Genomic DNA, 57,200 nt, shown 5'->3' with positions numbered 1-57,200 from the left:
TGCAGAAGACCGATGTTAACAGCGCCCTCGATCCGTGATTTGTACTTTCCCACCAGATTTTCGGGACACTGGGCCTGCGCAAAGCTAAGCCCGTGAATAACCACAGGGGTCGCTTGATCCAATTCGAGCGAGATAGCCTCCGGGCGCCCACCGTAGACTTTTACGGTTTCCGGGTAGGTCAGTTCTCTGGTGATCTTCGACAACGCATCGTGGTTGCCTCGGATGATGAACACCCGCACTCCGGCTTGGTCCAGTCGGCGGATTTGCTCGGAAAGGAACCGCGCAGTTTTCATGGAGGTCTGATCGCCGTCGTAGAGATCACCTGCGAGAAGAAGCGCGTTGACCTGCTCGGACAGGCAGAGATCGACGATATTGACAAAGGCACGCCGTGTCGCGTTGCCAATCAGTTCGCCTAGTTCCGGGTTGCGCAGCGCCAGCGACCGAAGAGGCGAATCCAGATGAATGTCCGCCGTATGAACAAATCGAAAAGCCATGCCCCTTACCTTTGCCTTCGCGCGAGAAGGCTTTGATTCCCCAAAACAGATACTGGCCTGCGCTTAGGTTCCTGCCTAGGCTGCCAATCTCTAGCGATTTCAGGTTTCCACAGGCTAATGACAGAATCTGTCACCAGCCGCAGATCGTGCAGTTCGCATCCTTCAAAGCTGTTTGGGAAATTGCATTCTATGGAAGCGAGGGAAAGTCAGAGCGCTGGTGCGTCTCGACCATTCGGCGAAGGGCCTCCGGCGCCACGACCTCAACCTTGTCTCCCCACATGTAGAGGTGCCAGCACATCTCCATATGACCGGACGCCCAGAAACGCACGATCAGTGAACCGTCGGATTGATCCTCCAGTATCTGAGCCGGATGGAACAGGAAAGTTCGCGCGTGCGGCGCTGCGTCAGGCTTGAACTTCCAGATGACTTCGCCAAACTCACTGTCGTTCTGAAAAGCTCCGAACGCCTTCCGCGCATGCGCATGAATGTCGAAGCCTGGATCACGTTCGAAGACCTCGCCGGTCAATTCCGCGCGTTCGATCTTCTCAGCCACGAAGTGCCTGAGCGGACCTGCGCGATCGGTTGTTGGCCTGGCCACCAGATAGCGTCGGATTCCAATCAACACTCCGTAAGGTTCGACCACTCGCTCGGTGGATATAGCTGACCCGCGGGATTGGTAGACGATCTTCAACCGCTGCGACCCCTTAAGCAAGGGGGACGACCAGTCGAACAAGGCGCAAGCCAAGGCTCTCGCCGATGCAGGTTGCAAGCGCATCTTCAAGGAAGAGGCTTCTGGCGGTCGCTGGGAGCGGCCTGAATTACACAGGATGCTTGATCATTTGAGGCAGGGCGACACCATTGTCGTCTGGAAGCTCGACCGCCTGTCACGCTCGCTCAAGGACGTGCTGCATATCATGGAGCGGATCGAGACCGCCGGTGCCGGATTCCGCTCTCTGACCGAGGCGATCGATACAACGACGCCGGCAGGGCGCATGATGATGCAGATGGTCGGTTCCTTCGCCGAATTCGAGCGCGCCATGATCCGCGAACGCACCTCCGCCGGGTTGGCCTTGGCGCGATCCGAAGGCAGGATCGGCGGCCGCCGCAAGAAGCTCAATCCAAAGAAACGGCTGGAAATCGCCGAGAGCGTCTTGTCCGGACGCAAGTCAGCCGCTGAAATGGCGCGGCTCTACGAAGTCAGCCAGCCGACGGTATCGAGAATTATCGCCGAGCACAGACGAAAAGTGGGAAAAGGCCATGCCCAACAGCCATGATCTCAAGGGTCTGATGAAGTTCCTCTCCCGCGACGAATGGCGCGATTGTTTCGAAGATGTTCTCGACGATCATTTCGGGCCGGTTCTCGACGCCAGCAACATGGAATTCGATGATCTGGCCGAGATGCTCGGCGATCATTGGGCAATGACGCTTTGGGGCTGCGCCTTCGAGGATTTCCTCACTCAGGATTTCGACGTCGAGGGCGGCAATATCGTCGACGAGTATCTGAAGCGGCGCGGTTGGAAGGAAGGCGCCCAGGCGAAAGCTTACATGAAGGCGCTCCGGACGTCGGTGATGAGCCTCTACGAAGTCAGCGACATCGTGTCAGGCAAATCCCTGATGGCTCGCGATCTCATCCGCGGCGGAGATCCTGTCCTGGTCAGCGAGGGCACAGCCACGAAGACATTGCAGCAATGGGGCAGGGTTGCCGCCAGGATCGTTCCCGTTACGGGCAAGAACATCATTGGCGGAGGATTACTGCCGTTCACGCCGGAAGCTTCCGACGCGCTGTTCGATGGTTTGCGGGCGATCTTTGGCAAGGGTCGGTCCAAAAAATTGCGCATACCAACAAACGAAGAACTTCAACAGGTCGCGCCGGTATTTACCCTCTCATGGCTGTTCGACACCCTGGATCGGACGATGCGGATGGAGCAGACCACCTTCGAGAATAGCGACGGTGACGCAATCGTCTTCCACGATGTGCGCTTTCCGTTGGCATCCGGGATCACCCAGAAAGAAATTATCGCCCAGCTGAAGACAGTCCCGGCTCTGCGCCAGGAGAACGCGAAATTCTGGAACTGGCTTGGCGACACTCCGAAGGGAAGGCTCAAGGCCGGCAGATCTGGGAACCTCGCATGGGACATTACGATGGAGGACGGCGCACGGGTTCTCGGAAATGTTGAAATGAAAGGTCGCACCTTGCATCTGTCGACGAATTCCGCCGCCCGAGCCGCAAAAGGAACGACGCTGATGCAGGGGGCGCTGAACGATCTGGTTGGAAGGCCGCTCACCGAAATCCGTACCGTCGAGCAAATGATGGCCGAAAGGCCCGTCCGTGACAAGGATACGGCTGGTCCGGAGCTGCCACCCGAGATCGCCACAAAAGTCGTTCATGAGTTTTTGGAAAAGCAGTACCGCGAAACCCTCGATCAGCCCGTCGGAATGCTGGGTAATATTTCCCCGCGCGAGGCCATCAAAACCGCCAAGGGTCGCGAGAAGGCCGCCGAATGGCTCAAATATCTTGAAAACCGTTCTTCAAGCCAGCCTGACCCCAACGATCCCATGGCGACCTATGATTTCCGGTGGATCTGGGCCGAACTCGGTATCAAAAATCTTCGCCGATAATCGCTACCGTATATCTGTGTCCCTATAATGTACTGGAGCCAGCAGCGCTGTCTGCCATCACAGCAGCAGTGGTCGGTGTGGTCTTGAACCTGGCCGTGTGGTTCGCGCTTCACGTGCTGTTCCGCGAACTGGGTGAGGTCAGCTGGCTGGGCATGACGCTGGATGTTCCCGTGTTCAACTCCGTCAATATTCCGTCCTTGGTTCTGACGCTCGGTGCGCTGGTCGCGGTGTTCCGTTTCAAGATCGGCATAATCCAGGTGCTCGCAGCCTGTTCGGTCCTCGGCGTGCTTTATGGTGTCGTGACGGGGTCAGTCTGATCTGCTCGATCGGCGCAACCATTCTCTGGTCAGGAGGCATCCTTGACGGCTCAAAGGTCGACGAATGCTGTGCGCGATCCGGTGGCGAAACAGAGATTTGCGCTCATTCCTTCCGGTGCCGGGCCGGCAGCCACTTATCTACTGGCTTCGAGAGGATTACGGGCGTTCGGCGATGGACTCGTCAGTCTCCTGCTTCCAGCCTATCTGGCCGCGCTCGGCTTCAATCCTTTCGAGATTGGTATCCTCACCACGGCGACGCTGGCGGGTTCAGCGGCGCTCACGCTGTCTGTCGGGTTCGTCGCGCACCATTTTTCCCACCGCTCTCTGCTGATCGCAGCTGCCGTCCTGATGATCGCCACGGGGATCGCCTTTGCGCTGGTCAACGATTTCTGGCCACTGCTCCTTATCGCATTCGTCGGAACGTTGAACCCATCATCCGGCGACGTAAGTGTGTTTCTGCCGCTGGAGCATGCGGAACTTGCCCATAACGTCACCGATCACGACCGCACCGCCCTCTTTGCCCGCTACAGCGTGGTCGGTTCACTTGTTGGCGCTGTCGGCGCTCTGGCGGCCGGAGCCCCCGACTTGCTTCGACTGCTTGTCGGACTGGAGATCAGGCAAGCGCTTCAGCTCGCCTTCCTCCTCTATGCAGCCTTGGGGTTGGGATCGCTGCTTCTTTATCGGCGGCTGCCGAATGAACCGCTCGATCCTGGGGCGACACCGGCTGAGCCATTGCGCAAGTCGCGAGCAATCGTCCTGACGCTCGCTGCCCTTTTCAGTCTCGACGCCTTTGCGGGTGGCTTCGTGGTCCAGTCATTGTTGGCTCTTTGGCTTTATCAACAATTTAGCCTATCGCTCGCCGCCACTGGCGCGATCTTCTTCTTCACAGGTGTCCTCTCGGCAGCGTCTTATCTGGTGGCGGTGCAAATCGCCAAACGGATCGGGCTGGTGAACACCATGGTGTTCACGCATCTGCCGTCCAGTCTTTGCCTTGTGCTCATCCCTTTCATGCCGACCCTTGGTCCGGTCATCGTGCTCCTGCTGATCCGGAGCGCCTTGTCGCAGATGGATGTGCCGACCCGCACCTCCTACGTCATGGCGGTGGTGACGCCTGATGAACGGGCTGCAGCAGCGAGTGTTACCGCCGTCCCGCGCAGCCTCGCGGCAGCCGCCAGCCCGATGCTTGCCGGCTCGCTGCTGGCTGTTTCCGGCTTCGGTTGGCCGCTACTCATCGCCGGCGCCTTGAAGATTGTCTACGACATCCTCTTACTTGCAATGTTCCGCAAGGTTCGTCCGCCAGAGGAAAGACGGGACGGTCTATAGCAGCCGCTCTGTTCGCGCGATCTCCCGATCGTTCCGTTGAGAGGTTATGACCGATCGGTATCAAAGGCGGGAGGCAGAGTAATAACTCGCCCCGCGACGCGCGAGCAAGCTACACGTCCGTAGCATCGCAAAGGTGCCGTGCTATAGGTGAATTCCCATCAATAACTAGTGGCGATTGCCGCCCAAAAGGAGACCATGCCTAGTTCCGATGGCAGTATGTACGATCTGTTCGGGATACTCGCCGTACTTGTTCTCGTTGCCGCGAACGGCTTTTTCGTCGCGGCGGAATTTTCTCTCGTTGCCGTCCGACGCAGCCGGGTGGTCGAACTGGTCAATGCCGGCAGGACCAATGCCAATGCCTTGAAGCGGGCGGTGGACAATCTCGACGCCAACCTAGCCGCGACGCAGCTCGGCATCACAATATCATCGCTTGCGCTCGGATGGATCGGCGAACCGGCGCTTGCCCATCTGATCGAGCCGCTGCTGAACGCACTGCCCGGGTCGCTCGCCACGGCCGGCTCTCATGCGATTGCGGTCGCGATCTCCTTCATCATCATCATCACCGCGCTGCATATCGTGCTTGGCGAACTCGCGCCGAAAAGCCTTGCCCTGCAGCGCAGCGAGAGCACGGCGCTCTGGGTCGTGCGCCCGCTCGGGCTCTTCCTGTTTCTGCTGCGGCCGGCGATCATCTCGCTCAACGGCCTCGGCAATCTGGTGCTGCGCCTCTGCGGGCTGCGCCCCGGTACGGGAGAAGAATCCCTGCACTCGCCGGAGGAGCTCAAGCTGCTCATCGCCGCGAGCCAGGAGGCGGGGCTGCTCCACCAAACCCAACAGGAGGTCGTCGAGCGTGTCTTCAGCATTGGCGATCGGCGCATCGCCGATATCATGACGCCACGCCGCGACGTCGACTGGATCGACACCGACGATAGCCCGGACGAGATCCTGCGCACCATTCGCGCATGCCACCATGAACAGCTCCTGGTCGGCCGCGGCGGCATCGACGAGCCGCTGGGCATGATTTTGAAGAAGGACCTTCTCGATCAGGCACTGGACGGGAAGGCTCTCGATCCGATGGCGGTCATCCGCGAACCGGTGGTCGTTCACGAAGGAACGACGATCTTCCGCGTGCTCGACCGGTTCAAGAAGGCGCCGGTGCGTCTGGCGATCGTCATCGACGAATACGGCAGCCTGGAAGGGATCGTCACGCAGACCGATCTGCTCGAAGCGATCGCCGGTGACCTGCCGGATGCGGATGACGACGAACCGTATGTCATCGAGCGCGAGGATGGCTCACTGCTGATCGACGGGCTGATGCCGGCTCACGACGCTTTCGCGCGCCTTGGCTTCCGGTCAGGCTCGGCGGAAGGTGATTTTCACACAATCGCCGGCTTCGCGCTGTCCCGGCTTGGACACCTTCCAGAGGCCGGCGAGCATTTCGACTATGAAGTCTGGCGGTTCGAGATCGTCGATATGGACGGAAAGCGGATCGACAAGCTGCTCGCTCGCCGGGTGTCGCTTGAATCTACACCTGCAACCATTTGAGACCGAACACGCCAGGAACCAGAATACCGGTGGGCCATACAAGGACAGAGGCGATACTGGCCATTTGAAACGTCAGCGCGGGCATCTCGCAGATGCCCGCCGCCCGCGGCCCGGATGCGCGCAATGGACCTAAGAAGCGCCCTAAGAAGCGCCCGAAGATACGCCCGCAACGCCCCACAACTCGATAGTCGTCCGTGAAGAACTCGGAATGCTTTGATTCCGTTTAACAATTTCCCCTGATTTCGGTTTTCAGATTGCCGAATTTCGTGGCTTTGGGCTGCGGTTTCCGGCAAATTGGATGCGCTTGTTCTGCGTGATTCGAGGCGATGACGAAGCAGCGAGGGAAGCGAGCGATGCGACCGAAGGAACGGCGCGAGAGCGGCCAGACGGACCTGTTGCGATCCCGGCTCGACCACATCCTCAATATGGATCATGCGCTGGTGAAGCTGGCCAAGACGATCGACTGGCGTTTCCTCGAAGAACGGCTGGGCGAGGTCTATGACGACGATCCTGGCCGGCCGCCTTTGCCGACCCGGCTGATGGCGGGATTGGCCATCCTCAAGTCGATGCACAACCTGTCCGACGAAAGCCTGTGCGAACGCTGGCTGGAAAACCCCTATTACCAGCTGTTCTGCGGCGAGGAGTTCTTCCAGCACCGCTTGCCTTTCGACCGCACGTCATTGACGCGCTGGCGCCTGCGCATGGGCGAAGAGCGGCTCACGGCTCTGCTCCAGGAGAGCCTTGCGGCGGCGACCAGGTTGGGGGCGGCCAAGCCGTCGGACTTCCGCGCGGTAATCGTCGACACCACCGTGCAGGAAAAGGCCATCACCTTCCCGACCGACGCCAAGCTGATGCATCGCGCCCGCGAGCGGCTGGTCAAGCTGGCCAAGAGGCATGGCATTGCCTTGCGCCAATCCTATGCGCGGGTCGGCAAGATCGCGCTGATCAAGCATCAGCGCTATGCCCATGCCAAGCAGTTCAAGCGGGCCAACCGGCAGCTCAAGCGGCTGCGCACCATGTTGGGCGCGGTGATCCGCGACATCACCCGCAAGCTCGCCATGCGGCCAGAGCTGATGCAGGCCTTCGCTCTGCCGCTGTCGCTTGCCCGGCGCGTCAGGGACCAGCGCCAGCGCGAGCGGGGCAAGAAGGTGTATTCCCTGCACGCTCCGGAGGTCGAGTGCATTGGCAAGGGCAAGGCCTACAAGCCCTACGAATTCGGCGTCAAGGTCTCCGTCGCCACCCCGCTGCAGCGCAGCCGTGGCGGCCAGTTCGTCGCCCATGTCAAGGCGCTGCCCGGCAATCCGTATGACGGCCACACGCTGGCCACCATTCTTCCGGCGATCGAGACTTCGATCGGCGTCAGCCTCGGCAAGATCGTCGCCGATGCCGGCTATCGCGGCCACAACGCGCCAAAGGACAAGATGTTCAAGGTCCATGTCGCCGGCTACAAGCGCGGCCTCACCAAGGCCGTCAAACGGGCGCTGCGACGCCGTCGAACCCGTCATCGGCCATCTCAAGAACGACCACCGGATGGGCCGCAACTTCCTGGCCTTCTCCGAGGGCGATGCCAACAACGCCGTGCTTGCCGCCGTCGGCTACAACTTCAGTCTCCTGCTCAACTGGCTGAGGCTTTTGTGTGCCTTCTTCCTGGTGCTGCTCACGTCCGCTGCAGTGCCACCACTCCGGCCGCGATCAGCCTGACGCCATATCAGCTCTGACATGGCGGGTGAGAAATGCTTCCCGCTTCGCCTCCGATCCCGAAATCAACCTTCTTCACAGACGACTCGATAAGGTGAGGGATGACACAACACAGCTCCCTAAACCGCTTGATCGGTCGGTTTCTCACTGCTCAAAGCGCGTACAAGCAGTGCCCGTCAAATCTAGGCGCAGGCCAACCTGATAGTTCTTCTTTATTGCGGTGCAACTGGTCGTGATCACCTCAGAATGGCGGCAGCGCCTCTGGCCTCCTGCTATTCCCCATCTGAACGCGGACTCCAGCGGGGACAGCCGGTATGTGCCTCAAACGCTTTGGTGGCCGCGATTGAAGCCGGAACGTGGTTGAGGTCGGGATTTTTCAACAAATAGACGCGGTAAATGTCCGGTAGATCGCGCTTGTTGACCGCTGGCAATTCGCAACGGGTCTGCGTGGCGTAAAGTTGGGACCACACCGCTGCCAGGAACCCAACGCAAAAGTCAGCAGATGGGTCATTGCACATCGAGCCCACCACCTCCGCGCTATAGATTGGACCGCCCGTGTCAGCCGTGGCCGGACTCGCAGCAACTAATGCCGAAAACCCCGAAGCTACAATAGCGGGTGCGCGCATAGCCCACCTCCAGTTTTGGCAGAGCATAAGAGGGACAGCCGTTCGCACGCAAGCTTCACCAGGTAGAGGTTTTCCCGCAACACCTCCTTGACTGGATGCTGCGCTCCGATACTCGCGCTCCCTCGCTTTTCTCGCGGACTTCGTTGAGGGTCGGTGCGCGAAAATGCCAACCCAAGGAGTGCAATTTTCGTCAACCAGGTGCTGGAGCAGGTCGGCAGCCATCCGGGAGCGGGAGCAGAGCCGCAGCTCGGTGAACGAGCTGTAGCATCCTGACGAATTCATCGAGATTAAGCAGTTCGCGCGATGGCACATCTCCTCGATCGCCCGCCCGTCCACTTGACGAGCTTGCTTGAGGCTCCATTTCGGATCAATCAGCTACCTCGCTCCGTAGCCCGAGGTGTGATCGACATGCCGAAAACCCTCTTGGCCCTGCTACTCACAAGTGTGCATATGACATCGCCAGTGCACGCCGACAATGTCGATCTGGCGTTGGAGGCTTTTCACGGGACTTGTCTTGCCCATGGACCTGACTTCGAACGAACCGTCGCTGCAGCCGGGAAGCTTGGATGGACTCCGCGCCCTGGCGATGATTTCGCATCGGTGGGTAGTGTAAACGCTATCCAGGGATGGGTAGCGTCCGGCAACGACATGCCGGCCAAAACCATGATTGCGGTGGCAAAAGCCACGTTGAACGGCAAGGCCGTGCAGATATGCTCGATCACGCTGTTCGACATCGACAGCGCGGCATTTGAAGCGCGTTTCTTCGCACGAACCGACGCCGTGAAGATCGGCGAGGAGAGAAATCCAACGCAAGTTTCCAAACTTTTCATATTGATTGCTGGTAATCGCAAGCAGCTCGTCCATTTGACGCGGCCGAGGTCCCGGATCACATCGAACATGATCATTGCAAGCTCCATAGCCGATGACTAATCAGCGTGAACAGGCGGCCGAGAGAAGTGATACGCTTGAAACGAACTCGCCTCAGGAAACCGTTCCTCGGCATCGAGCCGGAGCAAGAAATTGAGCGATCGGCAAAAGGTCATCTGGATGATAGTGCTGGCGATCCTCGCCGGCGCCGCGGTAATCCTCGTCGATCACTGGATAAAGGGCGACTTTGCGGTTGCTTCCTTGTATGAAGCGACACACCCCTGATCGATCGAATCTAACGACCGCGGTCCTGATGGCTTTTTGCCCGCTGCCATCATTTGGTCCTCATACGTTGCCGTCCAATTTCGGCCTGCTTGCAGTGGCAGGTCTCCTGCCTGACCCGGAACGACGAGCGAAGTGTGAACGAAAAATGCGACTGGCAGGCATAGTATTGGGCGCGGCTCTGCTGCTCGCGTCAATGGCACCGGCAGGCGCCCATCCGCATGTTTTCGCCGAGGCGAGGCTGGATCTGACTGTCGGTCCTGACCGGACCATCAAATCGCTTCGACATCTCTGGCGTTTCGACGATCTCTTTTCCAGCACGGTACTGATGGAATTCGACAAGAATTCCGATCTCGCCCTTGACGCCAAGGAGCTCGATGAGGTGGCTCTCACCATCCATGCGTCTCTGGCCGAGTACAACTATTTCCAGCTTGTGACCTTGAACGGGAAGGACGTGGAAATGGCGCCGCCGCCAAGGCTTGTCATCAACTATGAAAACGATCAGCTCGTCGTCCTGTTCGAGACGCAGCCGAAAGACACATTGGCCCTTTCAGGAAAAGTCGGCATCGGCGTCTACGACCCGACCTTCTACACGGCGATTGATTTTACCGACGACGACAAGATCGCAGTCGCCGGCCTGCCGCAGGGATGCGCTCGCTCGGTCGTGCGTCCCGACCCGGAGACCGCGATCGCACAGAACCAGACAAAGCTGACAGACGCGTTCTTCAGTGATCCGACCGGGACCGATCTCGGCAAGATTTTCGCGACACGCCTCGAATTGACGTGCGGCTGAAGCGGAGTCGGTTCGAACGCAATGTTCCAAGTCCTTGTTGAATTCCAGCGCCCGATTTACCTGGCTCTGGCCGAGCAGATCAAACTGCTTTCGGCCGGGGGCGGCTGGCTGGCATTCACGGCCTTCCTGCCGATGGGCGTCCTATTCGGCGCGGCACACGCCCTGACGCCGGGCCATAGCAAGGCGGTGCTGGCGACCTATCTGGCAGGATCGGATTCCAGCGTCCGGCGTGGCCTTCTGGTGTCACTGACACTCTCCTTCACGCATGTGACCATCGCTGTCCTTATCGCGGCTCTCTCGTTGCCCCTGGTATCCATTGCGTTGGGCAGCGTGGGCCGTGCTCCGCTGCTGGAAGATGTCAGCCGTGGCCTGCTCGGGCTGATCGGTGTCTGGATGCTTTGGCGCGCCCTAAGCCATGGCCGTCACCACAAGCATGAAGGCGAGGCCGTGGGTGTCATGGCCGGCCTGATCCCATGTCCGCTCACACTTTTCGCGATGACCTTTGCGATATCCAGAGGCGTTCCAGTCGCCGGCATCCTCTTTGCCATTACCATGATGGTCGGGGTAGCACTGACACTGTCTTGCGTCGCGGTGCTGTCGATCCTGTTTCGCGAACGTCTGGTGCATTTTTTCGACAGCCGGCCACGCCTGTTCGATATCATTTCCCGAACCATCGAGGGCGTTGCAGGGCTGGTGCTTGCCGGCGTTGCCGTTTGGCAGATCGCATTGGCCTGAAATGCCATTCGCTCCACGATGGAGCAAACGGATGAGGGACGTCCGGCGTCGCTAGCGGCGCCGGACCAACTCGTAGCCCGCTAGATCATTCGCTTGATGTCAATGTAGTCGCCTTCGGTCTGGATCGTCAGTGTCACGTCGCTGTCGCCGCGATTGCGCCAGAACCAGCCATGGTTTCCGTCAAAAGCGGCTTCAAGAATACCTTCGCCGGAAGGAACGCTGCGGCCCTTTTCGTAGCTGACATTCTGGCCGCCACCGTCGCCATGCGTGTCGAAATTGACGACGCCCCCGTCGACGGTCCAGGCAAAGTTCGCCTTGGCGCCCTGCCGCATCACAAGCTTGACTTCGATGCCCTGGCCGGGTGTCAGCGTGAAGGACATTTCATCTCGCCGCCCGGTGCTCTGGGCCGGCGCTACCGCAGGGGTTTCGGCGACCTGCGGCGCGGTCTCCGGCACGGCCTGAACTGGCTGCGCAGGAATGATTTCCCCGGCCGTCACATCGTTCTGGGCAACGGGCTCCGCCGCTTGCGACGGCAGAGCTGGTTGCCCCACTGTCATCGTGACGAGGAGATTTTCGATCCGTTCCATACGAGCCAAAAGGTCGGCGGATACGGTATTTTGCGGGGGCCATGGCGCTGTTGCACCCGTTGTCTCGTCTGCAGCCGCCTCGGCCGCCAATTGCGTTTTGATTTCGCCCATCTCGGTAAGGCCGAGAAGCCGCCCGGCGCCGGTCGGGTCGATGGCATATTCCGATGGCATGACGACTGTGACCAGGAGGGTCAGTGCGGTCAGGGCAGCAATCAGGGTGGAGCGTTTGAGTTGTGCCGACGTCGGCAAGTCGGCACGGCTTGGCAGATCGGTGTTGTACATGATTTCGTTCCTTAAGCTGCGACGAACAAGCCGGTGAGCTGATACCCGATCAGCAGAAAACCGGCAGCCATCATGACGACGTTTGCGGTGTAGGCGTAACGCCAGAAGCTTCGCCTCCGGCGCCAGTAACCCATGACAATCAGGATCGCGCCAAGAGCCAGCAACTGGCCAATCTCGACGCCGACATTGAAGGCGAGGAGGTTGGGCACCAGACCGTCCGGCGAGATGTTGTATTCGATGATCTTGGTCGACAGGCCAAAGCCGTGAAAGAAGCCGAAGACGAGAGTCGCGCCCTGGGTGTTAGGCTGGAAGCCGAGCCACCTTTGGAAGGCGCCCATATTGTCGAGCGCTTTGTAGACGACCGAAACGCCGATAATCGCGTCGATGATGTAGCTGTTAATCCCGACGTTGAAATAGACGCCGAGCAGCATGGTTGTGGAATGGCCGAGCGCGAACAGGCTGACATAGATGCCGATGTGCTTCATCCGGTAGAGGAAGAAGATCACGCCGAACAGGAACAGGATGTGGTCATATCCCGTCACCATGTGCTTGGCGCCGAGATAGATGAAAGGCAGCAGATTGATGCCTGTGATCTCTTGAATGTAGCCCTTGTCGCCCTCGGCGACGCCATGGGCGAAGGCTGCTCCTGCCAGGAGCGGCAGAGTCAGGAGAGCGACCAGCAGGAGAAGAGCGGGCCGCCAGCACGCATCGGGCGAGCGTGGCGGACCCTGGTAGAAGGGTTCTTGCATGGGAATTCCAGTCTTCGTCGTTTGAGGGTGGCCGCGCGTGCGGCCGCGATCAGGCGGCGAGGAACGGTCTCGGCGGGCGGTCAAGCCGAAATGTCGCCTCCAGATCGGCGAAGCACGGCGGGTAAATCAGCCAGTCCTTACCGACCGGCGGAACGATCGGTACCAAGGGCACAAGCGCGCTCGCCGTGTCGTGCGAATGGTCGGCTGCATTGTGCCCGTGAAGAGAGCCGGATCCTCTCTCATCGGCAGCGCCCTCGTGATCATGGGCATAGCCATGATCTTCGGTTGGCCCAGTCTGTGCGACCTGGCGCTCGATTGCGACGGCGGCACGGGCGACCGGATCGTGCGAGGCCGAATATCCGAAAGGGCGCAGCAGCGTGCCAAGCATCATAGCGAACGCGACGACGAGACAAAACCCCTTGCTGTGAGCCCGATTCTGCATAAGCAGCGATTATTCTCTATAATCTTAACGAAGTGTGTTCGATGGAATCGGTACCGGTTCGAGGCTTGTATATCCCCTCCAGGAGGATAGTATCAAGACATGAACGATCAACCTCACGTCCACGCAACTCACCCAGACATCATCAAGCGCCTCAAGCGGGCCGACGGGCACCTCAAGGGCGTCATCGAAATGATCGAGGCAGGCAGGCCCTGCCTCGACATCGCCCAGCAACTCCACGCGGTCGAGAAAGCCATCTGCCAGGCCAAGAAAACCTTGATCCAGGACCATCTCAACCATTGCCTTGAAGAGATTGTCGGGCCGCTGGCGCGGGAGCAACGCCGCTCGATCGACGAGTTCAAGGACATCACCAAATACCTGTGAGAAATATCACGATGGGCAAGATACGAGTCTGGTTCGGCTTCGGCCCGATGACGCAGGGCTTCGGCGGCCATGGGCACGATCATGGCGATGGTGGTGGCCATGGCCACACCCACGGCGTCATCGACCCGACGATCGCGACGACGACGCGAGGCATCTGGGCGATCAAATGGTCTTTCGTCGTTCTGGCAATAACCGCAGCGCTCCAGCTCGTGATCGTGTTCCTTTCCGGAAGCGTGGCGCTGCTGGCCGATACGATCCACAATGTCGGCGACGCGGTCACCGCCATTCCGCTGTGGATCGCCTTCGTGCTGGCCCGCCGCAAACCGAGCAAGACGTTCACCTATGGCCTGGGTCGCGTCGAGGATCTTGCTGGCATAGTGATCGTTCTCATCATCCTCTTCAGCGCCATCGTCGCCGGCTACGAGGCGATCGACAGGTTGATCAATCCGCAACCCATTGCATTTCTCGGCTGGGTTGCGGCCGCGGGCATTATCGGTTTTATAGGAAACGAAGCCGTCGCAGTGTTCCGCATCCGTGTCGGCCGGGAGATAAATAGTGCAGCGTTGATCGCCGACGGCTATCATGCCCGCACCGATGGCTTCACGAGCCTTGCCGTGGTCCTCGGTGCCATCGGCGTCTGGCTGGGTTTTCCGCTGGCCGATCCGATCGTCGGGCTGCTCATCACGATCGCGATTTTCGGCATCGTCTGGCAGTCGGCCCGCTCGGTGCTGACCAGGATGCTGGATGGCGTGGAGCCGGGGGTGATCGAGGAAGTCCGTCATGCCGCCGAGCATGTTCCTGGCGTGACGATCGCCAATGTCAGAGCGCGGTGGATCGGCCATCAGCTCCACGCGGATGTCGGGGCTACGGTCAACGACGAGATGACCGTCGCTGACGCCAACGGCATTGCCAGCACGCTCAGGCAGGTACTGTACGCGCATCTGCCGGCACTCCGCACCGTCAACATCACGTTCGAACCTGCCGATGGGGGGAGCACACCGGCGGCGCCAGCACACAAGCATCACCACGCTCCGGAGCCTTTCAAGGTTGCGTGCGATCTGGCTACGGGAGCGTTGGAGATCGTCGACACGCCCGGCGGGGAACGGATGCGGCTTACCGTCGATCGGCACGCCGATGATCTGACAGCCACGGTGATTATCGACCGGCCCGGCGGCCCGGAGACGCTGCCTCTGCAGCCTGTCGCCGGCAACCATCATCGTCTTGAGAGTACCGTCGCTCCCGCCGAACCTCACGAGTTCGATGCGAGGCTGGTCCTGAGCTCGAAGGATCGGCAGCAGGAACTGCCGTTCAAGATGGTCGAGCCTGAAGGCCACCATCACTGAGATAGCAACCTGCTTCAGCGCGCTGCAAGAAGACAAACATATATGCTTCAAGTCCTCGCTAACCGTACCTACCGACATCTGTTCCTCGCGCAGGTCATTGCTCTTGTCGGCACAGGCCTTGCCACGGTTGCGCTTGGCCTGCTGGCCTTCGACCTGGCCGGGCCAAATGCCGGCGCTGTGCTTGGAACGGCGCTGGCCATCAAGATGATCGCCTATGTCGGCGTCTCGCCGATAGCCGCCGCCTTCGCCGAACGCCTGCCACGACGTACGATGCTCGTCTCGCTTGACCTCGTCCGGGCTGCGGTTGCGCTGCTTCTGCCTTTCGTCACCGAGATATGGCAGATTTACGTTCTGATCTTTGTCCTTCAGTCGGCATCTGCCGGATTTACGCCGACGTTCCAGGCGACGATCCCGGACGTGCTGCCGGAAGAGAAGGACTATACCCGGGCGCTGTCGCTTTCGCGGCTGGCCTACGATCTGGAAAGCGTCGTCAGTCCGATGCTGGCCGCAGCTTTGCTGTCGGTCATCAGCTTCCACAGCCTGTTCGCTGGCACCGTCGTCGGCTTCCTCGCCTCGGCGGCGCTGGTCGTTTCCGTGATGCTGCCAAGCCCGCAGCCGTCGGAGCCGCGCGGCATCTACGAGCGCACGACCCGGGGCATCCGCATCTATCTGGCAACGCCACGTCTGCGCGGGCTGCTAGCGCTCAACCTTGCGGTTGCCGCCGCAAGTGCCATGGTGATCGTCAACACTGTCGTTCTCGTCCAGGCCGAATTCGGCCTTTCGGCGCGTCAGACGGCACTGGCGCTCGCCGCCTTCGGCGGCGGATCGATGCTCGCGGCACTTGCGCTACCGAGACTGCTCGAAAATGTGCCGGACCGGCTTGCGATGCTCTCGGGTGCCGCCATCCTGGTCGCCGGAATGCTGGCCGGTTCCTTGGCGAACAGCTACCAGCTGCTGCTGCCGCTATGGTTCGTGCTTGGGCTCGGCTATTCGCTGGCGCAGACGCCGTCGGGCAGGCTGATCCGCCGTTCTGCCAATCCCGTCGACCGGCCGGCCCTGTTCGCTGCGCAATTCGCGCTTTCGCACGCCTGCTGGCTGATCACCTATCCGATCGCCGGTCGGGTTGGGGCAGCGATGGGTCTGCCCTTCACCTTCATCCTGCTTGGCATCACTGGCGCCGGCGCCCTTGCAGCGTCGATGCTGTTGTGGCCGAAGCATGACCCCGACGTGCTTGTGCACACGCATGCCGATCTGGCCGATGGCGACCGCCACGTTGCAGACGCCGTGTGGTCGGAAACGGGCTTCGAGCATTCGCATGGATATGTCGTCGACGATCGGCATCCAAAATGGCCAAAAACAGGTTAGGCCCTTCCAATGCTCGGCGACTTCGCCATTTTTGGCGGTCTGTTTCTGACCGCCTTCGCCGCGGCGACCATGCTGCCGATGAGTCGGAAGCGGCGTTGGCGGGACTGTTGCTGACGACCAACTATGCTCCGCTCCTGCTGATCCTGACTGCAACCGCAGGCATCGTTCTGGAGTCGGTCGTCAATCCCCATGCGCGATTCAATCACGCCGATCATGGCTGCTGCTGGTCTTTCCGGCTCAATTCGCTATGATCGCGTTCCAGGCGACGATGACCAGGACAAGTCCCGCCAGAATTTGAATAGCCCTTGTGGTCGCATCCACGACGCCTGGCCGCGTTTCCAGGACGAAACGTGCCGAACGCCGCTGAATGTGCATCGAGACATGTAAGCGAATCTGCGAGGTAATTATGGGCATCACACCCATTGCCTAGCTTTCTTCCAAAACTCCATTCCACGCGGCTCCAACGCGACTAACTCTCACTCTGTGCGTACAGCTTGAAATCGCCGCCTGTAGTCGGCCGGGCTGGTGCCAAGCTTTGCTTTAAAATGATTGCGTAGAGTGGCCGCTGCGCCGAAACCCACCATGAATGCGACTTCGTCTACCGATAAGTCGGTTTCTTCCAGTAGTTGCTTGGCCCGCCGTATCCGTTCCAGCAGTAGCCATTCTCCCGCTGGCGCTCCCATCGCGCCAACAAAGTGGCGTTGAAAAGTGCGGCTACCCATCGCCACTTGCGCAGCCATGTTTTCTATGGACCATTCTGCATCCAATGCGCCTCTGATTGCGTCGATCAGTGGCGCCAAGGTCGAGCTTGGTCGCTTCGAGATAGGTTCTTCAATATATTGAGCTTGGCCGCCTTCTCGATGAGGAGGCATCACCAGCCGACGCGCTACATGGTTTGCCGCACGGGGTCCCAAATCACGCCGGATCAGATGAAGGCATAGGTCGATCCCAGCGGCGCTACCAGCTGACGTCAGCACATTGCCTGCATCGATGTAGAGTACATCTGCCTCCACCTTAATCTGCGGATATCTGGCAGCTAAAGTTTCAGCATGCCGCCAATGTGTTGTGGCACGCTTTCCGTCGAGCAATCCGGCGGCCGCCAAGACAAAAGCGCCTGTGCAGATTGATAGTATCCGTGCGCCTCGCTCGTTCGCATTTTTCAACGCAGCGCACAATTCTGAGGGCACGGGATCATCAATCCCACGCCAGCCAGGAACGATAATCGTTCGGGCATTTGCGAGTAGCTCCACTCCGCCGTCGGCGGAAACGTGGATGCCTGCAGGACCTCGAATACGACCGGGTTCTCCCGCACAGATGGCAAAACGGTACCAGCTGTCGCCCATCTCTGGCCGCGGAAGGCCAAAAACCTCCACCGCGCAGCCATATTCAAAAAGGCTCAGGCCATCATAAACGACGACTGCAACTAGCCCTGCACCCTCCGTGGATCCTGATTTCATTTTTGTCATGATCCGGACGCAAATAGGCATTCATGCCACTGGCGCGGGACACTGACACATTTACCTTGCTGCCATCAAGGCTTTGAAGTACCGGGCCCGTCCCGGCCTCGCCATCGGAGTGGAGTCGGTGAAAGTAACGGTCACTCGAAAACTGGAGATCGCAGCAGACATCTGCGAGTTCCACCTGACACTTCCGGGCAATCAACCGTTGCCGCCCTTTGCTCCTGGCGCGCATATCGATGTGCATCTTGGCGCGCTGGTTCGGCAGTATTCATTGTGCAACGACCCCATCGAAAGAGATCGGTATGTGCTTGGTGTGCTCAAGGAGCCGTCCTCAAGGGGAGGAGCAAAGGCAATGCACGCTCTTTCAGAGGGCGATGAACTTGAGGTAAGCGAGCCTAAGAATAATTTTTCTCTAGATTGCAGCGCACGGCATTCAATACTTTTCGCGGGAGGCATTGGCGTGACGCCAATTCTCTCAATGTTCCATTTTATGGCGCGCCGCAGCATTTCGTTTGAAATGCACTATTGCATCCGCGCGCGTTCACGCGCAGCCTTCGTCGACCGTCTCTCCGGTTCTGAGCTTTCTGCGCGCGCGAACGTCTATTGTGATTCCGAGCCCTCAGTTGGCCAGTTGGATCTGTCAAAGGTTCTTCGGGATCCAGACCCACGAAAACACCTCTACGTATGCGGTCCGGGCGGATTTATCGAAGCATGTCTGTCTGCCGCCGACGCGGCAGGCTGGAGTGAGGCAAACCTGCATCGAGAGTCTTTTGCAGTCGCGGCAAATTCTTCAGGGCCGAAAGAAGCGTTTGACCTCAAACTCGCCCGCTCAAATCGGACCGTTCGCGTAGCTCCCGGACAGAGAGTGATCGACGCACTAACGGCCGCAGGAGTCTGTGTTCCATCCTCATGCCTGGAGGGCACGTGTGGAACCTGCCTGACAACCGTACTGGATGGGGAGCCGGACCATCGAGATGCATACTTGACGAAGAAAGAACGGACAAGAAACGATCGGTTTCTCCCTTGCTGCTCGCGGTCAAAGACTTCGGTGCTGGTGCTGGATCTTTAAATCTCGCGCCCAATCTCTAGCGCTTCACAACCTCATTCACGAAAAAAGAAACGAAACCGATCGTTAAGCAAACTCTTACACAACTAAAACCAAGATAAAAAGGGTAACATAGAGATGGTAACTTACCAGGAAGGCGCTGAAAGCAACCGAAAATCGCGGATAAATATCCTTAAAGCAATTGTCATATTTCACCGGTGGCTTGGAATTGCTTTCTGTCTGCTCTTCGCGATGTGGTTTTTCTCCGGCGTCGTTATGATGTACGTCCCCTATCCATTCCTTGGAGATGGCGCCCGTATCAACAAAGGGACCACGATCGACGGCAGCCAAGTTGAGTTGTCTCCTTCAGCTGCAATCACTGCATCGGGCATCAGTTCACCTGCCCGCCTCCGCATATTGGAAGTGAATGGTCAGGCCATGTACGTCATCCACCCACCGAAAGGTCCGCAAGTGATCGTTTCGGCAAAAACTGGTGAGGTCGTGGCAGGCATTTCCGGCGAAGCCGCCACGTTGATTGGACAGTCTTTTTCCGGACAAACGGTCAAGGCGGTCTCAGAACCGCTAACCTATGATCAGTGGATGGTGCACCATCGGTTCGATAGGTATCGACCATTCTACAAAGTCTCGCTGGCCGATGAGGCTGGAACAGACCTCTACGTATCCCAACGCTCTGGCGAGGTGATGCAGCGGACGACGAACTTCGAGCGATCCTGGAACTATGTAGGAGCCGTGCTCCACTGGATCTACCCAACCGTCCTACGCCAAAGCTGGGTTGCATGGGACCGTACCGTTTGGTGGATGTCACTCGTTGGCATCAGCCTGACAATCGCTGGCATCTGGCTGGGCATCGTTCGCTCGTACAAAAGCGCCAAATTCAACCAAGGAGCAATTTCTCCCTACAGAGGATGGATGAAGTGGCACCACGTCGGGGGGCTGGTCATGGCCACCTTTATCTTCACGTGGATACTGAGCGGCTGGCTCTCGATGGACCACGGAAGGCTCTTCTCGACCGGCGAAATGACCGACGCGCAGGCTGAAGCGTATGTCGGGTTGACGGTGGCCGAAGCGGCCAAGTCGGTATCGCCTGGCGCAATCCAAGCCATTCTTCCTGCCACCGAGGTGGAAGTGTCTGCCGTAGCGGGCAGGCCGTACCTGCTTGCCCGTGGCCCCGAGGCCGACCCCAAGATCGCGGAATTTCGGGATGGTAAGGTGAATGCCCATTCTAACGCCTTTCCTAATGATGCCATCTGGCAGGCTGCTTCCTTTGCGTACCCTGGGAAAACTGTGGAACGACCGACCCCAATCCCAGCCGACGACGTCTACGCGAACCTGCGATCGAGCGACGGCATTGGCGGAGAAGGACTGCGCATCATTGTAAAGGACGAGGCGAACACAGCCGTCTACGTCAATCCCGTAACCAGCCGCGTGATTGAGGTCATGGACGGCAGCCGACGCACTTACCGATGGCTATACTTCGGTCTGCACACTCTGGATTTTCCGTTCCTCTCCAACAACGCGATCTGGAAGCCGCTAATGCTGACGCTCCTCGCCGGCGGGTTCGCTTTCAGCGTGACAGGCGTTTTGATCGGATGGAGACGCTTGCGTCGCAAATTTGCCAAGTAGAAACAACTACTAATCTATGTTGGAGACTAGAAATGAAAGATCAACTTTTCATGCTTGCGCCTGGCTTCTTCAACGGGAAGGACGGCCCATTCTACTGCGGCGGCGCTGTCTCCGTTGAAGGGCTTCTGAGCTTCTTTCCGGCGCTGCGAAACAAGATCGACGTGCACTATATCGATGCCCCGCGCCCCCGCCCTGCGATCATTGAGTTGATAGGAGAGGAAAATCAGTCTGCGCCCGTCCTGATCCTTGGCGACGACCGTATTCCTTTGGATCGGAGCATAGAGCTTCAGTCGCATTGCCAGACGAGGTTCATCAACTCACCGGACGATATCCGCCGATACCTTTCGTCACAGTACGGTGTTGCCCACCCCTCCTGAGAGCCAGACGAACCGTCCGATCCGCGGACCACAGCGACGTTCGCCTTGGATCACCCGCGGCTGCCTTGCAAACGGTTGAGCCCGCCTTCTCCGGCGCCGATGCGTGACCAAAAGCAGAAGCAGATAATGACTAGACAATAACGTGCGCCAAACAAACACAATGGGGAACACAAGTGTCAATCGGCATGGAATGGGGACCCTGGATCGGCGCGCAAAAAGGGCGCTACGGGAAATGGAGCCTGCTCTTGAGCTGGCTTCCGATCATCGGAGATCCTCTGACCCTGGTAGCCGGCGTTCTGCGGGAATCGTTCTGGAGCTTCCTGGCTATCGTCACGATCGCCAAGGCTGGTCGTTATCTGGTGATCGCTGCCGCCACTCTCAGCTGGATGTAGCGGGTCACAGCTGGCTGGATTGGCGCCAATTATGTCTATACAAATAGAAAGCCAGCATGTAAAATAGTTGTCAAATCAAACAAAAAATGGGGAACTGAAATGATCACTCTCGACCGTCGTAATTTCCTTGCCGGCACGGCCGGCCTGGCCTTTGTCGCCGCGCTTCCGCATGCGGCCTTTTCCGAAACACATGAAACGCTGAAAATCGCCATTGCCGCCGAGACCGGCGATCTCGACCTGCTGCAGAACGTTTCGACGCTAAGCACCTATACCATCGTGTTCGACGCGCTGATCCACTACGGGCAGAACGGTTCGTTGGAGCCGGGGCTGGCCACCAAATGGACCGTCGCGGACGATCAGCTTTCGATCGCCTTCGACCTGCGTGAAGGCGTCAGCTTCAGCGACGGCACGCCCTTTGATTCCGCTGCCGCCGAGTGGAACCTCAAGCGCTGGATGGGTGTGCCAGACTTTTCGTGGATCGGTGTCGCCGATGCCTTCGACAGTATTGTCACCGATGGCCCGAACAAGCTGACCATTAAGCTGAAGCGGCCGGTGCCGGCAGCCCTTCTTGAGCTCACCATTGTCCGGCCGGTGCGTTTCCTCTCTCCCAAGGCGGTCGACGCGAACGGCAAACAGACGGCACCGATCGGGACCGGGCCGTGGATCGTCGAGACCTACGACTCGTCCGGCACCAATCTTGTTCGCAACGACAAATATTGGGGCGAGAAGCCGCTTTTCAGCCGCATGGAACTGAAGGTGGTTCCGGATGAGCTCGCCCGCGCCAACGGCCTGCGCTCGGGTGACCTCGACGTGATCGGTGGCGACTGGGTGGCGACGCTATCGCCGCGCCGCGCCCGCGCGCTCGAAAGCGACGGCATGAAGGTGGTGGCCGAAGCGGGTACGGCAACGATGCTGCTCGGCTATTCGCCGAACTCCAAGATCATCGCGGACAAAGCCGTCCGCGATGCCATCTACGCGTCGGTCGACCGCGCGGCGATCGCCAAGGTTCTGTTCGAGGGTTTTGCCGATCCTGCAGCGGATCTATTCCCGGCAAACGTGCCTTCGTCCGGAAAGCGGCATGGCGTGCCTGTGCGCGATGTCGCGGCGGCCAAGAAGATACTCGCCGACGGCGGCTGGGCTGACGGTGGCGGCTCCTGGACAAAGGACGGCGCGCCGCTCGCGATCGGTTTCCTGGTCTCGGAGGAATCGCTGCCGGGGTCGCGGCGCATCGCTGAGATGATCCAGGGCCAGTTGTCCGAGGTCGGCTTCCAGGTGCAGGTCGCCTCTGTGGACAACGCGACGATGCATGAACGCCGCCCGGCTTTCGACTACGACCTCGCCTTCTTCACCACCTATGGCGCGCCCTACGATCCGCACGGGACGCTCGGCAACGCCTTCGTCTCCACCGCCGACAGCGGACCGGACGGCAAGATCTACGTCTCGGATGCGCTTGACGGCGTGGTCAAGGCCGCGCTCGAAGCGAGCGGCGAGGAACGCGCACTGAAGATGCAGGCGCTCTACGACTGGCTGTACGACAACACCGCCATCTGCCCGCTTGTCGTGAGCCAGCGGCTGTGGGCGCACAACCCGAGGGTGGAGAATTTCTCGCTTCCGGCGACCGACTACGATCTGCCGTTCAAGGCGATCACGCTAAAGGCCTGAAATCGAACCCAAGCGAGGCCTGTCGATGAGACGCATTGTTCTGCGACGGATGCTGCTTGCCTGCCTGTTGATCATGGCGGCATCCGCGCTGACATTTGCCCTGGTTGCAGCCGCTCCGGGCAATGTCGCGGCGCTTATCGCCGAGCGTGCCGCAGGACCCGGCGCCGACGCGGAAATGATCAAAAGAATCGGCGAGGAGCTTGGCCTCAACGACCCGCTGCCGATACGCTACGGACGCTGGCTGGCGGGTGCGCTAGGCGGCGATTTCGGCATATCGCTACGAACCGGGAAACCGATCTCCGACGAATTCGCCGCCCGTGTTCCGCTCACGGCGGCGCTGCTCGCCGGTGGCGGAATTCTGGCATTCTTTCTCTCGCTGACGCTCGGTCTGGCCGGGGCGGTCAGCAACGGTGGCACGATGGACAGGTTTCTCCATGCCTTTTCGCTGATCGGCGCCTCGACGCCAAATTTTTTCGTTGCCGCGCTGCTGGTCATCGTGTTCTCGGTGATGCTGGGCTGGGTTCCGACCTTCGGCACCAGCGGCTTCACCTCCTGGCTGCTGCCGTGGGTGACGATCGCGCTGTTTCCGGCCTCCGTGCTCAGCCGCGTCGTCCGGGTCAATCTTCAGGAGGCAATGTCGCGCCCGTTTGCGACGACCGGCTTCGCCAAGGGCTACACCAGAACCCAGGTCCTGCTGCGCGAGGCGCTGCCCAATATCGCCATACCGTTCCTGACGACGTTCGGCGCACAGTTCACCTTGATGATCATCGGATCGATCGTCGTCGAAACCGTTTTCGCGCTGCGCGGCGTCGGCGCCTTCTTCATCGAGGCGATCCGCTTTCGCGACTTCATCGGCATGCAGTCGGTGTTGCTGCTGTTCGTCGTCTTCTTCGTCATGGTCAATTTCCTTGTCGACATGGTGTGTCTCGTAGCAGACCCGCGCCTGCGCCGGGCGCGGGGGGCATGAGGCGATGACCATGCCGTCGATCAATGAGATGAAAGACTGGCCCTGGCTGGTGCTCTTTCCCGTCATCGTCTTCGTGCTGATCGGTATATTCGCCCCGGCGATCATGCCTTACGATCCCGGCGCGCAGGACTATGCCGCAACGCTCGAGGGTCCAGGCTGGAGCCATTGGCTCGGCACCGATTACCTCGGCCGCGACGTTTTCAGCCGCATCATCGGCGGGGCGCGCATTTCGCTGGTGGCGATGGTGATCGTGCTGGTGGCGGCGCTCGCCATCGGGGTGACCATTGGCTCGTTCGCCGGTTATGTCGGCGGCCGCGTCGAGCTTGTGCTGATCAGCCTCATCGACATTGCATTGGCGCTGCCGAGCCTGGTCATCGCGCTGGCGCTGATCGGCATCCTGGGCACCGGCTACTGGTCGATGATCACTGCGCTCACGCTGGCATGGTGGGCAAACTATGCCCGCATGAGCCGTGCCGTCGTCACCGCCGAATTGCAGCAGCCCTATATCGAGGCGGCGCGGGTGATGGGCGCCGGCCACCTCTGGATATTTGTACGGCACATCCTGCCGCATGTGCTGGCGCTTGTCGTCGTCTATGCCAGCGCCGATGCCGGCGCCTTGGTGCTTGCCATCGCGACGCTGAGCTTTCTCGGCTTGGGCGTTGCGCCGCCGACGCCGGAATGGGGCCAGATGCTTGTCGACGGCATGAGCTACATCGAGGAGTTTCCGCGCCTCGTCGTGCTTCCCGGTCTCGCCCTGACGCTGGTCGTGGTCAGTTTCAACCTGCTCGGCGAAACCTATGCGCTGCAAAAAGTGCCGCGGCCGGTTCGCGGGCGAATGCTGCGCAAGCGCAAGCTGGCGCGGGCTCGCGAAGAGGCCGAGCGCGATGCCGTCGAAAGGACGGGTTCGACATGAACGACGACAAGCCAATTTACGCGATCGAGAATTTGATCATCGATCTCTATGCAACTTCCGTATCCGTCCGGGCGGTCGATGGCGTCTCATTCAGCGTTCGGCCCGGCGAAACGGTGGCGGTCGTCGGGGAAAGCGGCTCGGGAAAAACGGTCATGACGCTCGGCCCTCTCGGCCTGCTGCCCGAAGGCGTGACTGTAGCGATGCGCGGGACGGCTCAGGCCGACGGGAGCGACCTGATCGGCATGGGCTCCAGGCAACTGTCCGAGCTTCGCGGCCGCTACTTTGGGGTGATCTTTCAGGATCCGATGAGCGCGCTCAATCCGATGCTGAAGATCGGCCCGCAACTGGCCCGCCAAGCGCGCCGCTTCGCCGGCCTGTCGCACGAGCCTGCCCGCAGGCAAGCGGTGTCGCTGTTGGCGCGCTTAGGCATTCCCGACCCCGAGGACCGCTACCATCGCTATCCGCACGAAATGTCGGGTGGCATGCTGCAGCGCGCGATGATCGCGCTGGCGCTCGCGGCCCGACCGCGCGTGCTGATCGCCGACGAGCCCACCACAGCCCTGGACGCCACCGTCCAGGCACAGATCCTGGAGCTCATCCGCCAGATCCAGCGCGAGGAAGGCATTGCTGTGGTGCTGGTCACCCACGACATCGGCGTGGTCGCCTCCGTCGCCGACCGGGTCATCGTGCTCTATGCCGGGCAGGTAGCGGAAGAGGGGACCGCCATGGACGTCCTGACGCGGCCCGTTCACCCCTATACGCGCGGGCTGCTCGCATCGGTGCCGGACTTTCGGTCCGACGAAAGGGCGACGACCCGCGAGATACCGGGCCTGCCGCCAAGCCAGATCAGGCTGGAACCGGGTTGCCGTTTCGCCGACCGCTGCGAACTGGTCGAACCAGGTTGCCGAAAACACAGGCCGCCGCTTCAGACGATATCGTTCTCGGCAAATCCGCATCGCGTGGCCTGCCCGGTCGTGATCAGGCGAGAGGGGATTGCCCTTCATGTCTGATGCCGCTGCAATCGAGGTCAGGGGGTTGAAGGTTCATTTCCAGAACCGCGATGGGACAGGCGCGGTCCGGGCGGTCGACGGCATCGATTTGAGCATCCCGCGTGGAGCCTTCCACGGTATCGTCGGCGAGTCCGGCTGCGGAAAGACCACCTTGGCGCGCACCATCGTCGGCCTGCAGAAGGAGAGCGAAGGCACGGTCCTGATCGCCGGCAGAAATCGCGCCGAATGGTTGAAATCAGACAGGAAATCGTTCAGCCGTGAGGTCCAGTTCGTCTTCCAGGATCCGCTGGGATCGATGAGTCGACGGCAGACTGTTTACCAGACACTGGAAGAGCCGCTGCAAATCCACCGCCTCGGCTCTTCGGCGGAACGAAGCCGACGCATCACCGAGCTTCTCGATCTGGTTGCGCTGCCGCAAACGGTGCTCGACCGTCTTCCACGCTCCCTTTCGGGCGGCCAACGCCAGCGCGTTTCGATAGCCCGCGCGCTTGCCCTCAAACCTTCGATCCTGGTGTGCGACGAGCCGCTGAGTGCCCTCGATGTCTCGATCCGGGCGCAGATCGTCAATCTGTTCACATCTCTGCAAAAACAACTTGGCCTTACCATCGTCATTGTCGCACATGACCTGGCGATCGTGCGCGAGGTCTGTTCGGACGTAACGGTGATGTATCTCGGCCGCATCGCCGAAGCCGGTGTGACACAGCCGCTGTTTCGCGAGCCGGCCCACCCCTACAGCCAGGCGTTGCTATCCGCGGTTCCTTCGCCCGACCCGCGCATCGAAGCCGACCGTCGCCGCATCATCCTCGCCGGCGATCCGCCGAGCCCGAGCAACCCACCGCCAGGCTGCCGGTTCAACACACGCTGTCCCGTGGCGATCGATATCTGCCGGTTGGACGAGCCCCAACTGCGTCCCGTTCCTCATGGCGGCGTCGCCGCCTGTCATCTGGCTGAGAGTGATCACCGCCCGGTGATCTGACAACGAATGGCAGTTGGTCTTCCGAGAATAACGTCAAGCGCCGTCTGCCGGCGTCTGATCTCGCTGCGACGGGATTAGATTGGCTTTCCATCACCCTCGCGCCGCGGGGAGGCCGGAGCGGACGCGCGATTCGCGTCCGGGTGTGAAAAAGGTGAACTCCTGCGTGTCCAACAAGCCGTAGCGAGGCGCGGATGTCGTAACAGCAAGCGGCCTCAACGCTGGCGGCGGCCTCTGCTCCACCGATGCAGGCCACCGAGCAATCCGATCTTGAAGATTACGAAAAGGGCCACGAGTGCAATCACTGTGTAAGAGATCGGATTTGAGGTGTCGCTTAGACCTCGCCACGATAGCCACCAGGGCGCGCCTGCGTGCATGGCGATCAGCGCGACGATGCCTAGCACTAGGCCTATGGTGTGCAGGTGGCTCATGGCTGCAGGCCGTGCCGGGCCTGAGGGTTCTTCCGTGCCGAGAGCGACAAACCTATCGCGAATACGGGAGACGTCGGCGGCCGCCGTGGCTAGTACGAACTGCAGGTTCTTCGTGCCAACCGCGCCGTTAGCGACGATGTTGAGACCCGAGTCCCGGAATTCCGTTATGATGTCGTCGACTGTGCTGACGCCGTGACGGTGGAAACGATCGATGAAGAGGAGATCGCGTTGAAAGCCCGCTAAACAACGCCAAGCCGAAAACCTAATGAAAGCATATGGTTCGCGCAATCCGTATGGTTCCTGAGCAGGACCAGGCGGTGTCACGCTGATTGCGATGGACGCTCCAGCGGCGTCAACGAGAGTGCCCCGTTCCGTGTTCGTTCGAGCTTATCGTTGCTGAGCGTACTCTCAACGCTATGCCCTCAGATAGGCGGGAAGCAGGATGCTGACCAGACCGTCACCGAACGCCCGCAGTCCCCTCGATGTCAGCAGGTTCGCGGCCGTCGGCTCAGCACCCGCAGGAAGCAGCCTGAACCGTTGCTTCGGAAATAGCTTTGCGCAAACCGTGCGCGAGCGACTGTAACGTCAACGATGCCTCCTCACCCCACAGGTCAGGGCGCTGGCTGCACGGGTTAAATCGCTCCCGTCGCCATCCCGTAGAGCAGCCCGAGGATCGAACAGCCGGCGAGCACCGGGAGCATGCCGATCTTGAAACGGAACACCGCCAGCAGCGCACCCAATGTCAGGACGAGCGACGGGATGTTGACGGAGCTGAATGTGGGCACATCGACCGTCATGCCGAACCCTTTGACCTCGCGCAGTGCTCCAAACAGAACGTGAAGCGCGAACCACACCGCCAGGTTCAGGATCACGCCCACCACGGCCGCCGTGATGGTCGCCAGCGCGGCGGACAAGGCCTTGTTGCTGCGCAGCGTTTCCACAAACGGCGCACCAACAAAGATCCACAGGAAGCAAGGTGTGAAGGTGACCCAGGTGGTGAGCAGGCCGCCTAACGTTCCAGCGAGCAGCGGATTAAGCGATCCCGGCGCTCGATACGCGCCCATGAAGCCGACGAACTGGGTCACCATGATCAAGGGGCCAGGCGTCGTCTCCGCCATGCCAAGGCCGTCCAGCATCTCGCCGGGCTTCAGCCAGCCATAGGTATCGACAGCCTGCTGCGCCACATAAGCGAGGACGGCATAGGCGCCGCCAAAGGTCACGACCGCCATCTTCGAGAAAAAGACCGCGATATCGGCGAAGACATTGCCGGACCCGAACAGCACGAAAAGGCCGAGGACAGGTGCCAGCCATAGCACCAGAAACACACCGCCAATCTTCAACGACCAGCTGACCGGCGGGCGAGCATGAGCAGGAATGCCTTCGCCGAGCGCCGATTCCGCATCGGCGACCTGCTTGCCGCCGACCTTGCCATGGCCGTTGCCCGCCATGAAAGGTGCCAGCCCGGCCCGCCCGCCGACATACCCGATCACTGCAGCTGTCAGGACAATGAGCGGGAACGGGACATGGAAGAGGAAAAGCCCAATGAAAGCGGCGGCAGCGAGCGCTACCATGACGTTGTTCTTGAGCGCCCGCTTGCCGACGCGGATAACCGCCTCAAGCACGATGGCGAGGACGGCGGCCTTCAGGCCGAAGAAAAGCGCCTGCACCGCGCCGACATTGCCGAAAATCGCATAAATCCAGCTCAGCGCCATGATGGCGATGACGCCCGGCAATACGAACAGCGTGCCGGCCACGAGCCCGCCTCGGGTTTTATGCAGGAGCCACCCGATGTAGACGGCGAGCTGCTGGGCCTCCGGTCCTGGCAACAGCATGCAGTAGTTCAGCGCATGCAGGAACCGCGTCTCGCCGATCCAGCGCTTCTCCTCAACGAGGATGCGATGCATTACCGCGATCTGGCCGGCCGGGCCACCAAAACTCAACGCTGCCACACGCGCCCAGACCCGCACTGCTTCGCGGAAGGGGATGCCATGCGAAGGTTCATCACCGAGCGCATTCGGATGGACGGCATGGACGCTGGTCATGGGTTCCCCTCACCCGCGCTTCTGGCGGAAATACTGGTAGAGATTGTCGAAGACCGGGCCGCCCTGCGCGATCCGCTGCTCGTCGCCCTTATTCGTCATGGCGATGCCCGCGATTAGGCTGGCTATGCCCGTCGTCTCGTCGCGACTGAACTTGCCGTCCTTGAGGTCAATGTCGTGGACAATCTCGGCGATGGCCTGCAGCGCCGGGTCGACTATGCCACTACGATTGAGCAGTACCTCGAAGCTGCAGCGGTCCCCTTCATGGGTGATTTCGCCTTCGAACATGTCGAAGCGCAATTCGCCCTCCTTTGGCACGTGTCCCTTGCCCGCCACGAAGCGGATCGTTGCATCGGCATCGATGAAGCGATGGATCAGCCAACTGCAGGCGATGCGGTCAACATGCACGTCCCGCCGCGTGACCCAGGTCCGGCCCTTGACCTCACCCAGCTCGGCCGCCTTCTTCGGTTCCTTGGTCATGGCCTTGTCCTCTATAAGCTGAGCCTCGAGCTCGGCGATCAGTCCCTCGGCGGCGAGCCGCCCGCTGGCGCCGAAGAAGTCGATCGCCACGACTTCGGCAAGCCGCTTGCGCATTCGACCGAGTTGCGCGCGGGCATCCGCGCGCCGATCCTCGGTCTTGTCGGAGTCGATAGCCGCCGTTAGATCGCGCGCTGCCTTGGCGATCTCTGCATAGTCGGTGTCCCGCGCGGCATCGAACAGCGCCCGAACCTGTGCGTCCGTCAGGCCGTCGATCAGACGCGCCTCACACACCATCGCCTCACCGCCACCGTCGATAATTTCCTTCAGGAGCCATTCGAAATCCTCCTGCGTTTCTGCATCGGCGGGCAGCGCATAGACTGTGCTTTTGACCGCAACTGCGCCGATACCCTGCAGCCGCCGCCAGATCTTTACCCGGAAATAGGCTGGTTTGGTCGGCAGCTGATGGATCAAGAGCAGCCAGCGCTGCTCGGTCCCAAGTTCCCCTTCGCTCATCAGCTCACCGTATCACTGAGAAAGGCAAATGCAACACTTGTATCATATTAAATTCAGGCGTAGCGTTGACGTCTCGCAGACTGTCCCGCTGATGCCTGACAGGAGGTGCCGAAATGACAGCCTCGGGTGGGGCTAGCCAGTCAGGATCATCCGCGACTCGGGCCGTCGGACGCACCGCAGCTACGCTCATGACTGCCGGCATGATCATCGGAACGGGTATTTTCGGTGCCCTTGGTGCGACCGCCGAGCGGGCCGGTCCCGCCCTTCTGCTGGCAATGATCCCAGGTGGGCTGGTATGCTTGGCGACAGGCATCAGCGGCGCGCAACTCGGCGTCAATTTCCCCAGACATGGCGGTGCGTTCGCGTGTGGCGCTCGCGATGGGCGAGGCGCACGAATTGCCGAAGTGGTTCGGCAAGGTCTATCCGCGTTTGAAGGTGCCGCGTCACGCAGTACTTGCCGTCGGGGTGCTCGTCTTTGCAGTGGTGCTGGTGTTCGACCTGCGTCAGGTCTTGCCGCTCGCCAGCTTTTACCTGCTGGTTTGGTTTGCCATTACCCACTACGCGGCTCTGCACTTAAGTAAGGGGCAGCGCCTATTCTCGCGCTTCTTCGCTTGGTTCGGCCTGGCTGGCTGCTTCGTACTGCTCTTTTTCATACCACCCCTGCACCTTATAATTGGAATGGTGACGCTCGCGTTGGCGTTCGGCACTCGATTCATTGTGTGGCGCCAACGGAAATCTGGTTCGGTTAGTGCTCGATGAAACGAGGAGGTCTAAGATGCTCGATACCCAAGCTATTGAATCCCTTACCGGACTGAAGGGACAGACAACGGGTGACGTGCTCAAGTTATCGGTCCCGCGCAGTGAAGTGAGAGTGACCCTGGACGGCTTTGAGATCATTCCGTTTATGGGCCTCACCTCCTGGGTTAGTTTTAAACAGGGGGCGCATCATGCCACGCTGATGGGTGACATCGTCGTGCTCGAAGATGAAATCGAGGACGCGATGGCCGCAGCGATCCAGGCGAACCTGTACGTAACAGCCCTACACAATCATTTCGTCCGCGAGCAGCCGCGCGTGATGTTTATGCATGTCGAGGGTACGGCTGATGAAACTGCGTTGGCGACAGGAGCGCATAGGATTTTTGAAGCGATAAAGATCGTGCGCCAGAAGCATCCTGTCGAACCCGCCATCAAGAAAGTGAATAGTAGCTTGGACGCGCCGCCGCTTGAGGCGATTGTCGAGCACAAGGGCGAGAGCAAGGACGGCGTGCTCAAGTTTGTCCTGGCGCGCCCATCCGTGCCCGTCGTCTGCACACGCTGTGGTGAGCTCAATATTGATGCCGCAATGGGTTACAACACATGGGCAGCCTTTCAGGGCACGGACGAGCGCGCCGCGGTCTGCGGCGACTTTGCGATGCTGGAAAATGAAGTCCGTTCGGTCATCCGTGAACTGCAAGCTGGAGCGATTGGAGTAATCGCGGTGCACAATCACATGTTCTTTGAAGACCCGCGGATCATCTTCTTGCACTACTGGGGCATCGGCAATGCTCAGGCGTTGGCGCAGAGCTTGAGGCGGGCGCTCAACACGCAGCAATAGTTTGTCACTGTCGCCACAGGAGTCATGCGACCGCCGCGCGCTCGCGATATAATGGCAGCGGAAATGTATCGAAAGCCAAGAACTTCGGCGCAGCGCGCTCGGGTTGGCGGCGCGACGGCGGTGGGAAGGTCGGCCTGGATGGCGGTTCCGTCGAGGCTGCCATACTCGTCGATGGCAGCGGGGCCGACCAGAAGTTGCTGGTGCCGGCATTCGCGAATAGTCCGGCGCATCTCTTCGGGACTGCCGTTGGCATCGATCCGGTCGATGTCACGGCGGACCCCAAACACACGGCGGGTCGGCCAAGATCGAAAACATATCTCCGGATCAGCGGCCAAACGCCGAGCAGGATAACCGCCAGCGCTGCGCCGATGTCCAGAACATGTCCCGTCTTGGCCCGCAAGATTTCGGTGCGCGCCATCAGATCTTCACCCGGAAAGGCCGGCTTGCTCGGCAGCTGACGGGCTGATGGATAAGGAGCAGCCAGCGCTGTTCCATTCGGTTCGCCATCACTCATAAATGAACCATATCACGGGAACAATAATATGTAACACTTGTATCATTCCTCATCCAGGCGTAGCGTTGTTGGTCTCGCAGCAGTAGGCCGCGCTGAGCAACCAAAAGGGAGACAAGGCCATGAGATGGGTTACCCGCGAACGTCCGGTCATCGACCGTATTGCTTGTCCCTGGCTGATCGCCCGCTTCATCGACAAGGAGCCAGAATTCCTGTTCGTGCCGCCGGATCGGGTGATCCCGGTTGCCCAGGAGACGGGCGCTACACCCTTTGACGTGCCCGGTGTCGAGTTCACGCATGTGGGTGACGGCTGCAGCTTCGATACCTTCGTCTCGAAATACGGCCTCGAGCGCGATCCGGCGATCGTGACGATCGCCTCGATCGTGCGCGGCGCCGACACCGATCGGCACGATTTGACGCCACAGTCGGCGGGGCTGCTTGCGATCTCGATGGGGCTCAGGGACGTCACGCCCGACGACCAGGAAGTGCTGAAACACGGCTTCGTCATCTACGACGCGCTCTATGCCTGGGCTTCGCGCCGCAAGGCGGAGACGCATAGCTGGCCACCTGCCATGAAACCTACGGCGGCGGCCTGAAAGATGATTACCCTCGAAAAAAACAGCCCGGGAACTGCTACGGTTGGTCGGCGGCTGATGGCCGCCATCGCCTTTGGCTTCAGCCTGATTGCTGTGAATGCCGCGGACGCGGCGGACACGTTCCGGCACCTCAAGGGCAAGGAGATCAAGGCCAAGTTCGCCGGCATGGATTTCACGGACGACGTTCATTGGGCGGATGCGTTCGGCCGCGACGGACGGATCGTGCGCTACGACATGGGCAAGAAGAACGCCGGCAAGTGGCGCGTCGAGAAGGGGCAGCTCTGCATTTCCGTTGAAGGCGAAGAGACCTGCTATCAGGTATGGATCTCAGATACCGCAGTACAGCTTCGTGACCCGGATGGGACGTTCTTCCTGGAGGGCGTGCTGCAGAAGCCCTCTGCACGCGACTAGCGTCTCGGATTGAAAGTCATTGGGCATATTGGGGCAGACCACAAGGAGAAATCCATGCGTGCAAAACTCATCACCGGCGCAATGCTGATAGCGATGTCGGCGCTTCTCCAACCGGCGTCAGCGGAACCCGATTGGCAAAGTGTCGCGCAGACACTTGGCAAATCCGGAACGGAAATGCCTGGCGGCGTTTACAGGGTGGGCTTGCCACGAACCGACCTGAAAGTATCGCTCGATGGGATATCCCTGAAGCCAGGCTTTGCGCTCGGAGGCTGGATCGCGTTCGAGCCAATGGTGAACCAGGCCATGGTCATGGGCGACATCGTTCTGACCCAGGACGAGGTGAACCCGGTCATGAAGAAGCTTGAAGAAGGCGGGATCGAGATCACTGCGGTTCACAACCACTTGCTGCGCGCAGAGCCGATGACGCTCTACATGCACCTCTTCGGCCAGGGTGATCCCGTAGCACTCGCCACAGCGCTTCATGCCGGCTTGGCTCTGACGAAGACGCCGATGGCTGCATCCGCCGGTTCGCAGGCGGCGGCCGCTTCGAAGATCGAGTTCGACACGGCGGGTGTCGACCAAGCTATTGGCTACAAAGGCAAGGCCAACGGCGCGGTCTACCAGTTCACTATACCGCGCGCAGAACCGGTCGAAGAAAATGGCATGGAGGTGCCGGCCGCCCTGGGCTCCGCCATAGCGATCAACTTCCAGTCGACTGGCGGCGGCAAAACGGCGATCACAGGTGACTTTGTGCTGACTGCCAAGGAGGTCAATCCGGTTATCAGGGCGTTGCAAGGCAACGGCATCGAGATCACGGCATTGCATAGCCACATGCTCGATGAGCAGCCGCGGCTCTTCTTCATGCATTTCTGGGCGAACGACGATGTGCAGAAGCTGGCGAAAGGACTGCGCGCAGCCCTCGACAAGGTCGCCGTCAAAAAGAGCTAGATTGGGCGTCCGCGCGCGCGTCCAACGGCGGAGTTCGGCCGGGCAATGCCCAATCGCACGCCGGGAGGGAATCAGCCGATGTTGATGCGAAGCCGGAAGCCTGACAAGGCGCAAATCGCAACATCGCCAGCGAGCGGAGTCGCCCTTCGGGTCGACGCCTTGACAAAGCGCTACGGCCCGCAAACAGCGTTGGCGGACGTTGCCTTCACGGTCGAAGCCGGCGAAGTTCTCGGTCTCATCGGACCGAACGGAGCCGGCAAAACCACGTTGTTCGAAGCAGTTGCCGGCGTTCTTCCCGCCGACTCGGGGACGATTTTCTAGCACGGCGCCCCTCTGCCACCCGCATTGCGCCGGAGATCGATCTTCTACCTCCCCGACGGCCTCCGGCCGTGGCGCGACCAGTATGTCGAACGGGTGCTCGCGTTCTTCGCCGGTGTTTACCGGACATCGGACCTCGACGTCGCGGACACAGTTAGGGCGGTCGGACTTGCACCGGTGCTGAACAAGCGGGTGCTTGCATTGTCCAAAGGGGTATGCCCGTCGACTGATGTTGGCGCTTGCCCTGATTACGCCGCATCCCCTGCTGCTGATGGACGAGCCCTTCGACGGCTTCGACTTGCGACAGACCCGCGAGATCATGGACGTGCTGCGCAAAGTTGCGGCGCAGGGGCGGAGCCTCGTCCTCGCCATACACCAGCTGCTCGATGCCGAGCGCATATGCGACCGTTTCGTCTTGCTCGCAGAAGGCCACGTGCGCGGCGTCGGGACCTTGGGCGACTTGCGGGAGCGTGCGGGGATCCTCTCCGGTGGGTTGGAGGAGGTTTTCCTTGCGCTCACCTGAGGCAGCGGTACCGCTCGACGCTCCCTTCGGCCCCTTGCTGGCCAAGGAGCTGCGGGAAATGGCGAGCGGCCGGCCGCTCTGGACAATGCTGCTGATGCTCTGCCCTCTCATCGGCTTCAGCTTCTTTCAGGCCGTGTCGCTCTACGGCGAAACGAGCGCTACTGCGCTCACCTCGCCTGGGCTCGCGAGCGCACTATCCCCGCTGGACGGCGTACTGGTTCCGACGTTCGGCGGCTTCTACGTCGCCGTTACGCTGCTGTTTCCCTTTGTTGCCATACCCGTGCTCGGCAACGAAAAGGAGTCCGGCGCCTTGCGGCTCCTGATCCAGCTGCCCTATCGACCGCCGACTTTGATTGGCGCCAAGCTGGTCGCCGTCTTCGCAGCTTGGCTCACTGCCAGTATCCCTGCGCTCTCAGCGCTCGCGATTTGGGAGTTCATGGGCGGACATCTGTTCGTCGCCGAGACCCTGAACCTTGTTCTCGGACATCTGCTCTATGGCCTGTTGGTCGGCGCCATCGCGTTATTCGCAGCTGCGCTTACCGAGAGCGCGGCAACCGCGGCGATTGTCACACTCGGCTTCACACTCGGATCGTGGGTCATCGACTTCGCGGCGGCCAGCCAACCCGACCTCCTTGGCTGGTCGTCGCGGCTATCGCTCACGCAAACGCTGCATACCTTTGAGCTCGGATTGTTATCGCTCAGTCTCGTCGTCGGGGTGCTTGCGGCGATTCTTGGATTTGCCGCACTCGCTGCCATCTGGCTCCCCATGGGTGCTACCGTGCGCATCAAGCTTGTCGGTTCGCTCATCTGCCTCGTGGCGACCTGTCTTGTGATGGTCGCGGCTACCCAGATCAGATGGTCGGCCGATGCGACCGAGGACCGACGGAACTCTTTCTCGCTTGCCGACCAACAGGCCCTGACGCAACTCAGCGAGCAGCTGACCGTCACCGTTCACCTGGCGCCCGAAGACCCCCGGTACGCCGATTTACGAACAAGCGTCCTATCGAAGCTCGAGCGGGTCATTCCACGGATTGTCATCCGTTTTGCAGGCGACCAGCAGAGTGTTGTCGACAGCGCAAGCGATGAGTCGTATGGCGAAGTCGAGTACAGCTATGGCGGCCGGTCGGCCGTCAGTCGATCGACCGGCACCCAGGAGGTACTGCCGCTCCTTTATGGGCTCGCAAATGTACCCCTGCCCGTGCCGGCGACCGGGGCCGGCGATTATCCCGGCTATCCGCTCGTCGCGGCTCCGTGGATCGCGCTTCCCTGGTTCCTTGGCGGCCTGCCGCTACTCATTGGAGTCGCCTGGTGGCGGAGCCGCAGGGCACCGGCCATCGCATACGCCTCAAGCCAGAAGGAGATCAGCCGTGAACATCTTACATAGCCTCAAGACAGTCGCCGCGGCAGGTGCCGGCTTGGTGGCCTTGCTGCTGCCAGCCTCGGCGGGCTCGCCGGACATCGTCAATTTTTCGGACGAGGAAGTTGGCGCAGATTCGAAGGCGATGCCCGGCGTGGTGGGCGTTTGGCGGATCGAAACAGAAGGCGACAATAAGGTGTTGGCCGTCGACGGGCGCCAATGGAAGGAGGGACAGACCTCCGCCGGTCTCGCCGACAAGGCACGGGCGCTCTATGGGGAGCGGTATGCCGAGTTTCTCGACCGCGTCCAAGCCTATGCATACTTCCCCTACGCAGTCTTTGAACGCATGCCAGATTTCCGCGACGGAGAGATCACCGTCCGGTTCGAGGGCATTTCCGGCCGCATTGATCAAGGTGCCGGGATATTGTTCAACCTGAAGCCTAACGGCGACTATCTCACGATTCGCGCCAACCCTCTGGAGAACAACCTTGTCTTGTGGAAGTTCGAAAAGGGGAAACGCTCGTCGGTGACCTGGGTCAAGAACACCCCAACCTCAACCCATGAATGGCACGACCTGAAGGTGCGCATCGCCGGCACCAAGGTCGAAGGCTATGTCGACGGCAAGCTCTACCTGCAGGACACGCTGCCTGAGCCGGTGACCGGGCGTGTTGGCTTGTGGTCGAAGGCCGACAGTCACGTGTATTTTGATGACTTCACCGTAACTCCGGCTGGTTAAGCGGTCCGCTTTCAACCAGCTTTCAAAGCTATCGGCGGTACGGTGCGCCGGAGTCCGGTCTTCCGGGCGCCCGCGTTTGGCCCGGTAACGGTGATTATTTCCATCGCAGACGAGACTCAAGGGGCGGGCCGGGCTTTTGCTAACCGACGCGTTCGGAACGATCAAAGGCCCGCTTCGTTCTGATCGGATGGACTGGATTAGACTAGGCCTCCTGGCGTTGGCGGGGTTCCTCACCTGGACGCTGAACACCCTCTCGGCCGGAGGCGGCGGTCTATTGCTGATCCCCGCCGTGACTTTCATCACAGGGAGCGCCGCGGTTGCGCCGGTCATCACCTTGACCGAGCTCATCGGCAATCCCATCCGCGCCCTGGCTTTTCGGCGCGACATCGATTGGAGCCTGGTCCGTTGGTACCTGCCCGGCGCCATCGCCGGCGCCGCGGCGGGCTCCTGGCTCTTCGCCAACAGTCGAGCGGAATGGCTCCAGATACTCATAGGGATCTATCTGATCAGTGCAGTCTGGGAATTTCGCGGCGGGGCGCGCGAGAGGAGCTACCGAGTTCGCCGCTGGTGGTTCCTCCCGGCCGGCCTGATCGTCGCGCTGTTGTCGGCGCTGATGGGCACGGTGGGACCCGTCCTGAATTCGCTCTATCTGAACTACGGTTCGGAGAAGGAGACGTTGGTCGCCACGAAATCCGTGAACTCGTTTGTGATCGATGTCGTCAAGGTCGCGGTTTTCACTGGACTCGGTGCGCTCGGTGGTCAGGCGGCCATGTACGGCGCAGCCGCGGGTTTGGGCGCTGCGCTTGCCAATCTGCTGGCCAAGCGCTGGCTCGAACGCCTGAGTGGACGACAGTTCCGCGGCCTTGTGGTCGCGCTCATGGCTGTGAGTGGAGCGCTGATGATCTGGAACCAGCACAGCGTCATTGTGCAGGCCTGGCGCGCGGCCACAGGAATGTCTTGACAATGTCGCTGTTGGCTGGAGCGTTGCGCATTACACCATGATGAGGCAAAAAAATTCCCTGAAATGTCCGCAGGAGGCGTAAATTTGCGCGCCGCCCGCGAAAAACGCAAAGGCCATTGCATCAATATTCTACAAAATTACTAGATTAAGATGGAATTCCAACGGAGGCAGACAATGACCCGACTTCGAACCAACGCAATTCTTGCCGGCATCCTGGTCGGCGCTGTCCAGCTCGGCGTCCCAGGCTTTTCAGTACCGGCTTCCGCCGCCGAGATCGAACTCCTGAACGTGTCCTATGATCCGACTAGGGAACTCTGGCGCGACATCAACGAGCATTTCATACCAATCTACGAGAAGTCGACTGGAGACACGCTGAGCATCAAGCAGTCGCACGGCGGTTCGAGCACTCAGGCCCGCGCTGTCATCGACGGCCTTGAAGCCGACGTGGTGACGCTGGCGTCCTTCCTCGACACGGATGCCGTCGCCAAAAGCGGGCTGATTAAGGAGGGATGGGTCGATCGCCTGCCCAATCGCTCTCTGCCCTACACCTCGACCATCGTCTTTGTCGTTCGCAAGGGAAATCCGAAAGGCATCAAGGACTGGCCGGACCTGGTGAAGCCCGGCATCGAGATCGTCACCCCCAATCCGAAGACCTCCGGAAACGGTTATCTGAGCTTCTTTAGTGCGTGGGGTTCGGTGGTCGTGCGCGGCGGCTCGCGCGATGATGCCGTGAAGTTTGTCACCCAGCTCTACCAGCAGGTTCCCGTTCTGGATTCGGGTGCCCGCGGCGCGACGACAACGTTCGTCCAGAAGGGAATCGGCGACGTGCACCTTGCGTGGGAAAACGAGGCGCATCTCGAGGTGGAGGAGGCGAAAGGCGCGTTGGAAATCATCAACCCGCCTGTCAGCATTCTGGCCGAGCCTTACGTCGCCGTGGTCGATGACGTTGTTGACCGGGCACCCGGTCACCGGGAAGCAGCGGAAGCGTACTTGAAGTACACCTACACTGACGAGGGTCAGGAAATCCTTGCAAAACATTTTTATCGGCCGACCAACGAGGCCATCCACAAAAAGTATATTGGAACGACCTTTGGCGAGATTAAGCGGTTTCCGATAACCGACATCGCGAAGGACTGGCCGGATGCCCACAAGCAGTTCATCGGCGAGGGCGGCGTATTCGACAACATCTACAAGCCGAAGTCCTGAAGACGACGAACTTGAATGTCATTGTACGCCCCGCGCCGGAAAACAGGCGCGGGGCCGAACTTTGAGAGAGATGGGTTGGCAAGGTCATGGCAAGTGCAAACAGGAAAGTCTTGCCCGGGTACTCGCTGACGCTGGGTTACACGGTTTTCTACCTTAGCGTCCTGGTACTCATTCCGATTACGGCGGTCTTTTTCAAGGCCGGGTCGCTGTCGTTCGAGGAGTTCTGGGGAGCGGTGTGGACGGAGCGGGCGCGCGCGGCATATCTGTTGACGTTCGGCGCAGCCTTCGTCGCGGCGCTGATCAATCTGGTTCTCGGCCTTCTTATCGCATGGGTGCTGGTCCGCTACGATTTTCCGGGCAAGAAAATCGTGGATTCGCTCGTCGACCTGCCCCTGGCGCTGCCGACGGCGGTGGCCGGATTGGTCTACTCGGCGCTCTATGTCGAGAATGGCTGGCTCGGGCAGTACCTGGTTCCCTGGGGAATTGAGGGGGCCTATTCGCGCTTCGCGATCGTCCTGGTTCTGGTCTTCGTAGGGCTTCCCTTCGTTGTGAGAACGGTGCAGCCGATCCTCGAAGACATCGATCCGGAATCGGAGGAAGCCTCGGCCTCCCTGGGCGCCACGCGCCTGCAGAGTTTCCTGGATGTCATCCTCCCCAGCCTTTATCCCGCGCTTATCACGGGTTTTGCGCTGGCTTTCGCGCGCGGCGTGGGGGAATACGGCTCGGTCGTATTCGTGTCGGGAAACAAGCCGTATGAAACGGAAATCGCAGCGATCCTGATCGTGGCGCGCCTGGAGGAATTCGCCTATGGTGAAGCCACGGCGATTGCCGTCGTGCTGCTGGTCATTTCGTTCGCCATGCTGGTGATCATCAACATGCTGGAGCGTTGGAGCATGCGCCATGAGCGCTGAAGCCGTATTGCCAAGGCCGGGAGCAACGGCTACTCCGGCTAACATTCGCCGCGCGCAGCAGGACCCGGCCTGGGTCAGGTGGCTTCTAACGGGAGCCGCCCTTGCCATCGTCATCGTTCTGATCGTCATTCCGGTCACAAACATTTTCGTGCAAGCCCTCAGCGAGGGGGTGGTGACCTACTGGCGCAATCTGTTCGACGATCCGGACACGCGGCACTCGATCGTTCTGACGTTGATCGTGGCCCCGATTGCGCTGGTCGCCAACACGGTGTTTGGCGTCGCGGCGGCCTGGGCGATCGCCAAGTTCAATTTCCGCGGCCGCACGCTGCTGACCGCCCTCATCGACTTGCCCTTTGCGGTGTCGCCGGTCGTGGCGGGGCTGATGTTCGTGCTGATCTTCGGGCGTCAGGGATATCTTGGGCCGTTCCTGAGGGCGGACGGCTACTCGATAATGCCGTATCTGATTTCGGCCCTCGCCGTCGGCATCTTCATTCTGCTGTTTTACATCTTGAGGCCGCTGAGCCCCAAGGCGCGTCGCGGGCTGTGGAACCATCCCTATCTGGTGCTGCTGCTCGGCAGCGCCATCATCTTTGGCGTGCTGTTCTACCTTCAGGTCTATTTCGAGGTTTGGCCGCGCAATCAGAGCCTCAAGATCATCTTCGCCCTCCCCGGACTGGTTCTGGCCACGGCGTTCATCACCTTCCCGTTCGTCGCGCGCGAGCTGATCCCCGTGATGGAGGCCGTGGGCGTCGAGGAGGAACTGGCGGCGGTCAGTCTGGGAGCCAGCGGATGGCAGCTTTTCTGGCACATCACGGTGCCCAACATTAAGTGGGGACTGATCTACGGCGTCATCCTGTGCAATGCTCGCGCTATGGGAGAGTTCGGAGCCGTCTATGTGGTCTCTGGCCACATAGCGGGACAGACGGATACAATGCCGCTCCGTATCGAGAAGCTGTTTCAGGAGTATAATCTCCCCGGATCGTTCGCGGTTGCATCCTTGCTCACCCTCGTCGCGATCATCACACTGATCGCCAAGGTTCAGCTTGACCGGAGGGCTCCGAATGCAGCCAGTGTCCCGGCCCGGACAAATGGAGTTAAACCATGAGCATCTTGATCAAGGACGTTTCGAAGACGTTCGGGAACTACCGCGCGCTCGACAACGTCAGCCTTGAGGTGCCCGACGGGAACCTGGTCGCCTTGCTCGGCCCGTCCGGTTCGGGAAAGACTACCCTGCTGCGGATCATCGCCGGCCTCGAAGTCGCCGACTCTGGCACCGTGCTGCAACAGGACGAAGACATCACCAACTATTCCGCCCGTGATCGCAAGGTTGGTTTCGTCTTCCAGCACTACGCGCTGTTTCGCCATATGACGGTGGCGCAGAATGTCGGCTATGGCCTGAGGGTCCGCAAGACGCCCAAGCCGCAGATCCGCGAGCGCGTCGATGAGCTCATGAAGCTGATCCGCCTGGAAGGGTTGCAGGATCGCTACCCCAGCCAGTTGTCCGGCGGTCAACGCCAGCGTGTCGCCTTGGCGCGGGCACTTGCGGCCCAGCCCAAGGTTCTGTTGCTGGACGAGCCCTTCGGTGCGCTCGACGCCAAGGTACGTCAGGAACTTCGAAAGTGGCTGCGCAAGCTGCACGAAGAAATCCATGTGACGAGCCTCTTCGTCACACACGATCAGGAGGAAGCCTTCGAGCTTGCCGATCGTGTCGTGGTGATGAATCAGGCGCGCATCGAGCAGATCGGTACGCCGGACGAGATCTATGAGAACCCGGCCACCCCGTTCGTCTACAGTTTCCTTGGCAATGTGAACCTGTTCCATGGCCGAATTCGTCGTGGACGTTTGCGCCTGGGCGAGACCGAACTCTTTGTTCCTGAGCATGTCGCCGTGAAGGATGCGCCGGCGGTTGCATATGTCAGGCCTCACGAGGTCAAGGTGCGCGAGCAAGCCGGCGAAGGTGCCAATATCGCCGCGACTATTCAGCGCGTGAATTCCGCGGGACCGTTGGTGCAACTCGAACTGACTCGTAACGACGATGGCAGCCCATTAACTGCCCAGTTGAGCAAGGAGGAAAGCACCCAGCTTTCCCTGGAGCCGGGGGTGCAGGTGTATGTCGAACTGAAGAACGTGCGCGTCTTCCCAGAGGACAAGTCGAATCAGGGTGGCGGCCACGAGATTGCTCCCGACGTTTCGGACGCCGGAGACGCCCCACCGCTTTGTGCCGTGAAGGATTTGGCGGCTGCGTCCTGACCGAGTGACGCTCCGGCGAACGGGTGCGACACGGCCGCCTGCGGCCGAAATCAGGAAGCAGGCGATCGAGTTGCTCGATCTCGTCGATCTGGACTGGAGAAACGCTACCCGGCGCAGTTTTCCAGCGCGCAGCGCTGGCGCGCGCCATAGCGATCAAGCCCACGGGAGCGATTTCAGGTCCTCTGCAGCGTCAGCGAACGCGTGGTACCAGGTGCGGAGATGACGGTGTCGTTCCCGCCAGACGCTGTATAGATATTTCCCGCGCAGGACGAGTATATCGCTGGCATCGCTTAGGGTAGGGTTTCGCCCTCTCCCGCAAACGACCCCAGCCTTGAGCGCCACGAATGGTTACGGCGCAGCACCGACCAACGTATTGAAGGCGTGTCAACGCTGTCGAGGATAGCCTGCTGCCATCGAAGGATTCGCCGATCATTTTTGGCGGAGATCATTTCACGTACTGTCTTTCTCGCTGCCTCCGAGACTTGTTGACGATGGTATTCTACCCCAAACACCTCGCTCCGATCCCGCGTCTCTTACTCGTCACCTCCTTCGCAGCCGCGCAACCTGTCTTGGCCCAACCGTGCGAGGAGCAAACGTTCGAAGAGGCAAAATTCATCGTATGCACCGCGACACCGGGGCATGACGACCTTCGATTGTTTTGGAAAGATGCCCATGGCGACCCCTATCGTCGCTTCCCGGCCATAGCCAAGACAGTCGCCAACGAAGGACGAACGCTGGTATTCGCGATGAACGCCGGCATGTATCTAACCGACTTCTCGCCGATTGGACTCTATGTCGAGAACGGCCAGGAACTGCGGCCCGCCAGCACGAAGACAATGGATGGCCCGCCTGGAAAGGTGCCCAACTTCTACAAGAAGCCGAATGGCGTGTTCTTTCTGAATGACGCCGATGCCGGGATCCTGCCGACGACCGACTATCTGAAGCGTCGACCAAAGGCGCGGTTTGCCACCCAGTCCGGCCCGATGCTCGTGATCAAAAACAAGCTGAATCCCATCTTCATTGCCGGATCGAGCGATCGAACGCGTCGAAGCGGCGTCGGAGTCTGCGACGGTGGGCTAGTCAACTTCCCGATAAGCGAGGACGCCGTGAACTTTCATAACTTCGCGCGCCTGTTTCGCGACCACCTCAGTTGTCCCAATGCGCTGTTTCTGGATGGCGGCAATGGCGTGGGCATCTACGAGCCTCACTTGGGCCGTAGCGACATGTCATGGCATGGCGGATTTGGCCCCGTCTTCGGTCTTGTAGAATAATGGCGATGGGCGCGACGCCAGCCTCGCCTACGCTGAGCCAGCATCTCAACAGCAAGTCTTGAAAACAGAGGTCAACCACACCATAATACCAGTGTGAGCAACGCTCCGGGGTTGGCGCCAAGCGCCAGCCGACACTTTCTCAAAGGCTCGGTTCGTCCGGGCCTTTGTCGTTTATGCGCTCGAAGCAGCTGTACTTAATGCCAAGGCTCGCGCGCTCGTTCGGATCGAGCAAGGCGTCGATCAACCGCTTGTTCTCCATCAGGGATACGTAGGGTCGGTAGATCGGATCGTAGCCACCTTTGGCCATAGGATACAGAACCAGGTCCGCAATCTGAATCATCGGGGTGGCCTTGGTCCTGCCTCGCGGCTCGCCTCTGACAATGTCCCGGAACTCTGCCGCGCTCAGCGACTGATAGGACGCGGAATTGTTTTCGTCGAAAGGCATCCCGTCCTTCTTCAGCGAGCGAGCAAAGGCGATCAGTTCGTTGTCCTCGACCCTGCCAGCGCGTTCGAAAAATACGCGCAGCTTTCGGCCGCGGCTTCGCGCGAATTTGGCGGCACGCTCGATCAGGATGCAGTAGGCAGTCTTGCTCATCAACCAGAGCCGGTCCCTGTACCGGGAAACATAGCCCGGCCGGTCGATTACTGCCGCTATGCCGACGATCGGCAGGTCCACGAGGAACCGCTCCAGATCGGAGAGAAATGCGAATGCCGCTTCGGGACGTTTCAACCAGCCGAAATCGCCGCGCCCGCCCCGGATTGCCCAAGAATGCAGCGGGTAGTTGATATGGTGGCTATTGCAGAAGGCCTTGTATCTGGCGAAAAGCTCGTCGACGTCTTCCTCATTGATGAGGATTCCGCCGAACGCGAAACAATCCATCTCGTCACGACGCTTCACCAGCGGCTCCCTGTCTGGGTCGCGGCTCCCAGTGTCATCGATGTAAAGATGGATTTCGGGATCTGCCATTTGGGATGTTCGCTGGTGTCGAATCGGAATGCGCCAGACGCAGCGCCTCTGTATAGCCGACGATGCGCTGCGCGCCTAAACGATCCCCCAGGCCCGGAAACTTCCCCGGCCTGTCAGCTCGCGCAAGCTGAATGCGCCGATAAGATCGAGCGCGCCCTGCCGGGACACTTTCAACGCCGCCTGTACCATGCTGGTGGAAACCATCGGCCGGGAAAGCACAAGATCCATCAGGACGGGCAGCTTCGAGCTGGAGCGGCGGCCGCGCAGCACGCGCTCCATCCGCTCTCTGGCGAGCAGCAGGCGATCATGCTCCTTCAGCCCGGCGACGGCCGCCTCGCGGATCGCATCGATGAATGCGGCCACCCGCTCGGTGCGGGCGCGCGACCGCCGGCGCTCACGTGGAATCTTCTGGGCGCCGAGATGCAGGCAAGCGAGATGGTTGGCGGTGACGCCCTCTTCTCGAAGCATCGCGCCAACCAGGCCTAATCGGCCCGAAGCTGCGATTTTGGCCAAGTTGCGGAACAAGTGTAGAACATCATGACTTGCTCTGGGCTTGCAGCAACATGGCGACGTTTTCGGCGGTAAATTTGAAGCCCCGGCGGTCGGGAATGCGTTCGGCGGAGATAGGATATCGCGGCCGCTTGGGATCGATGCCGGTGATCCGGAACCGTTCGCTTCCGGTACTAAACTCGCGTCCGAGGTCCGAGGGAGCCAATCCGTAGCGTGCGGCCAGAAACTCGAACATGTCCTTCTCGAGATTGAATGCCGTGCCGTCGGAAGCGGGAACGCTGACACGGAACACGGGCTCGAAGGCAAACCCAGAGTCCAAGCCACGCCATCCGGCGCTCTCGATGACCAGCCCATGGTCCGCGGCGATTTTTTGACAAGCCTCGAGCATGCGGGATTGGACTTCTTCGCAGGCTGCGGGGATCAGGCGGGTTATGTGCTTGCCTTTGCTCATTCTGGTTCGCCTTTCCGCGCCTGGTAGACAGTTCCACGCGAGATGCCAAGATCGCGTGCGATCCGTGTCGGGCCGTGGCCCTCTTCCAGTCGGCGTATGATTTCAGCGCGGTCGATCTTCGGTGGCCGGCCTTTGTAGACGCCACGCTTTTTGGCGATGGTAATCCCCTCGGCCTGGCGCTCGCGCCGCAGATTGGTCTCGAACTCGGCAAAGACGCCGAGCATGTCAAAGAAGGCCTTGCCGGCGGCGGTCGAGGTGTCGACGGGCTGCTCGGTCGCGAACAAGTGCGCACCTTTGGCTTTGAGCCTGTCCACGATCACCTGAAGATCGCGCAGTGATCTGGCCAGCCGGTCGATGCGGGTGACGACGAGCGTCTCGCCGGCATGGATGAAGTCGAGAATCGTGTTGAGCTGCGGGCGGCCTGCCAGCGAGGCGCCGCTCTTCTGTTCCTCGCGAATGACGTCGCAGCCGGCGGTCTTGAGCGCGGCGATTTGCGCGGCAAGGTTCTGGTCGGTGGTGGAGGTGCGCGCGTATCCGATGCGGGTCATGCAAACTGTTCATTTTGGGTGTGCCAACGCGTAGCTTCGTTCAATATCCCATTCTGGGCCCAAAATAAACATGGCTTAGCGGCTGCGGCGTGTTCATTGCCGTTGTGCTGGCCGGGTATACCCAAATTAAAACACGCCCATCGGTTCCGGGCGGTCAGTTACGCCGTCTTCGTGGTTTCAGCTTTCTGGTAACCTCCGCCAGCCAAGGGATTGCGCCGGGAGTGGCCTGCCAGGCCTTGCCGTTTTCCTCGACGTAGTCAGCTGCCTCATCCTCGCCCCCCAAGGTGATATAGCCGTCCGGAGAGGCAACCAGAGGCTGCTTGCCGGACAGGACGCCGGGCACATGGCTGTTCGCGAGCCAGGCCTCCTCGGCAAGCTTCCCGGCATCCGGATCGTTTTCACGAAAGGCGAGAAGGGCCTGCGTGTAGAGCCATGCAGCAGCGCAATCGTCTTCGTACTGTCTGAGCAGCTTCTTCAAGGCCTGGATGTCATCGAGCGCCAGCAAATGCCCGGCCAGCACGTAGCGGATGCCCTGATTGTCATTCGGATTGAGCTCAAGCATCGCCTGGTAATGGTCGATGGCCGCCTGATGCCGACCAAGCCGCCAGAGTACGGCGGCAAGACCTGCCCGCGCCCGCATGTAGGGGCGGGTTTCCAGAAAACCCCAGAAGTGACCGGAATACTCCTCGAACCCCTCGGGCCCGAGGGCCATTTTCCCAGCCGCGACGCCCTTTCTCGTAGCAGTCCAGCACTTCCTCGACAGACCTCGCCTCCTCTTCGGCCAGAAGCACATAAGCGTCGGCGCACAACGGCGAGATTTTGAGCGCTTTCCTGGCCAGCGCGATACGCTTGCTGCGACTGGTCGCTTCCCAGGCCTCATACATGACGTCTTGCGCGGCGTCGGTCGGGTCGCTCCCACGTTGTCCGCCGAAAAGACCTGCCATGAACCCCTCCATGCCGCGCCGGTCCGGCATTGGAGGCAGAGCATTGTCATTTTCCGGCAGCTTGGATTTCGCCACTGCCTTCTTTCGGGGCTTCTTCGATACAGGCATTTCTACATTCCCTTCGATGGGTCACGCCGCTTGTTTCTGCTCGAAATCGATCCGGCGATCCAGATCGAGGTCGAAGCGGCCATAAGGATTGATGTGTCCGTAGATCAGCGGCGTCAGGCCGCGGTAGTCTTCCAGCGTCAGCCGCGCCGACCAGTTCGGCTCGGCGAGCACTGACTGCATCATGCGCGTGTTCACATAGACCAGCGACGCCTGTACGAGATGCAGAGCCATCGCCGATATCTCCTGATCGTCGAGCCGGTTGGAAGCGATCTCGCCACCCTTGCCGAAAAAGACGAAGCTGGTCGCGCTGTTCCAGTTCTCGACGACGTTCAGGCCTTCATGGATTTCGCGGCGAAACGGCTCGTGGCGCAAATACCGGCACAGCAAGATCGTCTTGATAGCCCGGCCAAGCTCGGCGAGTGCCTTGTAGGTCGGGTGCATCACCTCGGCGCGGGCGAAGCGGCGCAGGATCGCTTCCGGATCGGCGATCCCGCTGTGCATGGCGGCAGCATATTTGACCATTTCGTCATATTGTTGCTCGATCTCCTCCCAGTTGATGACGCTGGAAAGAACGGGAAGCAGGTTGGGCAGTTCGGCGCGCAGGCCTGCATGCGGCAGCGCCAGCTTCTGCCGGGCGATCGCTTTGAGCCGTGGCGCGAGCTCGAAACCGAGCAGCCTGCAGAAGGCAAAGCCGAGGGCGCTCTGGCCATGGCTGTCGACCTATTGCCGCTGGATTTCCATGTCCGTGCAATGCCGCAGCACGCCCTTGATCATCGAAGCGACCTCGGAAGACGAACAGCGCTTGAGCTGCGAGAAGATGCAGGTCGAGCCCTTGTCGACATGCCAGTAGATCATCACGCCGCGACCGCCATAGCGGACATGCCATTCGGTCATCAGGTTGCCGTCCCAGGCGCCAAACTTCTTGGAATCCGACGCGCAAGCCGTGCCGGCCTCGCCCCAGATGGCGGTGTTGCGGATCGCCAGCGTCGCACTGGCGACGCGCCCACAAGCCGCCTCCAGCGCGTCCCGGTGAACGAAGCGCCGGCCGACGTGAAGCAATTCCTCGTAACTGACGTCCGGGCATCCGGCCGCCACGCGCTTCAGGCCGGCATTCGTGCCCAATCCGTAAAGGCACAAGATCAGGCGCCGGTCGACCGCACCGCGGGAAAGCGTCACGCGGGAGGCCGATGTTTCAAAAGCATCCAGAAAACCGGTGTCGAGGGCCGTCTCCTTCAAAACATCCAGCAGTTCCGTCATCGGCCAGCGATGCCCGATCTCGGCCTTGACCGAGCGAAGGCCCTGCGGTTCCGGCAGTGGCTCGAACGGCGTGATCGAGATGCGGTTTTCACCGCGCCAGAGAATGCGCACCTTATCGTTGCGCGGGATTTCGGTGCTCAGCAGCCGCAGTTCCCGCTCGAGCTCGGCCCGGATCTGGTGCGTGAAGGCCCGCGCGTCCGGCGTCAGGTTCAGGGCACCATAGTAGGCCGCGCGCCTGGCCTCGAAATCCTTGGGCAGATCATCATCCGGATTGCGATAGCGGTCCGCGCCGACCACCCAGATTTCCTTCGCCCGGATGCGGTCACGCAATTGGCTGAGCACACAGAGTTCGTAGCTGATCCGGTTGATGCGCCCGTCCTTGCCGATGATCGCGCTGCGCCATTTCGGTGGAATGACGCCCTCAATCGGCACGGCACTGCGTGGTACGATGCGGCATCCGGTACCGAAGGCTCGCCTGATCCAATCCAAGGCTTCGAGCACGGGCCGATGCACGGCGTTGTTCGAACGAAACTCCAGGACCGAGAGCAGTCTTGGTAAAATCCTTCTGTAATGGCTGGCATAAGAGCCGCGCATCACTTGATAGATGCGGCGCTCGAGCGTGCCTTTCGCCCGATGCTCCCTGATAATCGCCGCCAACTTTTCCTGCCCCGCCACCGGAAAGATTACATCGCAGACCCGGCCGTCCGGCGTCTCGATCGCCGCACCCGCAATATCGACCAGCAACCGTTCCTTGCCATAGACCTTCTCAATATCCCTGGCGATTCCGGCGACCACCTTGCGCTTCGAGCGCACTCCGATCTTGTGGATGGTTTCCACCAGAAGATCGATCATCCCGTCGATGATCTGTGCTTCCCGCACCATCAGGAAGACGGCATAGAAGCCAAGTTGTCGCCTGGGGGTGTGGCGGCGCATCTCCGAAGCCTTTTCGGCGCCGACCCGCCGGACGATCTGATCGATCCAGGACTTGCCGGCACCCGTCAGCAAATCCCTTGGCAGTGTCAACTTTTGAATGAAGGCAAGCCGGTCAGCCAGGGCAAGCATGTTGTCCAACGTTGCCGCACCTGCGTCATGTTTAATTGTATGGAATCCTGTCAGACTATCCGGTTCGACCAGCGACGCCTCCATCAGCGCGACCGTTTCCGGCAGAAGCCGATCCGCAACGCCGGCAAGCAAGCATTCCAGGAAGCGTTGCCGCTCGGAGCGTACAAGCCGCTCCATCTCCTTACCGGACGGACCGAAAATCCTGTGGTCGCGACACCAGAGAAAGACAGCCTCCAACATCACCGCGACGGACTGCCCGCCCGGGCAGAGCTCCGTCGCCATCCAATCTGAAAGTGCGACCCGGTCAGCCCGCTTCATGCGGCGAAAGCTCAGATGGCGCAGAATCTCCGCGCAATGACGCCGTCCCGACCGCCCCGAAAAATCGTAACCGTCGAGACCGGCCTCGCGGACACCAAGCTGCTCGGCCAGATACGAAATCGCCTCGTCCGGAACCTCGGTCGCGTCGGTGGCAAAGTATCCGAAGGCTGCGAAGAACTTCAACTGCACCGCCAGTCCGAGCCTCGACCCGGCCGGCTTGGCGTTCACAAAGTCATTGTCGGCAAAAGAGAGGCTCCATTCCCCAGCCAAAGCTTCAGGCGAAACACGCAAACCCATACGTTCACTCCCTGTTTCAGGAGTGAATTCTCAGGTCGCTGAGCCTTCACCGTCAATCCGTTCCGGCAACGTTCCACAACTTGGCCAAAATCGCAGCTTCGGGCCGATTAGGCCTTCTACCTGTTTCGCCATCGCGTCCTGGAGGCGCCAGTTAAGACAGGGGCCGATATTGCGGGCTCTGACCGTTCCGGCATGAAGGAGCGTCTGCGCGCCATCAGCAACCCGCAATCCATAATGATCTGGCTGATCATGCTCGCAAGCGGCCTCAGCACCTATCCCTTCCAAACATACCTATCGCCCTTTGTCCGCGACGAACGTGGCCGCTGCTTAGCGTACTGTCCAGGCCATGGAAAATTCCGACAGGCACCAAAGTCGTCGCAGACTTTTGCAGCGGGCGCGGTGGCCCGGCGAACCAGTCATTGATCGCTACCTTGTCGGTGGTGCCAGTACCCCTGTTGGGCAACCCACAGCTCGTTGGCGTCGATGCCCGTTCCGAAGTCCAGCATCTTCGGGAGCCGCATTCGACAATCGTAGCCGATCCGCTGCGTATTCCGATGAAGCCGGCCACCGATTCCGATTTGAAGCCGGCCAGTCATTCCGATTTCATTCCGGCCACCCTTCCGATTTGAAGGCGGCCAGTTTCGGACTGATCCTGGGTCTCGTTGATGTTTGGGTTGGGTTTTGTTTCAGGTCAAGCTTCGGTGTTTTCGGGGACGATTGGCGGGCGCTGTTTTCGCATGCTTTCACCGGTGAGATCGATGCGATAGGCGTTGTGAACGAGGCGATCCAGGATGGCGTCGGCCAAAGTTGGGTTTGCAATAATTTCCCACCAGCGATCCACGGGCACCTGACTTGTGACGATGGTTGAGCGTCGTTCGTAGCGATCCTCAATGATCTCCAGGAGATCGCGGCGTTGGTCGTCATTGAGTTTTTCCGGTCCCCAGTCATCAAGGATCAGCAGGTCGGTCCTGGCAAGAGATTTGAGGATCCTGCCGTATCGCCCGTCGCCTCTTGCGAGCGCGAGGGCGGCGAACAGCCGGGGAAGCCGGTGGTAGGCGACTGAGAAGTCTTCGCGGCAGGCCTGGTGGCCAAGAGCGCAGGCAAGCCAGCTTTTGCCTACGCCGGCTGGCCCGGTGACAAGAAGACCGTGATGCTTTCTGATCCAGCCGCAGCCGGCAAGCGCCATGAACAAATTGCGGTCGAGGCCGCGTGCGGCGCGGAAGTCGGCATTCTCGATCTGCGCGTCATGGCGAAGCTTGGCAGCCCTGGCGCGAGCCTCGAAACGCTTCTGGCGGCGCATGGTCGCCTCGCGTTCGAGCAGCATGGCAAGCCATTCGCCGTGCTCGAGGTCGCGCACTTCGGACTGTGCGTCGAGTTCCTGGAAAGCGGTTGCCATGCCGTAAAGGCCGAGCTCTCGCAGCATGTCGATGGTGGGATTGATCAGCATGGGTGGATCTCCTCAATGAAAGTAATCAGGGCCACGCAGATTGGCGTGATCGACGATGGCGGTTGGTTCGGTGGAATGGCGTGCGGCTTTGTGGTTGGCGATGAGCGAAGCGATGCTCTTGCAGTTCAGGCCACCGATCTCGACAGCGCGGGCTGACACGGCTTCGGCCCGATTGCGATCGATGTCGCGAAACAGACGTAGGATGCCCAGACATGTTCGAAAGCCCTGCTCGGGATGCGGACGGCTGGCGAGAATTGCGATGACCAGACCTTCGGTCTGCGGCCCGATCGACGTGGCCCAGCGCCGAAAGCGCTCCGGCGTCCATTCGGCATAGCGCCAGTGGGAACTGGGCATGTGATCCGGATCGGTTCCATGGCGAGGACCTCCATAGCGGCGCTGATGCACCGCGACGCGCTTGCCGCGGTGGAAGATCTCGATGGTGCGCGCCGTTGCTCTCAGATCGACCTGCTGACGAATGAGGCTGTGGGGCACGGAATAAAAGAAGGTCTTGAACTCGACATGATAATCCGTCGAGACGCGGGCCAAACGCCATTCGGCAAACTCGTAATCCTCCAGTGGAAGACTGGCCAAAGCCGGGCGCTCGACGGTCTCGAAGAGCTGTCGGCGACTGACGCCCAGCCGGCGCATGACGTGGTCGTTGATGCGATCGAGCGCCTGGGCAATGGCGGCATTGGCCTCAGCCAGCGAGAAGAAAGTCTGGTTGCGCAGGCGCCCCAGAATGCAGGACTGGGCGAAACGCACTCCATTCTCCACTTTCGATTTATCCCGAGGCTTTCTTGGCCGTGCCGGAAGAACGCCGACGCCATAGTGGGAAGCCATCATGCCGTAGCTGCGGTTGATCTCGGGATCGTAGAAACTGGCGCGACTGACGCCCGACTTCAGATTGTCGGGAACGACGAGTCTGGGAACGCCGTGAAAAAAACGAAACATCCGGACATGCGAGCCAATCCAGTCGGGGAGCGTTTGCGTCCAGGTGGCCTCGGCAAAGGTGTAGCTGGACGCACCCAGCACCGCCACGAAGATCTCCGCCTCGCGGATCTCACCGGTCTTGCGATCGACAATCGGAATCTTCTTGCCGGAATAATCCACGAAGACCTTGTCGCCGGCCGCATGCTCCTGGCGCATCGTCGGTGACAGTCGCTGCTTAAATCCCCGTAGAAGTTCACAAAAGCGACTGTAGCCATAACCGTCGGGATGCGATCCTCGATACTCCTCCCACAGGATGAGCAAGGTGACGCCGGGCTTCTTGAGCTCGACCGCAAGATCGGCCCAGTTCGGTTCCGTGCGTCGTCGCGTGCCCTGTTTGACGCCGTTGCGACTGAAGAGCTTGTGCTCAAGCGCATCGTCGGTCAGCTCGCCCGGCAAGGGCCAGCTCAATCCAACCGCGGCTGCACGCTGCAAATTATCCTGCACCGTACTGCGCGCTATCCCCAATACGACCGCAATCTCGCGGGAGCTCGTCCCGCTTCCGGCAAGCCGCAGCATCTGTCTCAATTGTCTCATGGTCAGCCTTCTCTTTGCCGGCATCAAAATGTCCCCGTTCATGGCGAGGTGATTGATGCCAAAGTTGCTGACCCAGGAGGTAATCTTCAGTGCCGAAAACTGGCCGGCTTTTGATTGGAATGGTGGCCGGCTTCAAATCGGAACGGTGGCCGGTCTTTGATCGGAATGGCGGCCGGCTTCACGTCGGTATCCGCAGGCAGTTGGCTTCTGGCGCGGCATCCTTCAACGCCGCATTGTCGAGCATGGCGTCGGCCAGAAGCCGCTTCAGCCGCGTGTTCTCGTACTCCAGAGCCTTCAGTCGCCGAGCCTGGAGACATCCATCCCGCCGAAGCGGCCCTTCCAGTTGTAATCGAGGCGTCGCTGACCCCGTGCTTGCGGCACAGATCGGCAGATCGGCAACCGACACCCCGGCCTCATGTTCCTTCAAAATTCCGATGATCTCTTCAGAAAAGCGGCTACGTTTCATGTCCTGGTCCTCTCGATGGGCCAGAACGAACGTCAACCGGATTAGATCAGCGGGGCAAGGTCACCGCATGTCGGCCATGAATACGCCAACCCAATTACATTGTTGGAAACAAGTAACTCGAGCGAAAATGTGCAATCTTTCTTTGGCACGTATCCTAATCGCGCAGAGATATCAATTTCCACGTCCTGGAATTCAAGAAAATCATTGTACAGTGGAAAATAGGCTTTATATACAGCCTCCTTCAAAACGAAGAGGTCCCGCCGTTGAAGCAGGCGTAGATCGTACGTGCGTTGCTCGTTAGGGGTGGCAATCAATTCGATCAGGTTCTCCGGCAGAGGTTCATTAGGCTCAATGTCGATGCCGAGAGCCGCAATCCTTTTCGTCCCTGCAATGGCGGCGGCTGCTACGGTATCGTGGTGCGCCAAAGATCCGACGACGCCGGGTGGCCAGATCGGAACACCAGAGCGCGTCTTTAGGATCGGCAGTTGTGGGAATCCCAGTTGGCCAAGGAGTGTTCTGGCGACTACTCTTGCAGCACCGCTTTGGCGGCGAACTTTGGTAACAGCGCGTCCCAACGAGGTAACTTCGGAAGCGTACAAGGTGGAGTCGTCAGCCGGTTCTATTGGACGGATGCCGAGGAGGATGTTCTGTTGATCAATGGTGATAGTCTCCATTCTATCTGGTCCCTTTGAGCTTTTCGAATGAGAAGCTCAGCCAATGCAGCTTGGCCTTGGAGTTGATCGACTCGGTCGTCGATCAGCAGCGGCGGCAGACCACATATGCTTCCCATCTTTGGATCACCGAGCCAGAACTCTCCGACATTTGGGGATTGTCGCGATCCGAGACTGAACCTCGTCTGGGTGCCAGAACCTTCGGTGCAGTTCGCTAGGGATCTTTTTCAAGAACCCCGGTTAAAGGCGTAGAAATGGCTCGGGCCAGAGCCTTGCGGTTTTCCAGAACACTCATCATCGTCACGTGGTCGCCTACAATCGGTACGGCAGTAATGGCCTCCGGACTCAAGACCCGGTCCCAGCCGCGCATAGGCGAACGTGCCTCTGGGCATAATGAACTCTTAGCTTGTCGTGCCCGAGAACTGAAGAGAGCCTCGGTGGCATAAAACTGATGTATCTCAATTGGCAGGGTTGGGACTTGGTACGCCTGCAGCGCCTCGTGAAACCGGGCGGTCCTTTCATACATCAAAACATCGTTATGGAGATTACGATCCAGAGGTATTGCCCCAATTTGCTGCCCCTTTTCAAGCAGCTGAGCGATTGAACTTTGTCCAGCAAATTGCTCCAGCACTTCGAAGCTCTCATCATCTAAGGATTCAAAAGAATCGAGCACCACGTCTCGTACCATTTGGATGGGTGATATCTTTGTCACGTTTGCAGGTAGCGTAACATCGATGAGAGCGATGAACGACACAGCGTCATCGAGACTCAGCAAGCGCTGGGCGATTGCGTAAGCCAAGATTCCGCCTGATGAGTATCCAGCGAAGCGATACGGACCCTGCGGCTGGATCTCTCTAATCGCCACGATGGTCTCCGCGGCCATCGCCTCAAGAGATGGTGGACAAACCTCATTGAAAGGCGGCCATGGTAGAGCGTAAATGGGACAGTCTATGTCCATTTCGTTCGCCAAACCGAGGACATAGGAACAATCGCCCGAGCCTGTGGGAACAAAGAAGAGCGGTGGCTGCGATCCGGTTGCTTGTACGGAAATCACGCCCGGACTACAGGGCTGTGGCTCCAAATGACTCTTCGATGCAAGTTCCTTCAGAACAGGGGCTTGGAAGAGGTCGGCGGCGCTAAAGTTCAGCCCAAGATCTAATGCTCGACTGAGCAACTGCACCGCCAGGAGCGAGTGGCCACCCAGCTCGAAGAAGTGGTCGTGGCGCCCGATGCGCTCGACCCCGAGAAGCTCCGCCCATATCTCGGCCAGCGCCGTCTCGATCGCGCCGCGCGGCGCCTCATAGGCCGCCCGCGCATAGGCCTCGTCCTCCGGCGCCGGCAGTGCCTTGCGGTCGAGCTTGCCGTTCACCGTCAGCGGCAAGGCCTCGAGCCGCACGAATGCCGATGGCACCATGTAGTCCGGCAGCCGCCCGCTCACATGCGCGCGCAAGGCGCCGGCAAGCGCGCCGCCACCGTCCTCGTCCGAGCCGGCCTCGGGTCCACACACGACATAGGCGACAAGGTGCTTGTCGCCGGCCCGGTCCTGGCGCGCCACCACCACCGCCTCGCGCACCCAGGCATGCTCGCAAAGCCGCGCCGCGATCTCGCCCGGCTCGATGCGGAAGCCGCGGATCTTCACCTGCTCGTCGTTGCGGCCCAAAAACTCCAGATTGCCGTCCGGCAGATAACGCGCCAGGTCGCCGCTCCGGTACAGCCGGTCGCCCTCCACAAACGGGCTGGCGATGAACCGCTCGGCCGTCAGCTCCGGCCGGTTCAGGTAGCCACGCGCAACCCCCGCCCCGCCGATATAGAGCTCGCCCACCGCCCCGAACGGCACCGGCGCACCATGAGCGTCCAGCAGGTAGATCCGCGTGTTCGCAATCGGACGGCCGATCGGGAGCCGGCCAAACGTCTCATCAATCGCGGTAATCTCGCAGACTGTCGCGAAGGTCGTCGTCTCGGTCGGACCGTAGCAGTGCAAGAGATGCTGCGGTCGGCTCCCCCTCAAGACCCGTGCTACTGCCGCCACATCAACCGCATCACCGCCGACCAATAGCAACCGCAAGCTTGCCAGCGCCGGGCCTAAATCATCAGCGCTCTGGCTGAACAACCCGGCTGTCAGATGCAGGACGGTAATGCCATGCTGCTGAACCAGACTGCGCAGCACCTCTGGCTGCAGCACATCAATTTGTGGAATCACAACCAGGCTTGAACCGTGTAGCAGCGGTGCCCACACTTCCAGGGTACTGATATCAAACGCGGGATTGCCCACCCACGCCACACGATCACTCGAGCTGAACTGCGCATAGCCATTGTTGATGACGAGCCGGTTGACCGCACGGTGAGCAACAACAACCCCCTTGGGAAGGCCGGTCGAGCCGGACGTGTACATCACGTAAGCGGCAGCCTCGGCGCTCAATGCCAGACCAGGATCGGCACTAGACCCTGCTCCGGTCATGAGCGGCTCAATGGCCAGAACAGGGATCGTCACCTCAAGCAGATCATCATCGTCACTCTCGCTAAGCACCAGGCGCGCAGCACAATCGGCCATCAGCCATTCTTGTCGCGCAGATGGAAGAGCGCGATCGATCGGCACATAAGCGCCGCCCGCCTTCAGGATCGCCAGCAGCCCCACCACCATCGCCGGGCTGCGCTCGACGCAGATCGCCACCGGCTGATCCGGCTT

Annotated in this window: 53 protein-coding genes and 6 pseudogenes (1 of these 59 running past the window's edge); 39 read left to right on the top strand and 20 right to left on the bottom strand. The window is 60.3% G+C overall.

Annotation, left to right across the window (positions count from 1 at the left end; translation table 11 throughout):
• Positions 1 to 494 carry the 5' portion of a metallophosphoesterase family protein gene (locus tag NKH89_RS12230; protein ID WP_023802388.1) on the bottom strand. The gene continues 778 nt to the left of window position 1, outside the view, so the window shows 494 of its 1,272 coding nt (coding positions 1-494); its start codon is at positions 492 to 494; its stop codon lies off the left edge, out of view.
• Positions 495 to 681: 187 nt separating this feature from the next.
• Positions 682 to 1,185: a helix-turn-helix transcriptional regulator gene (locus NKH89_RS12225; protein ID WP_198032889.1), complete on the bottom strand. Its 504-nt coding sequence runs from the start codon at positions 1,183 to 1,185 to the stop codon at positions 682 to 684.
• Here NKH89_RS12225 and NKH89_RS12220 point away from each other — a divergent pair.
• The 10 genes and pseudogenes from NKH89_RS12220 (at position 1,178) to NKH89_RS12175 (ending at position 11,296) form a co-directional block, all read left to right on the top strand.
• On the top strand, positions 1,178 to 1,768 hold the full coding sequence (locus NKH89_RS12220) for a recombinase family protein (protein WP_031256276.1): 591 nt from the start codon (positions 1,178 to 1,180) through the stop codon (positions 1,766 to 1,768). The two genes, NKH89_RS12225 and NKH89_RS12220, sit on opposite strands and share 8 nt — an antisense overlap.
• Positions 1,752 to 3,113, top strand: coding sequence for a DUF7986 domain-containing protein (locus tag NKH89_RS12215; protein ID WP_023802385.1), 1,362 nt, complete (start codon positions 1,752 to 1,754; stop codon positions 3,111 to 3,113). Before NKH89_RS12220 ends, NKH89_RS12215 begins: the two co-directional genes overlap by 17 nt.
• A gap of 41 nt (positions 3,114 to 3,154) precedes the next feature.
• Positions 3,155 to 3,430, top strand: a pseudogene (locus NKH89_RS12210) (chromate transporter); the annotation flags it as partial.
• Positions 3,431 to 3,535: 105 nt separating this feature from the next.
• Positions 3,536 to 4,753 (top strand): MFS transporter, encoded by a 1,218-nt coding sequence (locus NKH89_RS12205; protein WP_031256274.1) that lies wholly within the window; start codon positions 3,536 to 3,538, stop codon positions 4,751 to 4,753.
• A 195-nt stretch (positions 4,754 to 4,948) separates the two neighbouring features.
• Complete coding sequence (locus tag NKH89_RS12200) at positions 4,949 to 6,295, top strand: hemolysin family protein (protein ID WP_352908953.1); 1,347 nt, start codon at positions 4,949 to 4,951, stop codon at positions 6,293 to 6,295.
• Between the two features lie 353 nt (positions 6,296 to 6,648).
• Positions 6,649 to 7,996 (top strand): annotated as a pseudogene (locus NKH89_RS12195) (IS5 family transposase).
• A 1,031-nt stretch (positions 7,997 to 9,027) separates the two neighbouring features.
• Complete coding sequence (locus NKH89_RS12190; protein WP_156942688.1) at positions 9,028 to 9,549, top strand: hypothetical protein; 522 nt, start codon at positions 9,028 to 9,030, stop codon at positions 9,547 to 9,549.
• Between the two features lie 90 nt (positions 9,550 to 9,639).
• Positions 9,640 to 9,771 carry a hypothetical protein gene (locus tag NKH89_RS12185; protein ID WP_023802379.1) on the top strand — a complete coding sequence of 44 codons (132 nt, stop codon included), beginning with the start codon at positions 9,640 to 9,642 and terminating at the stop codon, positions 9,769 to 9,771.
• A 145-nt stretch (positions 9,772 to 9,916) separates the two neighbouring features.
• Positions 9,917 to 10,561, top strand: a complete 645-nt coding sequence (locus NKH89_RS12180; RefSeq protein ID WP_031256269.1) for a DUF1007 family protein — start codon at positions 9,917 to 9,919, stop codon at positions 10,559 to 10,561.
• Between the two features lie 21 nt (positions 10,562 to 10,582).
• Positions 10,583 to 11,296: a nickel/cobalt transporter gene (locus NKH89_RS12175; RefSeq protein ID WP_023802377.1), complete on the top strand. Its 714-nt coding sequence runs from the start codon at positions 10,583 to 10,585 to the stop codon at positions 11,294 to 11,296.
• 80 nt (positions 11,297 to 11,376) lie between these two features.
• Here the strand turns inward: NKH89_RS12175 and NKH89_RS12170 are convergent, their stop codons facing one another.
• Genes NKH89_RS12170 through NKH89_RS12160 form a run of 3 tightly spaced genes read right to left on the bottom strand, consistent with a single transcriptional unit; the run spans position 11,377 to position 13,356 of the window.
• A complete protein-coding gene (locus tag NKH89_RS12170) occupies positions 11,377 to 12,165 on the bottom strand; it encodes a hypothetical protein (protein WP_023802376.1) in 789 nt (262 codons plus the stop codon).
• 11 nt (positions 12,166 to 12,176) lie between these two features.
• Complete coding sequence (locus tag NKH89_RS12165) at positions 12,177 to 12,914, bottom strand: HupE/UreJ family protein (protein WP_023802375.1); 738 nt, start codon at positions 12,912 to 12,914, stop codon at positions 12,177 to 12,179.
• Positions 12,915 to 12,963: 49 nt separating this feature from the next.
• On the bottom strand, positions 12,964 to 13,356 hold the full coding sequence (locus tag NKH89_RS12160) for a hypothetical protein (protein WP_156942687.1): 393 nt from the start codon (positions 13,354 to 13,356) through the stop codon (positions 12,964 to 12,966).
• 99 nt (positions 13,357 to 13,455) lie between these two features.
• Here NKH89_RS12160 and NKH89_RS12155 point away from each other — a divergent pair, with 99 nt between their 5' ends.
• From NKH89_RS12155 to NKH89_RS12140, 4 genes are read left to right on the top strand one after another with little or no spacing between them, the layout of a single operon-like run.
• Entirely contained in the window at positions 13,456 to 13,737 is a 282-nt protein-coding gene (locus tag NKH89_RS12155; RefSeq protein WP_023802373.1) for a metal-sensing transcriptional repressor, read from the top strand.
• A gap of 11 nt (positions 13,738 to 13,748) precedes the next feature.
• Complete coding sequence (locus tag NKH89_RS12150; protein WP_352908948.1) at positions 13,749 to 15,080, top strand: cation diffusion facilitator family transporter; 1,332 nt, start codon at positions 13,749 to 13,751, stop codon at positions 15,078 to 15,080.
• A gap of 42 nt (positions 15,081 to 15,122) precedes the next feature.
• Complete coding sequence (locus NKH89_RS12145; RefSeq protein WP_352908946.1) at positions 15,123 to 16,445, top strand: MFS transporter; 1,323 nt, start codon at positions 15,123 to 15,125, stop codon at positions 16,443 to 16,445.
• On the top strand, positions 16,427 to 16,696 hold the full coding sequence (locus NKH89_RS12140) for a hypothetical protein (protein ID WP_352908943.1): 270 nt from the start codon (positions 16,427 to 16,429) through the stop codon (positions 16,694 to 16,696). The genes NKH89_RS12145 and NKH89_RS12140 overlap by 19 nt, the downstream gene beginning before the upstream one ends.
• A gap of 225 nt (positions 16,697 to 16,921) precedes the next feature.
• On the opposite strand, the gene ftrA is transcribed toward NKH89_RS12140, so the two are convergent.
• A complete protein-coding gene (gene ftrA, locus NKH89_RS12135) occupies positions 16,922 to 17,902 on the bottom strand; it encodes a transcriptional regulator FtrA (RefSeq protein ID WP_036270211.1) in 981 nt (326 codons plus the stop codon).
• 127 nt (positions 17,903 to 18,029) lie between these two features.
• Between ftrA and NKH89_RS12130 the strand changes: the two genes are divergently transcribed.
• The 9 genes from NKH89_RS12130 (at position 18,030) to NKH89_RS12090 (ending at position 26,891) form a co-directional block, all read left to right on the top strand.
• Entirely contained in the window at positions 18,030 to 18,974 is a 945-nt protein-coding gene (locus NKH89_RS12130) for a PDR/VanB family oxidoreductase (RefSeq protein ID WP_084833869.1), read from the top strand.
• Positions 18,975 to 19,088: 114 nt separating this feature from the next.
• Positions 19,089 to 20,594, top strand: a complete 1,506-nt coding sequence (locus tag NKH89_RS12125; protein WP_023802366.1) for a PepSY-associated transmembrane domain-containing protein — start codon at positions 19,089 to 19,091, stop codon at positions 20,592 to 20,594.
• Positions 20,595 to 20,626: 32 nt separating this feature from the next.
• A complete protein-coding gene (locus NKH89_RS12120) occupies positions 20,627 to 20,971 on the top strand; it encodes a DUF3088 domain-containing protein (RefSeq protein ID WP_023802365.1) in 345 nt (114 codons plus the stop codon).
• Positions 20,972 to 21,144: 173 nt separating this feature from the next.
• Complete coding sequence (locus NKH89_RS12115) at positions 21,145 to 21,363, top strand: YqaA family protein (protein WP_441295558.1); 219 nt, start codon at positions 21,145 to 21,147, stop codon at positions 21,361 to 21,363.
• Between the two features lie 99 nt (positions 21,364 to 21,462).
• Positions 21,463 to 23,025, top strand: a complete 1,563-nt coding sequence (locus NKH89_RS12110; RefSeq protein ID WP_352908942.1) for an ABC transporter substrate-binding protein — start codon at positions 21,463 to 21,465, stop codon at positions 23,023 to 23,025.
• A 25-nt stretch (positions 23,026 to 23,050) separates the two neighbouring features.
• Positions 23,051 to 23,992: an ABC transporter permease gene (locus NKH89_RS12105; RefSeq protein WP_031256253.1), complete on the top strand. Its 942-nt coding sequence runs from the start codon at positions 23,051 to 23,053 to the stop codon at positions 23,990 to 23,992.
• Positions 23,993 to 24,002: 10 nt separating this feature from the next.
• Positions 24,003 to 24,905 (top strand): ABC transporter permease, encoded by a 903-nt coding sequence (locus NKH89_RS12100; protein ID WP_023802361.1) that lies wholly within the window; start codon positions 24,003 to 24,005, stop codon positions 24,903 to 24,905.
• A complete protein-coding gene (locus NKH89_RS12095) occupies positions 24,902 to 25,915 on the top strand; it encodes an ABC transporter ATP-binding protein (protein WP_352908939.1) in 1,014 nt (337 codons plus the stop codon). The genes NKH89_RS12100 and NKH89_RS12095 overlap by 4 nt, the downstream gene beginning before the upstream one ends.
• The gene (locus NKH89_RS12090; RefSeq protein WP_023802359.1) at positions 25,908 to 26,891 is read left to right on the top strand and encodes an ABC transporter ATP-binding protein; all 984 of its coding nucleotides are present in this window, start codon (positions 25,908 to 25,910) and stop codon (positions 26,889 to 26,891) included. Before NKH89_RS12095 ends, NKH89_RS12090 begins: the two co-directional genes overlap by 8 nt.
• Positions 26,892 to 27,951: 1,060 nt before the next feature.
• Here the strand turns inward: NKH89_RS12090 and chrA are convergent.
• Entirely contained in the window at positions 27,952 to 29,361 is a 1,410-nt protein-coding gene (gene chrA, locus NKH89_RS12085; protein ID WP_023802357.1) for a chromate efflux transporter, read from the bottom strand.
• 9 nt (positions 29,362 to 29,370) lie between these two features.
• Positions 29,371 to 30,351 (bottom strand): chromate resistance protein ChrB domain-containing protein, encoded by a 981-nt coding sequence (locus tag NKH89_RS12080; protein WP_023802356.1) that lies wholly within the window; start codon positions 30,349 to 30,351, stop codon positions 29,371 to 29,373.
• 113 nt (positions 30,352 to 30,464) lie between these two features.
• Between NKH89_RS12080 and NKH89_RS12075 the strand changes: the two genes are divergently transcribed.
• The 16 genes and pseudogenes from NKH89_RS12075 (at position 30,465) to NKH89_RS12005 (ending at position 43,944) form a co-directional block, all read left to right on the top strand.
• Positions 30,465 to 30,932, top strand: a complete 468-nt coding sequence (locus NKH89_RS12075; protein ID WP_156942686.1) for a hypothetical protein — start codon at positions 30,465 to 30,467, stop codon at positions 30,930 to 30,932.
• A 194-nt stretch (positions 30,933 to 31,126) separates the two neighbouring features.
• Positions 31,127 to 31,945: a DUF1259 domain-containing protein gene (locus NKH89_RS12070; RefSeq protein ID WP_023802354.1), complete on the top strand. Its 819-nt coding sequence runs from the start codon at positions 31,127 to 31,129 to the stop codon at positions 31,943 to 31,945.
• Positions 31,946 to 32,578: 633 nt separating this feature from the next.
• Positions 32,579 to 33,052: a chromate resistance protein ChrB domain-containing protein gene (locus NKH89_RS12065; protein WP_023802352.1), complete on the top strand. Its 474-nt coding sequence runs from the start codon at positions 32,579 to 32,581 to the stop codon at positions 33,050 to 33,052.
• Positions 33,053 to 33,055: 3 nt separating this feature from the next.
• Positions 33,056 to 33,463, top strand: a complete 408-nt coding sequence (locus NKH89_RS12060; RefSeq protein ID WP_245277796.1) for a hypothetical protein — start codon at positions 33,056 to 33,058, stop codon at positions 33,461 to 33,463.
• Between the two features lie 54 nt (positions 33,464 to 33,517).
• On the top strand, positions 33,518 to 34,411 hold the full coding sequence (locus NKH89_RS12055) for a DUF1259 domain-containing protein (RefSeq protein WP_023802350.1): 894 nt from the start codon (positions 33,518 to 33,520) through the stop codon (positions 34,409 to 34,411).
• Positions 34,412 to 34,456: 45 nt separating this feature from the next.
• Positions 34,457 to 34,732, top strand: coding sequence for an ATP-binding cassette domain-containing protein (locus NKH89_RS35815; RefSeq protein WP_198032886.1), 276 nt, complete (start codon positions 34,457 to 34,459; stop codon positions 34,730 to 34,732).
• 226 nt (positions 34,733 to 34,958) lie between these two features.
• Entirely contained in the window at positions 34,959 to 35,252 is a 294-nt protein-coding gene (locus NKH89_RS12045; protein WP_023802348.1) for an ATP-binding cassette domain-containing protein, read from the top strand.
• Positions 35,239 to 36,636 (top strand): ABC transporter permease subunit, encoded by a 1,398-nt coding sequence (locus NKH89_RS12040; RefSeq protein WP_352908935.1) that lies wholly within the window; start codon positions 35,239 to 35,241, stop codon positions 36,634 to 36,636. The genes NKH89_RS12045 and NKH89_RS12040 overlap by 14 nt, the downstream gene beginning before the upstream one ends.
• Positions 36,637 to 36,670: 34 nt before the next feature.
• Entirely contained in the window at positions 36,671 to 37,345 is a 675-nt protein-coding gene (locus NKH89_RS12035) for a LamG domain-containing protein (RefSeq protein ID WP_245277795.1), read from the top strand.
• A 217-nt stretch (positions 37,346 to 37,562) separates the two neighbouring features.
• On the top strand, positions 37,563 to 38,306 hold the full coding sequence (locus tag NKH89_RS12030) for a sulfite exporter TauE/SafE family protein (protein WP_245277794.1): 744 nt from the start codon (positions 37,563 to 37,565) through the stop codon (positions 38,304 to 38,306).
• A gap of 174 nt (positions 38,307 to 38,480) precedes the next feature.
• Positions 38,481 to 39,512, top strand: a complete 1,032-nt coding sequence (locus tag NKH89_RS12025) for a sulfate ABC transporter substrate-binding protein (protein ID WP_023802343.1) — start codon at positions 38,481 to 38,483, stop codon at positions 39,510 to 39,512.
• Between the two features lie 86 nt (positions 39,513 to 39,598).
• On the top strand, positions 39,599 to 40,423 hold the full coding sequence (cysT, locus tag NKH89_RS12020) for a sulfate ABC transporter permease subunit CysT (RefSeq protein ID WP_023802342.1): 825 nt from the start codon (positions 39,599 to 39,601) through the stop codon (positions 40,421 to 40,423).
• The gene (locus NKH89_RS12015) at positions 40,413 to 41,528 is read left to right on the top strand and encodes a sulfate ABC transporter permease (RefSeq protein WP_023802341.1); all 1,116 of its coding nucleotides are present in this window, start codon (positions 40,413 to 40,415) and stop codon (positions 41,526 to 41,528) included. The genes cysT and NKH89_RS12015 overlap by 11 nt, the downstream gene beginning before the upstream one ends.
• Complete coding sequence (locus NKH89_RS12010) at positions 41,525 to 42,673, top strand: sulfate/molybdate ABC transporter ATP-binding protein (protein WP_023802340.1); 1,149 nt, start codon at positions 41,525 to 41,527, stop codon at positions 42,671 to 42,673. The genes NKH89_RS12015 and NKH89_RS12010 overlap by 4 nt, the downstream gene beginning before the upstream one ends.
• 16 nt (positions 42,674 to 42,689) lie before the next feature.
• A pseudogene (locus NKH89_RS35810) lies at positions 42,690 to 42,814 on the top strand (sulfate ABC transporter ATP-binding protein); the annotation flags it as partial.
• A gap of 350 nt (positions 42,815 to 43,164) precedes the next feature.
• The gene (locus tag NKH89_RS12005; protein ID WP_023802339.1) at positions 43,165 to 43,944 is read left to right on the top strand and encodes a phosphodiester glycosidase family protein; all 780 of its coding nucleotides are present in this window, start codon (positions 43,165 to 43,167) and stop codon (positions 43,942 to 43,944) included.
• Positions 43,945 to 44,083: 139 nt separating this feature from the next.
• On the opposite strand, the gene NKH89_RS12000 is transcribed toward NKH89_RS12005, so the two are convergent.
• The 12 genes and pseudogenes from NKH89_RS12000 to NKH89_RS11945 all read right to left on the bottom strand — a co-directional run.
• On the bottom strand, positions 44,084 to 44,911 hold the full coding sequence (locus NKH89_RS12000; RefSeq protein ID WP_023802338.1) for a DUF3800 domain-containing protein: 828 nt from the start codon (positions 44,909 to 44,911) through the stop codon (positions 44,084 to 44,086).
• A 75-nt stretch (positions 44,912 to 44,986) separates the two neighbouring features.
• Entirely contained in the window at positions 44,987 to 45,424 is a 438-nt protein-coding gene (locus NKH89_RS11995) for a helix-turn-helix domain-containing protein (protein WP_352909098.1), read from the bottom strand.
• Between the two features lie 22 nt (positions 45,425 to 45,446).
• Complete coding sequence (locus NKH89_RS11990; protein ID WP_188580921.1) at positions 45,447 to 45,872, bottom strand: hypothetical protein; 426 nt, start codon at positions 45,870 to 45,872, stop codon at positions 45,447 to 45,449.
• Complete coding sequence (locus tag NKH89_RS11985; protein WP_023804258.1) at positions 45,869 to 46,420, bottom strand: recombinase family protein; 552 nt, start codon at positions 46,418 to 46,420, stop codon at positions 45,869 to 45,871. The genes NKH89_RS11990 and NKH89_RS11985 overlap by 4 nt, the downstream gene beginning before the upstream one ends.
• A gap of 154 nt (positions 46,421 to 46,574) precedes the next feature.
• Positions 46,575 to 47,132 (bottom strand): tetratricopeptide repeat protein, encoded by a 558-nt coding sequence (locus tag NKH89_RS11980; protein ID WP_352909109.1) that lies wholly within the window; start codon positions 47,130 to 47,132, stop codon positions 46,575 to 46,577.
• Positions 47,133 to 47,163: 31 nt separating this feature from the next.
• Positions 47,164 to 47,364: pseudogene (locus NKH89_RS11975) on the bottom strand (hypothetical protein); the annotation flags it as partial.
• Between the two features lie 129 nt (positions 47,365 to 47,493).
• A pseudogene (locus tag NKH89_RS11970) lies at positions 47,494 to 50,406 on the bottom strand (Tn3 family transposase).
• A gap of 691 nt (positions 50,407 to 51,097) precedes the next feature.
• Positions 51,098 to 51,853 (bottom strand): IS21-like element helper ATPase IstB, encoded by a 756-nt coding sequence (gene istB, locus NKH89_RS11965; protein ID WP_352908929.1) that lies wholly within the window; start codon positions 51,851 to 51,853, stop codon positions 51,098 to 51,100.
• Between the two features lie 12 nt (positions 51,854 to 51,865).
• Positions 51,866 to 53,377: an IS21 family transposase gene (gene istA, locus NKH89_RS11960; protein ID WP_352908927.1), complete on the bottom strand. Its 1,512-nt coding sequence runs from the start codon at positions 53,375 to 53,377 to the stop codon at positions 51,866 to 51,868.
• A 217-nt stretch (positions 53,378 to 53,594) separates the two neighbouring features.
• A pseudogene (locus NKH89_RS11955) lies at positions 53,595 to 53,843 on the bottom strand (transposase); the annotation flags it as partial.
• A gap of 41 nt (positions 53,844 to 53,884) precedes the next feature.
• On the bottom strand, positions 53,885 to 54,517 hold the full coding sequence (locus NKH89_RS11950; RefSeq protein WP_352908924.1) for a 4'-phosphopantetheinyl transferase family protein: 633 nt from the start codon (positions 54,515 to 54,517) through the stop codon (positions 53,885 to 53,887).
• 211 nt (positions 54,518 to 54,728) lie between these two features.
• Positions 54,729 to 57,200 (bottom strand): non-ribosomal peptide synthetase (locus tag NKH89_RS11945; RefSeq protein WP_352908922.1); only part of this gene is annotated, 2,472 nt, incomplete at its 5' end.

Source organism: Mesorhizobium sp. M0923 (assembly GCF_040319365.1).
Classification (GTDB): Bacteria; Pseudomonadota; Alphaproteobacteria; order Rhizobiales; family Rhizobiaceae; genus Mesorhizobium.
The sequence above is the reverse complement of the archived record's forward strand: the minus strand, read 5'-3'. Positions and strand labels throughout refer to the sequence as shown.

Coding starts and splice junctions, on each gene's coding strand:
- NKH89_RS12025 (WP_023802343.1), top strand. CDS start 38,481: ATGACCCGACTTCGAACCAACGCAATTCTTGCCGGCATCCTGGTCGGC.
- NKH89_RS12000 (WP_023802338.1), bottom strand. CDS start 44,911: ATGGCAGATCCCGAAATCCATCTTTACATCGATGACACTGGGAGCCGC.
- NKH89_RS11980 (WP_352909109.1), bottom strand. CDS start 47,132: ATGGCCCTCGGGCCCGAGGGGTTCGAGGAGTATTCCGGTCACTTCTGG.
- NKH89_RS12120 (WP_023802365.1), top strand. CDS start 20,627: ATGAAAGATCAACTTTTCATGCTTGCGCCTGGCTTCTTCAACGGGAAG.
- NKH89_RS12105 (WP_031256253.1), top strand. CDS start 23,051: ATGAGACGCATTGTTCTGCGACGGATGCTGCTTGCCTGCCTGTTGATC.
- NKH89_RS12015 (WP_023802341.1), top strand. CDS start 40,413: ATGAGCGCTGAAGCCGTATTGCCAAGGCCGGGAGCAACGGCTACTCCG.
- NKH89_RS12170 (WP_023802376.1), bottom strand. CDS start 12,165: ATGTACAACACCGATCTGCCAAGCCGTGCCGACTTGCCGACGTCGGCA.
- NKH89_RS12145 (WP_352908946.1), top strand. CDS start 15,123: ATGCTTCAAGTCCTCGCTAACCGTACCTACCGACATCTGTTCCTCGCG.
- NKH89_RS12070 (WP_023802354.1), top strand. CDS start 31,127: ATGCTCGATACCCAAGCTATTGAATCCCTTACCGGACTGAAGGGACAG.
- NKH89_RS12095 (WP_352908939.1), top strand. CDS start 24,902: ATGAACGACGACAAGCCAATTTACGCGATCGAGAATTTGATCATCGAT.
- NKH89_RS12065 (WP_023802352.1), top strand. CDS start 32,579: ATGAGATGGGTTACCCGCGAACGTCCGGTCATCGACCGTATTGCTTGT.
- NKH89_RS12045 (WP_023802348.1), top strand. CDS start 34,959: ATGTTGGCGCTTGCCCTGATTACGCCGCATCCCCTGCTGCTGATGGAC.
- NKH89_RS12100 (WP_023802361.1), top strand. CDS start 24,003: ATGCCGTCGATCAATGAGATGAAAGACTGGCCCTGGCTGGTGCTCTTT.
- NKH89_RS12150 (WP_352908948.1), top strand. CDS start 13,749: ATGGGCAAGATACGAGTCTGGTTCGGCTTCGGCCCGATGACGCAGGGC.
- NKH89_RS12155 (WP_023802373.1), top strand. CDS start 13,456: ATGAACGATCAACCTCACGTCCACGCAACTCACCCAGACATCATCAAG.
- NKH89_RS12110 (WP_352908942.1), top strand. CDS start 21,463: ATGATCACTCTCGACCGTCGTAATTTCCTTGCCGGCACGGCCGGCCTG.
- NKH89_RS11990 (WP_188580921.1), bottom strand. CDS start 45,872: ATGAGCAAAGGCAAGCACATAACCCGCCTGATCCCCGCAGCCTGCGAA.
- ftrA (WP_036270211.1), bottom strand. CDS start 17,902: ATGAAATCAGGATCCACGGAGGGTGCAGGGCTAGTTGCAGTCGTCGTT.
- NKH89_RS12160 (WP_156942687.1), bottom strand. CDS start 13,356: ATGCAGAATCGGGCTCACAGCAAGGGGTTTTGTCTCGTCGTCGCGTTC.
- NKH89_RS12060 (WP_245277796.1), top strand. CDS start 33,056: ATGATTACCCTCGAAAAAAACAGCCCGGGAACTGCTACGGTTGGTCGG.
- NKH89_RS12075 (WP_156942686.1), top strand. CDS start 30,465: ATGACAGCCTCGGGTGGGGCTAGCCAGTCAGGATCATCCGCGACTCGG.
- NKH89_RS12125 (WP_023802366.1), top strand. CDS start 19,089: ATGGTAACTTACCAGGAAGGCGCTGAAAGCAACCGAAAATCGCGGATA.
- cysT (WP_023802342.1), top strand. CDS start 39,599: ATGGCAAGTGCAAACAGGAAAGTCTTGCCCGGGTACTCGCTGACGCTG.
- istB (WP_352908929.1), bottom strand. CDS start 51,853: ATGCTGATCAATCCCACCATCGACATGCTGCGAGAGCTCGGCCTTTAC.
- istA (WP_352908927.1), bottom strand. CDS start 53,377: ATGAGACAATTGAGACAGATGCTGCGGCTTGCCGGAAGCGGGACGAGC.
- NKH89_RS12180 (WP_031256269.1), top strand. CDS start 9,917: ATGCGACTGGCAGGCATAGTATTGGGCGCGGCTCTGCTGCTCGCGTCA.
- NKH89_RS12215 (WP_023802385.1), top strand. CDS start 1,752: ATGCCCAACAGCCATGATCTCAAGGGTCTGATGAAGTTCCTCTCCCGC.
- NKH89_RS12010 (WP_023802340.1), top strand. CDS start 41,525: ATGAGCATCTTGATCAAGGACGTTTCGAAGACGTTCGGGAACTACCGC.
- NKH89_RS12055 (WP_023802350.1), top strand. CDS start 33,518: ATGCGTGCAAAACTCATCACCGGCGCAATGCTGATAGCGATGTCGGCG.
- NKH89_RS12200 (WP_352908953.1), top strand. CDS start 4,949: ATGCCTAGTTCCGATGGCAGTATGTACGATCTGTTCGGGATACTCGCC.
- NKH89_RS11985 (WP_023804258.1), bottom strand. CDS start 46,420: ATGACCCGCATCGGATACGCGCGCACCTCCACCACCGACCAGAACCTT.
- NKH89_RS12090 (WP_023802359.1), top strand. CDS start 25,908: ATGTCTGATGCCGCTGCAATCGAGGTCAGGGGGTTGAAGGTTCATTTC.
- NKH89_RS12005 (WP_023802339.1), top strand. CDS start 43,165: ATGGTATTCTACCCCAAACACCTCGCTCCGATCCCGCGTCTCTTACTC.
- NKH89_RS11950 (WP_352908924.1), bottom strand. CDS start 54,517: ATGGAGACTATCACCATTGATCAACAGAACATCCTCCTCGGCATCCGT.
- NKH89_RS12080 (WP_023802356.1), bottom strand. CDS start 30,351: ATGAGCGAAGGGGAACTTGGGACCGAGCAGCGCTGGCTGCTCTTGATC.
- NKH89_RS12190 (WP_156942688.1), top strand. CDS start 9,028: ATGCCGAAAACCCTCTTGGCCCTGCTACTCACAAGTGTGCATATGACA.
- chrA (WP_023802357.1), bottom strand. CDS start 29,361: ATGACCAGCGTCCATGCCGTCCATCCGAATGCGCTCGGTGATGAACCT.
- NKH89_RS12175 (WP_023802377.1), top strand. CDS start 10,583: ATGTTCCAAGTCCTTGTTGAATTCCAGCGCCCGATTTACCTGGCTCTG.
- NKH89_RS35815 (WP_198032886.1), top strand. CDS start 34,457: ATGCCCAATCGCACGCCGGGAGGGAATCAGCCGATGTTGATGCGAAGC.
- NKH89_RS12140 (WP_352908943.1), top strand. CDS start 16,427: ATGGCCAAAAACAGGTTAGGCCCTTCCAATGCTCGGCGACTTCGCCAT.
- NKH89_RS12165 (WP_023802375.1), bottom strand. CDS start 12,914: ATGCAAGAACCCTTCTACCAGGGTCCGCCACGCTCGCCCGATGCGTGC.